The sequence below is a fragment of the Lacrimispora sp. 38-1 genome, assembly GCF_049890855.1.
GTDB lineage: Bacteria > Bacillota > Clostridia > Lachnospirales > Lachnospiraceae > Lacrimispora.
The window spans coordinates 115,343-172,392 of sequence record NZ_JBANEW010000058.1 but is presented as its reverse complement, the minus strand read 5'-3'; the positions used below and the strand labels follow the sequence as shown (position 1 = coordinate 172,392).

At 40.9% G+C, this 57,050-nt stretch carries 62 protein-coding genes (1 of these 62 cut by a window edge); 16 read left to right on the top strand and 46 right to left on the bottom strand.

The window, feature by feature from the left end:
* Positions 1 to 702 carry the 3' portion of a helix-turn-helix domain-containing protein gene (locus tag V7D18_RS16445; RefSeq protein ID WP_426155692.1) on the top strand. 150 nt of this gene lie to the left of the window's left edge, so only the last 702 of its 852 coding nucleotides appear in the window; the start codon falls outside the window, past its left edge; it ends in the stop codon at positions 700 to 702.
* Complete coding sequence (locus V7D18_RS16440; protein WP_426155690.1) at positions 695 to 2,740, top strand: HelD family protein; 2,046 nt, start codon at positions 695 to 697, stop codon at positions 2,738 to 2,740. The genes V7D18_RS16445 and V7D18_RS16440 overlap by 8 nt, the downstream gene beginning before the upstream one ends.
* Before the next feature lie 49 nt (positions 2,741 to 2,789).
* On the opposite strand, the gene V7D18_RS16435 is transcribed toward V7D18_RS16440, so the two are convergent.
* From V7D18_RS16435 to V7D18_RS16410, 6 genes are all read right to left on the bottom strand, one after another.
* Complete coding sequence (locus V7D18_RS16435) at positions 2,790 to 3,380, bottom strand: accessory gene regulator ArgB-like protein (protein WP_426155689.1); 591 nt, start codon at positions 3,378 to 3,380, stop codon at positions 2,790 to 2,792.
* Positions 3,380 to 3,541 carry a cyclic lactone autoinducer peptide gene (locus tag V7D18_RS16430; protein WP_346065284.1) on the bottom strand — a complete coding sequence of 54 codons (162 nt, stop codon included), beginning with the start codon at positions 3,539 to 3,541 and terminating at the stop codon, positions 3,380 to 3,382. Before V7D18_RS16430 ends, V7D18_RS16435 begins: the two co-directional genes overlap by 1 nt.
* A 69-nt stretch (positions 3,542 to 3,610) precedes the next feature.
* Positions 3,611 to 4,426 (bottom strand): sensor histidine kinase, encoded by an 816-nt coding sequence (locus V7D18_RS16425; protein WP_426155686.1) that lies wholly within the window; start codon positions 4,424 to 4,426, stop codon positions 3,611 to 3,613.
* Between the two features lie 535 nt (positions 4,427 to 4,961).
* Positions 4,962 to 5,738: a LytR/AlgR family response regulator transcription factor gene (locus V7D18_RS16420; protein WP_426155684.1), complete on the bottom strand. Its 777-nt coding sequence runs from the start codon at positions 5,736 to 5,738 to the stop codon at positions 4,962 to 4,964.
* A gap of 150 nt (positions 5,739 to 5,888) precedes the next feature.
* Positions 5,889 to 7,634 carry an ABC transporter ATP-binding protein gene (locus V7D18_RS16415; protein WP_426155683.1) on the bottom strand — a complete coding sequence of 582 codons (1,746 nt, stop codon included), beginning with the start codon at positions 7,632 to 7,634 and terminating at the stop codon, positions 5,889 to 5,891.
* Position 7,635: 1 nt separating this feature from the next.
* Entirely contained in the window at positions 7,636 to 9,366 is a 1,731-nt protein-coding gene (locus V7D18_RS16410) for an ABC transporter ATP-binding protein (protein WP_426155681.1), read from the bottom strand.
* Positions 9,367 to 9,481: 115 nt separating this feature from the next.
* On the opposite strand from V7D18_RS16410, the gene V7D18_RS16405 reads away from it, so the two are divergent.
* Positions 9,482 to 10,369 (top strand): LysR family transcriptional regulator, encoded by an 888-nt coding sequence (locus tag V7D18_RS16405; protein ID WP_426155679.1) that lies wholly within the window; start codon positions 9,482 to 9,484, stop codon positions 10,367 to 10,369.
* On the opposite strand, the gene V7D18_RS16400 is transcribed toward V7D18_RS16405, so the two are convergent.
* A complete protein-coding gene (locus V7D18_RS16400) occupies positions 10,366 to 11,256 on the bottom strand; it encodes an SPL family radical SAM protein (protein WP_426155677.1) in 891 nt (296 codons plus the stop codon). The genes V7D18_RS16405 and V7D18_RS16400 overlap by 4 nt on opposite strands.
* Positions 11,257 to 11,359: 103 nt before the next feature.
* On the opposite strand from V7D18_RS16400, the gene V7D18_RS16395 reads away from it, so the two are divergent.
* Positions 11,360 to 12,184 carry a YihY/virulence factor BrkB family protein gene (locus V7D18_RS16395; protein ID WP_426155675.1) on the top strand — a complete coding sequence of 275 codons (825 nt, stop codon included), beginning with the start codon at positions 11,360 to 11,362 and terminating at the stop codon, positions 12,182 to 12,184.
* Positions 12,185 to 12,250: 66 nt separating this feature from the next.
* Here V7D18_RS16395 and cysK read toward each other — a convergent pair whose 3' ends face one another.
* From cysK to V7D18_RS16370, 5 genes are all read right to left on the bottom strand, one after another.
* Complete coding sequence (gene cysK, locus V7D18_RS16390; protein ID WP_426155674.1) at positions 12,251 to 13,180, bottom strand: cysteine synthase A; 930 nt, start codon at positions 13,178 to 13,180, stop codon at positions 12,251 to 12,253.
* A gap of 75 nt (positions 13,181 to 13,255) precedes the next feature.
* Positions 13,256 to 14,752 carry a carboxypeptidase M32 gene (locus V7D18_RS16385; protein ID WP_426155672.1) on the bottom strand — a complete coding sequence of 499 codons (1,497 nt, stop codon included), beginning with the start codon at positions 14,750 to 14,752 and terminating at the stop codon, positions 13,256 to 13,258.
* A 77-nt stretch (positions 14,753 to 14,829) separates the two neighbouring features.
* Complete coding sequence (locus V7D18_RS16380) at positions 14,830 to 15,906, bottom strand: 5'-3' exonuclease (RefSeq protein ID WP_426155670.1); 1,077 nt, start codon at positions 15,904 to 15,906, stop codon at positions 14,830 to 14,832.
* A gap of 33 nt (positions 15,907 to 15,939) precedes the next feature.
* Positions 15,940 to 16,173 carry a hypothetical protein gene (locus V7D18_RS16375; protein ID WP_426155669.1) on the bottom strand — a complete coding sequence of 78 codons (234 nt, stop codon included), beginning with the start codon at positions 16,171 to 16,173 and terminating at the stop codon, positions 15,940 to 15,942.
* Positions 16,174 to 16,226: 53 nt separating this feature from the next.
* Positions 16,227 to 16,721, bottom strand: coding sequence for an appr-1-p processing (locus tag V7D18_RS16370; protein WP_426155667.1), 495 nt, complete (start codon positions 16,719 to 16,721; stop codon positions 16,227 to 16,229).
* Positions 16,722 to 16,902: 181 nt separating this feature from the next.
* Here V7D18_RS16370 and V7D18_RS16365 point away from each other — a divergent pair, with 181 nt between their 5' ends.
* Positions 16,903 to 17,724 (top strand): CZB domain-containing protein, encoded by an 822-nt coding sequence (locus tag V7D18_RS16365; protein ID WP_426155665.1) that lies wholly within the window; start codon positions 16,903 to 16,905, stop codon positions 17,722 to 17,724.
* A gap of 102 nt (positions 17,725 to 17,826) precedes the next feature.
* On the opposite strand, the gene V7D18_RS16360 is transcribed toward V7D18_RS16365, so the two are convergent.
* From V7D18_RS16360 to ruvA, 7 genes are all read right to left on the bottom strand, one after another.
* Positions 17,827 to 18,279, bottom strand: a complete 453-nt coding sequence (locus V7D18_RS16360; RefSeq protein ID WP_426155663.1) for an NUDIX hydrolase — start codon at positions 18,277 to 18,279, stop codon at positions 17,827 to 17,829.
* Positions 18,280 to 18,416: 137 nt separating this feature from the next.
* Positions 18,417 to 19,862, bottom strand: coding sequence for a peptidoglycan D,D-transpeptidase FtsI family protein (locus V7D18_RS16355; RefSeq protein ID WP_426155662.1), 1,446 nt, complete (start codon positions 19,860 to 19,862; stop codon positions 18,417 to 18,419).
* Complete coding sequence (locus tag V7D18_RS16350; RefSeq protein WP_426155661.1) at positions 19,831 to 21,156, bottom strand: FtsW/RodA/SpoVE family cell cycle protein; 1,326 nt, start codon at positions 21,154 to 21,156, stop codon at positions 19,831 to 19,833. The genes V7D18_RS16355 and V7D18_RS16350 overlap by 32 nt, the downstream gene beginning before the upstream one ends.
* 7 nt (positions 21,157 to 21,163) lie before the next feature.
* The gene (locus tag V7D18_RS16345) at positions 21,164 to 23,296 is read right to left on the bottom strand and encodes a DUF3656 domain-containing U32 family peptidase (protein WP_426155832.1); all 2,133 of its coding nucleotides are present in this window, start codon (positions 23,294 to 23,296) and stop codon (positions 21,164 to 21,166) included.
* A 134-nt stretch (positions 23,297 to 23,430) separates the two neighbouring features.
* Entirely contained in the window at positions 23,431 to 23,799 is a 369-nt protein-coding gene (locus V7D18_RS16340) for a cell division protein ZapA (RefSeq protein WP_426155660.1), read from the bottom strand.
* 82 nt (positions 23,800 to 23,881) lie between these two features.
* Entirely contained in the window at positions 23,882 to 24,880 is a 999-nt protein-coding gene (gene ruvB, locus V7D18_RS16335; RefSeq protein ID WP_426155658.1) for a Holliday junction branch migration DNA helicase RuvB, read from the bottom strand.
* 22 nt (positions 24,881 to 24,902) lie between these two features.
* Positions 24,903 to 25,511 (bottom strand): Holliday junction branch migration protein RuvA, encoded by a 609-nt coding sequence (gene ruvA / locus V7D18_RS16330; protein WP_426155657.1) that lies wholly within the window; start codon positions 25,509 to 25,511, stop codon positions 24,903 to 24,905.
* Between the two features lie 179 nt (positions 25,512 to 25,690).
* On the opposite strand from ruvA, the gene V7D18_RS16325 reads away from it, so the two are divergent.
* Entirely contained in the window at positions 25,691 to 26,788 is a 1,098-nt protein-coding gene (locus V7D18_RS16325; protein ID WP_426155655.1) for a ribonuclease H-like domain-containing protein, read from the top strand.
* A 6-nt stretch (positions 26,789 to 26,794) separates the two neighbouring features.
* Here the strand turns inward: V7D18_RS16325 and V7D18_RS16320 are convergent, their stop codons facing one another.
* A complete protein-coding gene (locus V7D18_RS16320) occupies positions 26,795 to 27,604 on the bottom strand; it encodes an AraC family transcriptional regulator (protein ID WP_426155654.1) in 810 nt (269 codons plus the stop codon).
* A gap of 7 nt (positions 27,605 to 27,611) precedes the next feature.
* Entirely contained in the window at positions 27,612 to 28,157 is a 546-nt protein-coding gene (locus V7D18_RS16315) for a DUF5662 family protein (protein WP_426155652.1), read from the bottom strand.
* Positions 28,158 to 28,369: 212 nt separating this feature from the next.
* On the opposite strand from V7D18_RS16315, the gene V7D18_RS16310 reads away from it, so the two are divergent.
* Positions 28,370 to 28,567 (top strand): cold shock domain-containing protein, encoded by a 198-nt coding sequence (locus V7D18_RS16310; protein ID WP_024295188.1) that lies wholly within the window; start codon positions 28,370 to 28,372, stop codon positions 28,565 to 28,567.
* Between the two features lie 114 nt (positions 28,568 to 28,681).
* Here the strand turns inward: V7D18_RS16310 and hslO are convergent, their stop codons facing one another.
* From hslO to V7D18_RS16260, 10 genes are all read right to left on the bottom strand, one after another.
* On the bottom strand, positions 28,682 to 29,560 hold the full coding sequence (hslO, locus tag V7D18_RS16305; protein ID WP_426155650.1) for an Hsp33 family molecular chaperone HslO: 879 nt from the start codon (positions 29,558 to 29,560) through the stop codon (positions 28,682 to 28,684).
* Entirely contained in the window at positions 29,553 to 30,320 is a 768-nt protein-coding gene (locus V7D18_RS16300) for a class I SAM-dependent DNA methyltransferase (protein WP_426155649.1), read from the bottom strand. Before V7D18_RS16300 ends, hslO begins: the two co-directional genes overlap by 8 nt.
* Before the next feature lie 100 nt (positions 30,321 to 30,420).
* Complete coding sequence (locus V7D18_RS16295; protein ID WP_426155647.1) at positions 30,421 to 30,930, bottom strand: SEC-C metal-binding domain-containing protein; 510 nt, start codon at positions 30,928 to 30,930, stop codon at positions 30,421 to 30,423.
* Between the two features lie 156 nt (positions 30,931 to 31,086).
* A complete protein-coding gene (locus V7D18_RS16290) occupies positions 31,087 to 32,394 on the bottom strand; it encodes a TRAP transporter large permease (RefSeq protein WP_426155646.1) in 1,308 nt (435 codons plus the stop codon).
* The gene (locus tag V7D18_RS16285; protein WP_426155645.1) at positions 32,395 to 32,895 is read right to left on the bottom strand and encodes a TRAP transporter small permease; all 501 of its coding nucleotides are present in this window, start codon (positions 32,893 to 32,895) and stop codon (positions 32,395 to 32,397) included.
* Position 32,896: 1 nt separating this feature from the next.
* Complete coding sequence (locus tag V7D18_RS16280) at positions 32,897 to 33,919, bottom strand: TRAP transporter substrate-binding protein (RefSeq protein ID WP_426155644.1); 1,023 nt, start codon at positions 33,917 to 33,919, stop codon at positions 32,897 to 32,899.
* Between the two features lie 219 nt (positions 33,920 to 34,138).
* Positions 34,139 to 34,939, bottom strand: coding sequence for a response regulator transcription factor (locus V7D18_RS16275; RefSeq protein WP_426155642.1), 801 nt, complete (start codon positions 34,937 to 34,939; stop codon positions 34,139 to 34,141).
* Positions 34,940 to 34,951: 12 nt separating this feature from the next.
* Positions 34,952 to 36,415, bottom strand: coding sequence for a histidine kinase (locus V7D18_RS16270; RefSeq protein WP_426155640.1), 1,464 nt, complete (start codon positions 36,413 to 36,415; stop codon positions 34,952 to 34,954).
* Positions 36,416 to 36,651: 236 nt separating this feature from the next.
* Positions 36,652 to 37,161, bottom strand: a complete 510-nt coding sequence (locus V7D18_RS16265; protein ID WP_426155639.1) for a hypothetical protein — start codon at positions 37,159 to 37,161, stop codon at positions 36,652 to 36,654.
* A gap of 153 nt (positions 37,162 to 37,314) precedes the next feature.
* Positions 37,315 to 38,994 carry a S8 family peptidase gene (locus tag V7D18_RS16260; RefSeq protein ID WP_426155637.1) on the bottom strand — a complete coding sequence of 560 codons (1,680 nt, stop codon included), beginning with the start codon at positions 38,992 to 38,994 and terminating at the stop codon, positions 37,315 to 37,317.
* 159 nt (positions 38,995 to 39,153) lie between these two features.
* Here V7D18_RS16260 and V7D18_RS16255 point away from each other — a divergent pair, with 159 nt between their 5' ends.
* Positions 39,154 to 40,833, top strand: coding sequence for a S8 family peptidase (locus V7D18_RS16255; protein ID WP_426155635.1), 1,680 nt, complete (start codon positions 39,154 to 39,156; stop codon positions 40,831 to 40,833).
* Positions 40,834 to 40,899: 66 nt separating this feature from the next.
* Here V7D18_RS16255 and mscL read toward each other — a convergent pair whose 3' ends face one another.
* A complete protein-coding gene (gene mscL, locus V7D18_RS16250) occupies positions 40,900 to 41,298 on the bottom strand; it encodes a large conductance mechanosensitive channel protein MscL (protein WP_426155633.1) in 399 nt (132 codons plus the stop codon).
* Between the two features lie 77 nt (positions 41,299 to 41,375).
* Positions 41,376 to 42,269 (bottom strand): LysR family transcriptional regulator, encoded by an 894-nt coding sequence (locus V7D18_RS16245; RefSeq protein WP_426155631.1) that lies wholly within the window; start codon positions 42,267 to 42,269, stop codon positions 41,376 to 41,378.
* 136 nt (positions 42,270 to 42,405) lie between these two features.
* On the opposite strand from V7D18_RS16245, the gene V7D18_RS16240 reads away from it, so the two are divergent.
* A complete protein-coding gene (locus V7D18_RS16240; RefSeq protein WP_426155629.1) occupies positions 42,406 to 43,335 on the top strand; it encodes a ketopantoate reductase family protein in 930 nt (309 codons plus the stop codon).
* Positions 43,336 to 43,431: 96 nt separating this feature from the next.
* Complete coding sequence (locus V7D18_RS16235; RefSeq protein WP_426155628.1) at positions 43,432 to 43,971, top strand: CDP-alcohol phosphatidyltransferase family protein; 540 nt, start codon at positions 43,432 to 43,434, stop codon at positions 43,969 to 43,971.
* An 18-nt stretch (positions 43,972 to 43,989) separates the two neighbouring features.
* Here V7D18_RS16235 and V7D18_RS16230 read toward each other — a convergent pair whose 3' ends face one another.
* A complete protein-coding gene (locus V7D18_RS16230) occupies positions 43,990 to 44,559 on the bottom strand; it encodes a thymidine kinase (RefSeq protein WP_426155626.1) in 570 nt (189 codons plus the stop codon).
* A gap of 99 nt (positions 44,560 to 44,658) precedes the next feature.
* On the bottom strand, positions 44,659 to 46,053 hold the full coding sequence (locus V7D18_RS16225; protein ID WP_426155624.1) for a L,D-transpeptidase family protein: 1,395 nt from the start codon (positions 46,051 to 46,053) through the stop codon (positions 44,659 to 44,661).
* 175 nt (positions 46,054 to 46,228) lie between these two features.
* On the opposite strand from V7D18_RS16225, the gene V7D18_RS16220 reads away from it, so the two are divergent.
* From V7D18_RS16220 to V7D18_RS16205, 4 genes are all read left to right on the top strand, one after another.
* Complete coding sequence (locus V7D18_RS16220) at positions 46,229 to 46,816, top strand: hypothetical protein (RefSeq protein WP_426155623.1); 588 nt, start codon at positions 46,229 to 46,231, stop codon at positions 46,814 to 46,816.
* A gap of 104 nt (positions 46,817 to 46,920) precedes the next feature.
* Entirely contained in the window at positions 46,921 to 47,064 is a 144-nt protein-coding gene (locus tag V7D18_RS16215) for a CPC_1213 family protein (RefSeq protein WP_170313619.1), read from the top strand.
* A 43-nt stretch (positions 47,065 to 47,107) separates the two neighbouring features.
* On the top strand, positions 47,108 to 47,320 hold the full coding sequence (locus tag V7D18_RS16210) for a cold-shock protein (RefSeq protein ID WP_426155621.1): 213 nt from the start codon (positions 47,108 to 47,110) through the stop codon (positions 47,318 to 47,320).
* Between the two features lie 19 nt (positions 47,321 to 47,339).
* Complete coding sequence (locus V7D18_RS16205; RefSeq protein WP_426155619.1) at positions 47,340 to 47,564, top strand: heavy metal transporter; 225 nt, start codon at positions 47,340 to 47,342, stop codon at positions 47,562 to 47,564.
* Between the two features lie 79 nt (positions 47,565 to 47,643).
* On the opposite strand, the gene V7D18_RS16200 is transcribed toward V7D18_RS16205, so the two are convergent.
* The 9 genes from V7D18_RS16200 to V7D18_RS16160 all read right to left on the bottom strand — a co-directional run bounded on the left by V7D18_RS16200 (position 47,644) and on the right by V7D18_RS16160 (position 53,385).
* Positions 47,644 to 48,435: an RDD family protein gene (locus V7D18_RS16200; protein WP_426155618.1), complete on the bottom strand. Its 792-nt coding sequence runs from the start codon at positions 48,433 to 48,435 to the stop codon at positions 47,644 to 47,646.
* Between the two features lie 76 nt (positions 48,436 to 48,511).
* The gene (locus V7D18_RS16195; RefSeq protein WP_426155616.1) at positions 48,512 to 48,922 is read right to left on the bottom strand and encodes an ester cyclase; all 411 of its coding nucleotides are present in this window, start codon (positions 48,920 to 48,922) and stop codon (positions 48,512 to 48,514) included.
* A gap of 53 nt (positions 48,923 to 48,975) precedes the next feature.
* Positions 48,976 to 49,566, bottom strand: coding sequence for a nitroreductase family protein (locus V7D18_RS16190; protein ID WP_426155615.1), 591 nt, complete (start codon positions 49,564 to 49,566; stop codon positions 48,976 to 48,978).
* Positions 49,567 to 50,031 carry a GNAT family N-acetyltransferase gene (locus tag V7D18_RS16185; protein ID WP_426155613.1) on the bottom strand — a complete coding sequence of 155 codons (465 nt, stop codon included), beginning with the start codon at positions 50,029 to 50,031 and terminating at the stop codon, positions 49,567 to 49,569.
* Between the two features lie 110 nt (positions 50,032 to 50,141).
* On the bottom strand, positions 50,142 to 51,188 hold the full coding sequence (locus V7D18_RS16180) for a hypothetical protein (protein WP_426155611.1): 1,047 nt from the start codon (positions 51,186 to 51,188) through the stop codon (positions 50,142 to 50,144).
* Positions 51,189 to 51,220: 32 nt separating this feature from the next.
* A complete protein-coding gene (locus V7D18_RS16175; RefSeq protein WP_426155609.1) occupies positions 51,221 to 51,673 on the bottom strand; it encodes a GNAT family N-acetyltransferase in 453 nt (150 codons plus the stop codon).
* A gap of 23 nt (positions 51,674 to 51,696) precedes the next feature.
* Positions 51,697 to 52,398 (bottom strand): MBL fold metallo-hydrolase, encoded by a 702-nt coding sequence (locus tag V7D18_RS16170; protein WP_426155608.1) that lies wholly within the window; start codon positions 52,396 to 52,398, stop codon positions 51,697 to 51,699.
* A gap of 21 nt (positions 52,399 to 52,419) precedes the next feature.
* Positions 52,420 to 52,845, bottom strand: coding sequence for a FosX/FosE/FosI family fosfomycin resistance hydrolase (fosX, locus tag V7D18_RS16165; RefSeq protein WP_426155606.1), 426 nt, complete (start codon positions 52,843 to 52,845; stop codon positions 52,420 to 52,422).
* Positions 52,846 to 52,887: 42 nt separating this feature from the next.
* Positions 52,888 to 53,385, bottom strand: coding sequence for an NUDIX hydrolase (locus V7D18_RS16160; RefSeq protein WP_426155605.1), 498 nt, complete (start codon positions 53,383 to 53,385; stop codon positions 52,888 to 52,890).
* Positions 53,386 to 53,530: 145 nt separating this feature from the next.
* On the opposite strand from V7D18_RS16160, the gene V7D18_RS16155 reads away from it, so the two are divergent.
* Positions 53,531 to 53,698, top strand: coding sequence for a hypothetical protein (locus tag V7D18_RS16155; protein ID WP_426155604.1), 168 nt, complete (start codon positions 53,531 to 53,533; stop codon positions 53,696 to 53,698).
* Positions 53,699 to 53,737: 39 nt separating this feature from the next.
* On the opposite strand, the gene V7D18_RS16150 is transcribed toward V7D18_RS16155, so the two are convergent.
* Entirely contained in the window at positions 53,738 to 54,376 is a 639-nt protein-coding gene (locus tag V7D18_RS16150) for a hypothetical protein (protein ID WP_426155603.1), read from the bottom strand.
* A 321-nt stretch (positions 54,377 to 54,697) separates the two neighbouring features.
* On the bottom strand, positions 54,698 to 55,186 hold the full coding sequence (locus tag V7D18_RS16145; RefSeq protein ID WP_426155601.1) for a GNAT family N-acetyltransferase: 489 nt from the start codon (positions 55,184 to 55,186) through the stop codon (positions 54,698 to 54,700).
* 611 nt (positions 55,187 to 55,797) lie between these two features.
* Here V7D18_RS16145 and V7D18_RS16140 point away from each other — a divergent pair.
* A complete protein-coding gene (locus V7D18_RS16140; protein ID WP_426155599.1) occupies positions 55,798 to 57,015 on the top strand; it encodes a 6-phosphofructokinase in 1,218 nt (405 codons plus the stop codon).
* Positions 57,016 to 57,050 lie beyond the last annotated feature (35 nt).

The window sequence follows — 57,050 nt, the reverse complement described above, 5'->3', positions numbered from 1 at the left end:
ACCATTCATGAGTATGTGCAGCGGCGAAAATTAACAGAGGCGGCAAAACTGCTGGTTTTTTCAAATAAGCCGGTTTTAGATATTGCTCTGATTGCCGGTTATGAAAGCCAGCAGGCATTTACAAATATTTTTACTGCCATGTATAAACAGCCTCCCGGTAAATTCAGGGACAACGAAAAATTCTATCCATTACAGTCAAAGTTCGAATTTAAGGGAGGGTATGATATGCTTAATCAAAATGAAAGCATTGAATGGAATATTGATTATGCAGCAGAAACAGATATTGCCTGCTGGATGGATCTGGTCCGGCTCGTAATTGATGGTTTTCCCTGTCTTAATGAAAAGGAATACATTGAGGAACTAAAACAACGAATCAGAACCAGACAGGCGTTAATATTAAAGGATAATGGAACGGCAATCGGAGCAATGCTTTTTTCCGGAAAAACCGGAAGCATTGATTTTATGGGCACCCATCCGCTTTACCAGAAAAAAGGAATTCCCAAAGCTTTTCTTAACAGAGTCATGGAAGAATTTTTCGAGGATAAGGACATCAGCATAACGACCTACAGAGAAGGCGACAAGGCAGATACCGGCCATCGTAAGATCATTAAAGAGTTAGGCTTTGCGGAAGCTGAACTGCTGACTGAGTTCGGTTATCCCACACAGCGTTTTATTTTACAAAGGGAGAAAGCAAATGAATAATCAATCTGATATACTCTATCTTGAAGAGATCAATCGTAAAGTAAATGATGCTTTGGAAAAAGCAGATGCTGATGTCAGACGCCTGGATGAGAATTACATGGAATTTAAACGGTATATGGTACAAAACCGCGGAGAAATCGACCCCCACGAGATGTTTCAAAATGAAATGGAACTTAATAGAATGGACAATTCCACTGCATTTTCAGCGAGCATACGGGATAAGCTTCTGAAATTAAAAGATTCTCCCTATTTTGCCCGAATAGATTTTGAGGAAAATAACAGTTTCATACCGGCAAAGTACTACATTGGCCGCTTTTCACTCCGTTACGGTAATGAACTGCTGATATTCGACTGGCGGGCTCCAGTTTCCAGTATGTTCTACGATTATGAAATCGGTCCTGCAGGATTTGATGCCCCTTCCGGGAGGATAGAGGGGCAGTTGACAGAAAAACGGCAGTTCAAAATAAAGAATGGAAAGCTGGAATATGCGCTCCAAAGTTCTCTTACCATTCAGGATGATATTCTTCAGCAGGAATTGAGCCATACTTCAGACGAAAAAATGAAATCCATTATAACTACCATTCAAAAGGAACAAAACCAGATTATCAGAAACGAAAACTCCCGCACTCTCATTATACAAGGCGTTGCCGGATCTGGAAAAACATCGATCGCTCTCCACCGGATTGCATTTTTACTATATCGTTTTAAAGACAGACTATCTGCAGATCATGTAGCCATACTGTCACCTAACAGGGTTTTCGGAAATTATATCTCCGAGGTGCTTCCGGAGCTTGGGGAAGAACCGGTCTGCGAACTGGGATTTACCGATATTGCCAGAGAACAACTTGGGGATTTAATTGGTTTTGAAGCAGATAGAGATCCTTCAGAATCAAATGACAGCGCATGGATGGAGCGGGTAAGGTTTAAGTCTGCACTGTCTTTTGTCAAACAAATGGAGGATTTTATCACGATTGCACCAGGAATTATTTTTGAACCAGCTGATTATACTTACGGCCCGTTCAATGCAGATGCCGATACCATAAAAAAACGTTTTGATGCTTTTGGTAAATTTCCTGTCAGGCAGCGTTTAAAAATGATAGCTTCTGATATTTATGACCGTTTCCAAAGCGATAACTATATGGGAGATGATATTCCCAGAAGCAGTACCATTCTTAAAGCTTTAAATAAAATGTTAAAGGTCAGGAATACCCTTTCACTTTATAAGGAATTTTATAAATACATTAATAAAACAGAGTTATTCATTATACCCTCAAAAAATACATTGGAATGGGCGGATGTTTTCCCTTTTCTATATTTATATAACTTCTATGAAGGATTACAGGAAAACAGGCTCATCAGACATCTGGTGATTGATGAAATGCAGGATTATACACCAATTCAATATGCAGTTATTAACCTCCTGTTTCATTGCCCCAAAACTATTTTAGGTGATTTTGGACAATTTATAAATCCCTGCCATGCACACACATTAGACGATCTGTTAAGCCTGTATGATGGTTCTGATTTCATCGAACTGACAAAAAGTTACCGGTCTACCTATGAGATTATATCTTTTGCAAAGCAGATTAAAAATGCCGGAACAATAAAAGCCATAGAGCGGCATGGCACTCCCCCTGCCCTGATCAGATGCCGGAATAAAAATGAGGAACTTTTAAATATCAGAAACAGAATTGAAGCTTTTCTACAATCGTCATATTCGTCTCTTGCTATTATCACAAAGACTTCCCCTGATGCAAAACTGCTTTACGACCAGCTATCCGGCGATTATGAGATACACTTCATTTCGACAGACAGCACACAGTTTACAAGTGGCATAACGGTCACCTCCATACAGATGTCAAAAGGACTGGAGTTTGATGAAGTCATAATTCCTTATGCAGACAGCGTTAGTTATTCTGCGGAACACGACAGGAACTTACTTTATATCGCCTGTACAAGGGCAATGCACCGGCTGACACTCTTTTACACAGGTGAATTATCTCCCTTGTTATGTCCAGACAGATCAGACAAACTATAATGAGAAAACGAGACTGCCATAAATACGCAGTCTCGTTTTCAGGTACTTTTTATTGCTCTTTCATACCCATCTTATTATTTTTCAGCACTCCATACAAAAGCATAATGGATAGCAGCAGATGGCTTATGGCCAGTACAACACAAACCCTGATGTTGACAAACCAGAATATTCCGCCTGCAATTACTTCTGCTAACCATAGCTGCCTGCTTTTCAACCGGTAACGTCTTGTCTCCTCTTCATCCAGAAGTTTATTCCGGTCAGGGACCGGTGCATAGATATAGATCAGAATTCCTGAAATAAGAAACCCTGCAACTGGTAAAAAAAGAGCCGCCGTCCCAACTATGTACTTCTCAAGCAGACAGACAATCAGAATAAGGATTGCTGACACTACGGTACAGACTCCGTTGGTTTTCGCATGATACCCGCCGCAATAGGACCTTAAAGGTATGTAGCTGGCGAGGAACACAAACACAGGCATAGGGGCTCGCATGATCACTGCTATGATGACAGCCACGACTATGTTAATAATCTGGTTAATTAAGACTTCATAAGCATAAAGATACAACGCGCGCTGATCATCTTTTAAAAGATTTTTTCTAATCTGCCAGCTGACTATGTTTTCCGAAATCCGTTGTAACATTAAAACTTCCTGAGACTCTTCGCCTCTTCAGGAACCTCCGGCTGATGATGAGCCCAGAAACAGGTTACATTAATCGTATAAGCTGCAACCAGCAATGCACATGTGTTCATCACGTTCACCATTGACACTTTTCCCTTTAAAGCATTTAACATTTTTCTCATCTTAAACCACTCCTTTTTTTTCTTTCATCTTATAACAGTATTTTAGATAATTCAAGTCAAGTGCCAAAATTATACACGTTGAGTGCCAAAATTTGCATATTGCTCTTCTTTAAACGCAGAAATTGTTAAAGTTGTAACAAATAGTTCATCTTTCTGATCGAGATGTAATGAACCTCCATACTTCTCAGCCAAAGACGTAACAATCCCTACCCCCAGACCATGATGCTTTGAATCTTCTTTTGTTGACAGCAGTCTGTCCCCTTCTTTTTTCGCTTTCACTCTAAAACTGTTCTCAATACGGAAAATAAGAAAATAGTTCGTTCCCATAAATAGTTTTATATGTACTTTCCGCTTTTGCGCCTCACACTTCGCCGCTGCTTCCAGTGCATTGTCAAGCAGATTACCAAACATAGAAATCATATCCGAATCTGATATAAAATCCAGATTCAGGTTCTTTTCAATAAATATAGATAACTGAACTTCAAGTTCTTTTGCCTTTGTAACACGTTCTGATAAAATGGCATTAAATACAGGGTTACTGCTATAGATAACTATATTGATCTCATCTTGTATTTTACCCTTTAGCTCATCTATAATTTCAACAATTCTTTGATTTTCCCCATTTAAAGCCAGCAACCGAAAACTATTAAAATATGAATGAACATCATGCATAAAGCAGCGGTAATGATCATTTATTTTTAGTATATTTTGAAAGTGATCGTTTTCCATCTCTCTTTTAACAGAATAGAGTTCTGCATATTTTATTTTATTCATCATATCAGTGTATTTCTCAAGAATGATAAATATTGCGGCATTGGAGAGATATAACAATACTGCTCCCCCGCACATAAAAATTTGTAAAACAATCGTTTTCGGAAAATCCATATATAAAAAACTACTTGAAATCGCCAGGGAGAGAATGGGTACAATCAGTAAGTACCACGAAAATACATTATTGTTTCTAATATTAATTTTTTTAATATACTTTTCAATATAAAGTAAAAATAAAAAACCTACAATATATTCTAATATCAGGAAATAAATTCCTCCTGCTGTAAACCATGGCGGTATATAAATGGGAAGATTGTTAGAAAGGAACCGGTATACAAGTTCAAAAAGAACTTCCTTGCCTCCCACAAAAGCAAAATAAATAATCGTATATGCGATGCCGTTTGTAAAGGAAACCTTAAACAAAAGCAGTGCATATATATAACAAAAAAGAGGTACTGTTATAAAATTCAGACTCATACTGCCAATAGCATTCTCAAAAAAAATCAGTAATGTTATAACTATGCTTATAATATAACGTTTCCTGCCAAAAGTTTTAAAAGGATATATCGCAGCAAAAAACCTGCACATCATATAAACATCTGCACCGCAGAATAAAAGCCTGCTTATCGAAAACAAATCATTTCCCATATCAATTGCCATCCTTGTATTTTGATAACATAAATTCTTCCTTCAGCATATGAAACTCCTGTGCCTTGCTTCTGGTTATCTGAAACATGGTATCAACATCTTTTAGCCTCAGTATCTTACTGGTACAGTAGACTAAATATTTAAAATTAATAATATAGCTGTCATGAGGATAGCCGAAACCATACTTTTTTAAATGTTCGTAGATAGTCTCCAGCTTTTCCGGCACCCGGATTTCGGGGACTTCACTGCTGTCGATATCTTTTATTCCATAAATTCTGATAGAACTTTCGGAAATATGGACTCTGGTATTTTTCTTATACTTTTCAATGTATACAATATCATCTGCTCTGAGAAACAGCCGTTCCCGGTTTACATTTGCTGAAAGGAGTGGTGCCTGTCCCAATTCAATCATTTTATCAAGAGAATCCCTTATGTACCGGTCCATAACCTCATCGGTCATGTTCTTCATGATATACCGATACGGCTGAACCTCAAAACTGCGGGGTGATGGTTCCGCAAATCCCGTATAAAAAACCAGAATAACATTATTATCCAGCTGGCGGATCCTGACTGCTGTTTCTTCTCCGTTCATTTCATTCATCTGAACATCCAGGAATATGATAGAAAACCTGATATTTTTTATCGCTGACAAAAGGCTGATTCCGGAATCGTATTCATGTATACGGAATTTATCACTTTCCGGCATATTCTTTTCGATCCGTTCTGTTAAACGCGCTCTGTCGCCCATACTGTCATCACAAATAGCAATTTCAAACATTCTCTTTCCCCTCTTACAAAATTTCTTTTTATTAAATATCGTACTTTCTCCCCTATTTTATAAGAAATATGTCAAGAATACAAGAAAAGGTACCAGAAAAATACAAAATTCATATTTTCCCGGTGCCTGATTCATAATTATCATGCCTGCTTATACCGCAAACTGACTGTTATAAAGCTGAGCATAAAATCCATTTTTAGTAAGGAGAGCCTCATGAGTTCCCTGTTCAATAATATGTCCATCCCTCATGACAAGTATGACATCTGCCTCCTTAATTGTAGAAAGACGATGGGCAACAATAAAACTGGTACGCCCTTCCATCATTTTTGCAAACGCTTTCTGTATCTTTAACTCAGTTCTTGTATCAATGGAGGAAGTCGCCTCATCAAGGATGAGAATCGGCGGCAGACACAGCATTACCCTGGCAATGCACAAAAGCTGTTTCTGACCCTGAGACAGATTTCCTCCGTCTTCTGATATGACGGTATCATATCCCTGAGGCATTCGGGAAATAAAACTGTGGGCATGCGCTTCCTTTGCAGCTTTCATAATCTCTTCCTCTGAAGCTTCCGGTTTTCCGTATGCAATATTCTCCCTTATGGTTCCTGTCTTTAACCAGGTCTCCTGCAGCACCATACCATACTCGGATCTTAAGCTTTTTCTGGTTATGAGGCGTACATCATTTCCATCAACCTTTATGGATCCGGCATTTACATCATAAAATCGCATAAGGAGGTTAATCACGGTACTTTTTCCGCAGCCTGTAGGTCCTACGATAGCAATTCTCTGTCCCTGCCCTGCAAATAGATTCATATCTTCAATCAGAGGCACACTAGGATTATAGGAAAAGTCAACGTGTTCCAGTACAACCTCTCCCCTGGCATGGTCCAGTACAATCGCATCACTGTCGTCTGGTATCTCTGTTTCTTCGTCAATCAGTTCAAATACCCTGGCAGCGGAAGCCAGTGCGTTCTGAAGCTCTGTCACCACTCCTGAGATCTCATTAAACGGCTTTGTATACTGATTGGCATAGCTTAAAAAGCTTGACAGCTGCCCGACAGTTAAAAATCCGTTTACTGCTGCAAATGCACCTGCAATTCCTACACATGCATAAACAAGACTGTTCACAAAACGCGTTGCCGGATTGGTGATGGAGGAGAAAAAGGTTGCTTTTAACCCCCATATACGAAGGTCTTCATTGATGACTTCAAATTTTTTCTGTGCCTCATCTTCATAGGCAAACGCTTTCACCACTTTCTGGTTCCCCAGCATCTCTTCCACAAGGGAAGTAAGTTCCCCTCTTGTCTGAGACTGCATCCGGAACATGCTGTAAGTTCTCCTGGCTATGAAACTGGCCACAAACAGGGACAGCGGAGTAACAAGTACAACTAAGGCAGCAATAATGGGATTAATGAAAAACATAAAAAACAATGTTCCAAGTATTGTTAAAACCCCGGTAAAAAGCTGGGTAAACCCCATCAGCAGACCATCGGAAAACTGATCAATATCTGCAATAATTCTACTGATTATATCGCCGTGGGCATGAGAATCAATGTACTTTAAAGGAAGGCTTTCCAGTTTGTTAAATGCCTGGGTTCTGATGTCCTTCACCACCCGGTAAGTGATCTGATTATTAATATGGCTCATAATCCACTGTGCTGCTGCAGTAATCAGAACAACGGCTGCAATCTGTGTCAGGATTATTCCCATGCCTTTAAAATTCACCTCGCCTGCACCCACAATGCAGTCAATTGCCCGTCCAATTAATATAGGAACGTATAAAGTGAAAACAACGGTCAAAAATGCGCAGAAGAGGGAAGCCATAACACTCCATTTATACTTTGCAATCTTATTTAAAATTCGTTTGATCGTGGACTTATGCTTTTTTATATTCATATTACTGCACCTCCTTTTCAGAAAGCTGAGAAAGGCAGATCTCCCGGTAAACTTCGCAGGATTCCATCAGATCTCCATGCTTTCCGCACCCTGCCATCTTTCCGTCGTCCAGGACGATGATGCGGTCTGCATTTCTTATGGTGGAAGCTCTCTGGGATACCAGAAATACTGTCATATCTTTCGTTTCTTCCTTAATAGCCTTGCGAAGCCGCGCGTCCGTGGCAAAATCCAAAGCAGAGGCGCTGTCATCTAAAATAAGAATCTGGGGATCTTTTACGATTGCTCTGGCAATGGTAAGACGCTGCCGCTGGCCTCCGGATAAATTCTTTCCTCCTGCCTGTATCAGAAAGTCAAGCCCTTCGCCTTTCTCATCCACAAATTCCTTTGCCTGGGCAATGGTAAGTGCGCGGTAGATCTCTTCATCGGAGGCATCCCGTTTTCCCCACTGCATATTTTCTCTGATGGTGCCTTTAAAAAGAACCGCTCTCTGTGGAACAATGCCAACCATCTTTCTTAACTGGCTGAGAGGATAATTTCTGACATTGATCCCTCCCACTTTCACACTTCCTCCGGAAACATCATAAAATCTTGGAATCAAGTTTACCAGTGTGGTTTTGCCTGAACCGGTTCCTCCGATAATTCCTATGGTTTCGCCTTTCATGACTTGAAATCCAATTCCGGCCAGCGATTCTGCCTTGGCACCCTGATAAAAAAGACTTACTTTATCAAATTCCACTTCAGGCGCATCCGTTTCTTCTTTCACATTATTATGGCTTGTCTCTTTTATTCCTGATTCCATGGAAAATACGGAACTGATCCGGTTGGCACAGGCCAGAGATTTGGATATGGTGATAATTAAATTGGCAAGTTTCACCAGTTCCACAAGGATCTGAGACATGTAATTTACAAGAGCCACCACCTGCCCCTGGGTAATAATGCCCTCTTCAACCCGGTTTGCACCTGTGTTAATAAGAACAATGATTGCAAGGTTGATGATGACATAAGTAAGGGGATTCATCAGGGCGGATATTTTACCCACAAAAACCTGGAGCTTCACCAGCATACCGTTCTCTTCATCAAATCTGCGGACTTCATCATTCTGGCGGTTAAAGGCACGGATGACACGAACTCCGCCTAAGTTCTCTCTTGCAGTCAGAAGAACCCGGTCAAGCTGCTTTTGTACTTTCTTATATAAAGGCATACTAAAGATCATAATACCGAATACTACAACAGAAAGCACAGGTATGGAAACTACAAATATAAGAGCAGCCTTTACATCTATGGTAAATGCCATGATCATTGCACCGAAAACTACAAATGGCGAACGGAGAAACAACCGTAAAAACAAGTTTACCCCTGATTGAACCTGATTCACGTCACTGGTCATTCTTGTAATCAGGGTAGCTGTTCCAATGGTGTCAATCTCCTGATAAGACAGACTGTTAATATGGGCAAACAGATCATTTCTAAGTGAGGTTCCAAATCCTGCTGCAGCCTTTGCTGCAAAGTACTGGGCTGTAATGGAGCATGCAAGACCTATTATGCCTAAAAGCACCAGAATTCCACCCATAGACAGAATATAAGTCAGATCATGGTTTTTGATACCAATGTCTATGACTCTGGCCATAACCAGAGGCACAAGAAGCTCAAAACTGGCCTCCAGAAGCTTAAACAAAGGCCCCAGGATGCTTTCCCGCTTATACTCACTCAAATATTTAAGGAGCTTTTTCATATTCCTTTTCCTCCGTAATCAATACTTTTTCAGAATAATGCCTTGTATTATTATAGCAGTTTGATATAATAATACAAGTACAAAATGAAAATCTTATGAATAGAGGATGTGCCAGATGAATCCGATTAATTCTAAACAGCTTTATTATTTTACTGTCATTTCAGAAACCGGAAGTTTTACAGCAGCTGCAAAAAAGCTGGGAATATCCCAGCCTCCATTAAGCAAGCAGATTATGCTTCTGGAGGAAGAAATGGGCGTTAAGCTCTTAGAACGGGGAGCAAAAAAAGCAGAGCTTACTGAAGCAGGTACTTATTTATATTTTAAGGCAAAAGACATCTTATCCATGATGGATTCTGTGTCCGGGGATTTAAAGCACTTTCCCTCATCTGCCAGAGGAGTGCTGAAACTGGGAACCATCTCTTCATCCGGAACAGTTCTTGTGGACTTTTTAAAAGTCTTCACATCAGCCCACCCAGGCGTCCGCTTTGAGGTGACGGAAGGCAATACTTATGAACTGCTGGAAAAGATGAAGAACGGGCTTGTAGAGTGTTCCATTATACGAACACCGTTTAACCCGGAAGGACTGGAATGCGTTTATGGTAAGAAAGAACCGATTATGGCGGTGGGAATCCCTTCATTTTTTCCGGATCTTTCAAACCAAAAGGTAAGCATTACCGAACTTGCGGGAAAACCACTGATCTATTACCGCAGATTTGATTCAATTATATCCCTGGCCTTTCAAAACAGTGGCATCGAACCGGATATATTCTGCAGGAATGACGATGCAAGGACCTGCCTTCAATGGGCAAAAGCCGGACTGGGGATTGCGCTGGTGCCGGAGTCCATCTGCTGCAGTATGGGACAGGAAAACCTCCTGTTCAAGGAAATTGATTCTCCTGATACAGTCACCCGGATAGCCGCAGTCTATAAAAAAAATGGCTATGTTTCAAACATAGCCAAGGAATTTGTAAACAGTTTTGGTGAACACACCAGTCTGATTTAATCAAAAAGACTCAACTGGGTTATCTGGTAATTTTTCTTATAGGCGTGGATAATATCCGGCATTTTATAAAGAATCCTGTTTCGCTCGCATTCAGCAGTAAATACCTGCCATAATTTCCGCGCCTTTGGACTTGTGCAATGATAATTATTGCCATACCGTTTCATATAATCCTCTGCAAGGTGCTCTCCTGGAAAAAGCTCTCTTAACCGGTCATAATACCATTCTCTCTGATTATTCCGCAGCGTGACACCAAAGGCCGGATAGATAAAGTCAGCACCGGCCTCTTTTGCGCCATTTATAATTGACCGTATGTTATCCTCATGATCCTCCAGAAACGGGAGCACAGGCATCAGAAGAATTCCTGCAAACAGTCCCTGATCCTTTAACGCCGCAATGAGAGACAGCCGGTCAGAAGGTTTAGAAACTCTGGGTTCTATTTTAGCCGCCAGGTCATCATCAGTTGTTGTGACAGTGACCTTTAATAGTACAGGAGAATGATCTGCTATGCTCTTCAGTATATCCATGTCCCGGTGAAGCAGGCTGCTTTTTGTGGCAATGGCTGCACCAAAACCAAAGGCATCAATTAACTCCAGGGCATGTCTGGTAAGCTTTAAGTCTTTTTCTAAAGGATTGTAGGGATCACTCATTGCCCCGGTGCCTACCACCCCGGTTTTAACCTTTCGCCTTAAATCATCCCGAATAATCCGCAGCGCATCCTCTTTGACGCGTACCGTATCAAAATGGTCTATTCCGTAACAGTCGGAACGGCTGTCACAGTAGATACACCCATGGCTGCAGCCCCTGTAAATATTCATGTTATAATCAATTCCAAACCAGTCGGAAGTCTTTGTTTTTGTTACAATTGTTTTTGCCGGGATGAACTCCATAGATCCACCCTCTCTTTCTTTTTTTACTCAAAAGGTAATCCCTTGATATTTTCTTTCCGCCATGTTAATATGCTTATACGAGATAAGAAGGGAAGCGTTCATTATGATTCGTTTGTTATTGCGCTGCAAGCAGATTTATGACAAGTTTACAAAAGATGAAATGACTGTCTATGCAGCACAGGCATCATTTTTTACCATAATTGCTGCTTTTCCGTTTATGATGCTGTTACTGGCAATGATTCAGTTTATCCCGTCTATTACAAAAGCTAACTTACTGCAGCTTTTGGTCACAGTAATCCCCAGCACCTTAGAGATTGACAGCGTTATCGTTACCGTCATTGAAGATCTTTATACCAAGACCCCTGCAGCAATTTTATCCGTAACTGCCATCGCCGCGATCTGGTCTGCTTCCAGAGGGATGCTGAGCATAGAACGGGGATTAAACCGGGTTTTCGGACAGGAGAAACCCAGGGGTTATTTAATGACCCGTTTCATCTGTGCCTGCTATACGGTTGTATTCATCATCATCTGTCTCCTGACTCTTGTGCTGCTCGTGCTTGGTAGTTCCATACAGTCATTTATGGACCACCATTTTCCCATTCTGGCCGAGATCACACAGTACGTCATCAGTTTCCGCACCATGCTTTTATTTATTCTGACCTTGTGTTTTGCCATGCTCTATACTTATGTACCTGTGAAAAAGCAGCAGTTTGGCAGGCAGCTGCCAGGTGCCATCTTTTCCACCCTGGGATGGATCGGTTTTTCCTTCGCCTTTTCCATGTATTTCAGCAATTTCAGTAATTATTCTGTCATGTACGGAAGCCTGACTGCCATTGTTCTTTTAATGTTATGGCTGTATTCCTGTATCTCCATCCTGTTTTTCGGAGCCGAAATCAATTACTATTTTTCAGAAACCCAGAGAGACTGATCACGATCCCAGAAAGCCAGAGATTCCCTTAAGAATCCCTGGCTTTCTTAAATCAGAGTAATGCTCTTAAGAAAACAGAGGCGTTGACAAATACCTGTCTCCCGTATCCGGAAGAAGTACTACAATTCTTTTTCCTTCAAATTCCGGCCGTTTTGCAGTCTCTTTCGCAGCCCAGACAGCCGCAGCTGAGGATATTCCAACAAGAATTCCTTCCGTCTTTGCAATCTCTTTTCCAGTTTCATAAGCATCATTATTCTCTACAGGTATGATTTCATCGTATATCTCCTGGTTGAGTATTACAGGAACAAACCCGGCTCCGATGCCCTGGATTCCATGTGGTCCTGGCTTTCCGCCTGAAAGAATGGGAGATCCTGCCGGTTCAACTCCATAAATTTTGATGTCAGGATTTTTACTTTTTAAAAATTCTCCCACTCCGGTGATGGTCCCCCCTGTTCCAATCCCTGCAATAAACACATCAACCTTACCGTCTGTATCAGCCCATATTTCAGGACCTGTTGTTTCCCGGTGAATCCCTGGATTGGCTGGATTATCAAACTGCCCCATGATGACGGAACCTTCGATCTCTTTTTGCAGTTCCTGTGCTTTGTCAATTGCACCTTTCATGCCCTTCGTTCCTTCAGTTAGAACTATTTCAGCTCCATAGGCTTTTAAAAGATTCCTTCTTTCCACGCTCATGGTTTCCGGCATGGTAAGAATTGCACGATAACCTTTCATGGCTGCAATGCTGGCAATTCCGATTCCGGTATTACCGGAAGTAGGCTCAATAATGGTAGCACCCGGCTTTATTCTGCCGCTTTTTTCTCCATCTTCAATCATGGCTAACGCTGCCCTGTCTTTTACACTGCCTGCCGGGTTAAAATATTCCAGCTTTGCAATAATGGCTGCCTTAAGTCCGTGCTTTCTTTCATAATTGGAAAGTTCCAGCAATGGAGTATTGCCAATGAGTTCCTGGGCACTTTTCCTGATATTTTCCATAATCAACCTCTTTTCCCATGCGCTTCTGATGCTACGCATGTATCCTGATTACATTTTATCTGCAGGCATGTATTATTATGATAAACCATAGATCTTACGGTACTTCTCTTTTAGATAGTCAATAAAATATTCCGGGGTGAAATCCTCTCCTGTAGCAGCCTTTAAAATCTCACGGCTTGTCTTCATCTTTCCGTACTGATGGATATGGACCCGCAGATATTCTCTGATCACATGAAGCTTTCCATCTCTTAAAAGCTGATCAAAGTCCATTTCTTTTTTCATATGGAAATACAGCTGGGCACCGAATGCATTTCCAAGTGCATAGGATGGGAAATATCCGAACAACCCCTGGGACCAGTGAATATCCTGTAAAATGCCTTCCGAAACATGTTCCGGACGTATCCCTAAATATTCCTCGTATTTATCAGCCCAGATTTCCGGCAGTTTCTTTAAGTCCACGTCTTCTTCCATAATCATCTTCTCCAGCTCATAGCGGATCAGAATATGAAGGCTGTAAGTCAGCTCATCTGCTTCCGTACGGATAAAGCCTGGATCAACTTTGTTAACAGCCTCAACATACTGCTCCAGGGGCACAGATTTTAACCGGTCAGGATAAAGCTCCTTTAATTTATCATAAAGAGGAATCCAGAAATTGGGATTACGGCCAATGATGTTTTCATAAAATCGGGACTGGGACTCGTGCATTCCCATAGAGGTTCCCTGTCCCACCGGCGTCTGGGTAATCTCATCCGGAATGCCCAATTCGTAAATTCCATGACCGCCCTCGTGTATAACAGAAAACATGGAACTGTCCATCTTATCGTGGTAGCTGGTGGTGATGCGGACATCATGATTGTGGAGATTCGTGGTAAAGGGATGGGCGCTCTCTGACAGTACTCCCTTTTTAAAATCAAATCCTATATACTCTGCAAGGAACCGTGCCATCTCTTCCTGTTTTTCTCTGGGATAACCGCCGGTAAGAAACGAATCATCGATCTCTTTTCCATGTTCTTTAATTTCCTTTAGAAGAGGAACGATCTCTTCCTTCAGCCTGTCAAAAAACTCATCCAGAAGTTCTGTCTCAAACCCCTTCTCATATTCAGCAAGAAGGACGTCGTAAAGCTTCTGGCCTTCCTTCTTCCGGTAGGAGGCAAATTTCTTTTTAAAATTAATTACCTTTTCTAATGTTGGCAGAAAAAAATCGTAATCCTCATTCTTCTTTGCCTTAACCCATATTCTCGCCGCTTCCGCTATCAGCTGGGCATTCTCCCTGTATTCCGATTTCGGTATGCAGATCAGTTCTTCTCTGGCTTCCTTCGCTCCCTTAAGTACAGCCTGCTCGGTTTCAGATAAATCAGATGCTTTTTCACATGCAGCTATGGCATCTCCCATTTCATCGCCTGTCATAAAACCGTAATACTCCTCTGAAAGAGTACCAATCACCCTGGCGGTGTAAGATCCTGATTCTTCGGGGGCCAGTGTCTCATTATCCCACTCAAAAAGTACGAGAGCAGTTTGCAGAGCCATTGTCTTTTCCAATATGGAAGACAATGTTTCATAAGTTTTATTCATGATAATTTCTCCTTTACAAAAAATCGGGACATTCTGTATGATTGTCTCCAAACCCAATTAAATAATACCGCAAAGTTTTACTTTCCGGTACCAAAAATGGAAGCCTCTTTTATATCAAGGCTGACCAGCCATTCCCTGATCTTATCTTCTCTGTAAGATGATACGGAAAAATCCTCTAATTGAAAATCAATGGCTATATCCGTTTTCATGGTGGCAAGAATTTTAGACAATACAGCGGCCTTTTCACCGCAAAGTTCTTCCTCACTGGTCTTCGTCATGGCCTTATACGGCGACCTTGATATTCCTAAATCGTTCTTCCAGAAATCCTGAAGATCCTTTAACCTCTTTTTATCTGTTTCTGCTTCATGTATGGCTTCATAAATGCGTTCTACGGTTCCATACTCTCTAAGAAGTACAGGCGCTGCACTGCTGACGCCCTTCACTCCCGGAATATTGTCAGAAGCATCGCCCTGAATTCCTTTTAAATCCGGTATCTGCTCCGGTCTCACACCTTCCTCATGCAAAACTGTATCTGAGGTATATTCAAATACTTTTTCAGGGAGATTAATCTCTTCTTTTCCCATCCCGTAAAAAGAATAATATTTTTTATAAAGCTCGTCCGCCTTCTCCTGGCGGGACTGAACCATCCATGCACGCACATTGTGTTCATCACTGACCAGCTGAAGATAGTCATGATCCTTTGTCAGAACAACCATGGGAATCTGCTCTCTGAATTTCATTACCAGACTTCCTGCATAGTCATCCGCCTCATACTGATCACTGTAAAGCACCTGAAATCCCGCTTCCTCCAGAATGCGTTCCATCAATACAAACTGATCCTTTAACGGTTCAGGTGTTGATCCTCTTGTCCCCTTATACTGGGAATACAGTTCTCTGCGGAAGGTGTCCCGTGTTTTATCAAAAACAAAAGCCATGTGGTCCGGCTGCTGTTTCTTCATAAGTGAAACTACCATCTTCAGCATACCAAATATGGCATTGGTATACGTTCCGTCTTTGGCATGAAGAATCTTATCATAATGTTTCAGCTTTTCCTCTTCTGTCTTAGCAAACATGATTTCCCTGGGTAATACCGCATAATAGCAGGTTGACAGCATGGATGAGCCATCTACAACTACAAATTTATTCTCTGACATCTATAACTCCATTCTTTCCCGCACCTGACGGAATTAAGTAAAATAACTCTGCAAATCTGTTTCATTCTTTGCGCCAAGCCGCTTCATGATTTCTTTCCGCTCCTGAGCAGACAACCCCTTCCAAAGCTTTTGAACGCGGGGATCTGAAAATCCAATATAGGGCAGACCATTTCTATCACATTCATAAGATGATAAGTAGTGATTAAGTGCACTCCATTCCACATAAAAAGCAGTGATACTGCGGCTTAAAGAGCTGACTTTTGCCATATTCGTTCCTCCCGGATAAATTTTGCTGACTTCATGATGCAATGCCGCTCCGATTATTCAGAATCAATCTTCCAAATCTGTACTTCGCCCTGATAATCCAAAAAGCAGCTGTTTAAAATTTCTTCTACCTTACCCCAGTCTCCTCCTGCATTCCCGCATCCGATTCCGTACGGAAATGCAACCTTCTCCAGTTTGCCTCTGACATCCACAAAATCACGGATCTCATTGACAGCCTGTGAAAGCGCTTTATAATCGGTATAAACACCATTCTTCCCATAATTATCCTGACCATAAAGATTGGCAATCAGAAACCACCGGCCATTTAATTCAACCGGCTGTGCCGACACCCTCCCCAATAAACCGGAGGTGATCCCGCCGGACTGTTCCTGCCACTGCTTCGTGATAATCCGGTATGTCTTTTCTACTTCAGGGAACATCTTTTTAATCTGACCTGCGATCCCCCGTCCAAATACTCCCTGACAATTCACCTGATGACAGATAATGTCTGCATCAGAAGTAAAGATATCTCCGCTGTAATACTTTAGCATAATTCTCTCCTCCAAGCTTATCTAATCAGATATCCTTACTCATTATACCCTGATTTTCCAGTTATTCATAGTACATTCCTTAAGTTTTAACATATAATTTCCAAAAACCCGTTGAAGTATAGGGAAATAAGATTTATAATAAACATTAACAGCAAATAAAAAAGGTTAGGTACGGAAGAGAATGGAAAAAGAGATTAAATGCCCCTACATTATATTTAAAATTGCAGGTTCCTTATACTGCATAAACAGCAAATACATATCCACAATTTTACAGCTGCCGGAATACAGCACCATTCCTGCCGCACCTGCTAATGTCACCGGAATGTTTAAACACCGGGACAAAGTCATCAATATGATGGATTTACGCATCACATTCGGTTTAAAGCCTGTTTCCGAAGAATGCAAAGACTTTGAACAGATGATTGATGCCAGGAAGCAGGACCATATCAACTGGGTCAATGAGCTGGAGAGGTATATTAAGGAAGGCGGATCCTTCACTCTTGCCAGAGATTCCCACCAGTGTGCTTTCGGAAGATGGTATGATAATTTCACCACTGACAACATGACAGTTACCAATCATTTGAAAAAAATTGAAGAACCTCACGAGAAGCTTCACAAGGCAGCTGCAGAAGCGGAAGCCTGTAAAAGAGACTGCGAAAACTGCCAGGAGTCAGAATGCTTACAGACCGTTCTAAAACGTGTGAAGGGTGAATCCATGCCAGTCATATTAAAGCTTCTGGATCAGACAAAGGATTTATTCCGCTCCACAATTTATAAGGAGATGGTTCTGATCTTAGATGGCATCCAATGGGGAATTGTAGTCGATGAAATCGTCGCGGTGGAAGATCTGGATGTTATTTCAGAGCGCCACGAAGATCCTATGGTAAACCATTGCTCCTATTTGGGACGTGTCATGGAAAGTGAAAAGCGGGAAGGACTGATCTTTGAGCTTAACCCCGAAACACTCACTGCCAAGTTCAAGGATCTGGAATCCACTTTTTAATGAACGGCAGGTATGCATGGAATGTATAGAAAAGAGCCGGAAAAGTTTTGGCAGAAGCTTTTCCGGCTCTTTTTACAGTCAGAAAACTGGCTCTGACTTTTTTCAGAAATACTTTTTATTGCCCCAAAGGTTACTCTTCTTTAAATCCAGATATTCATTATAGGCTTTTTCCAGAATCTGCTTTTCATTGGAAAACTTCAGAAGATGATACGCTTCATGGAACTTATAGTATCCTGAATCAATAAAATATTCTTCCCGTTGTGGTTTACTGTAATAGCTGTCGGCCATCATGAGATACCAGTATACATCCTTTTCCACCATATCCTGAGGCGTATTAAAAGAATACTGACTCTTACCAATGTACTTGATAATGGACGCACTTACCCCGGTCTCTTCCCTGACTTCCCGAAGTGCCGTCTCTTTATACTCTTCACCCGCTTCTACTGTTCCCTTTGGCAAAACCCAACCTTCATACTTGTTTTTGTAATTCTTATATAAAACCAGAATTTTACCTCGAAAAATAACCACACCGCCACAACTCGTTGCTTCTATCATTGCAATTCCTCCAGAGTGAAACCGTAAATCCATCCGGATCCCGGTTTTGGTGTGTCTCACAGACTGGCTCTAGTATACCTCTTTTTATAATGATATGCAAGTGTGTAATCGCCGAAAGAACAGGCGGTAAACTTCCCTTATCTGGAAAAATACAAATCAAAAAGCGACCTTGCGATAGGCGCGGCGGCCTTGCCTCCGGCTCCTCCCTCTTCCACAATCACGCTGACTGCGATCTTAGGATGATCTGCAGGAGCAAATCCCACAAACCACGCATGCGTCTCTTTGTTCTTATCAAATTCTGCTGATCCCGTCTTTCCTGCCACAGTATAGGCATCTGTCCGGACGGCAGATCCTGTCCCATCCGTGACCACGGCTCTCATCAGTTCCGTCATTCTGGCCGATTCTTCTGCAGTCATGATCGTTCCATAGGCCTGGGGAACAAATTTTTTAATGATGTCTCCGCCTGCATTCTCCACATGATCAATGAGATAAGGCTTCATCAATGTTCCTCCGTTTGCAATGGCCGCAGTAATCATGGCGTTATGAAGAGGAGTGATCTGGGTCTGTCCCTGCCCAATGGCAGTCTGAAGAATCTGCCATGTATCCGCACCTGGCGCCATGGTATAGGAGCTTCTGTTGGAAGGAAAGGGCAGGGAAAAATCTGTATTGAACAGCAGCTGTTCAGATGTGTTCCTTAACCCGTTTAAATCCATCAGAAGACCAAGACTTGAAAAGGCTCCGTTGCAGGAGTTGGCAAATGCCTGGGTGAAATTCTGATGTCCATGGGCAGTTTCATGATAGCATTTTATGGAATAATCTCCATTTTCATAAATTCCGTCACAGTCAAAGACATAATCCTTGTAACTATCCGGATTCTCCCTGATATATTCCAGTGCTGTAACAATCTTAAATGTGGAACCCGGCGGATAAAGTCCCTGGGTTGCACGGTTTAAAAGCTGTCCTGATGTATTCTCCTCTGCAACCAGACTGTTCCAGTCACTTAAAATGGTATTGGGATTATAATCTGGCTTTGACACCATGGCAAGGATCTTACCTGTATCAGGTTCCATTACAATAACTGCCCCATTTCTTTTTCCAAGTGCTTCGTATGCCTTTTTCTGAAGATCCACATCCAGGGTTGTCACAACGTTATCTCCCTGGTTTTTCTTTGAATACAATTCATTAATTACCTGTTCAATGATATTGACATGGCTGGTAAGCAGATAGAAATTAGACTGGGCCTCCAGACCGGTCTTTCCGTTCACCGAGTATCCAACTGCATGGGCAAACATGGAATCATATGGATATACCCTTGTCTCATGCCCTTCCCCATCCACATCAGTCCGTGCAAGTATCTGACCGTTACTGCTCCTGATCTCACCTCTTACTACCCGGTCGGCAAAGCTGTCCAGCCTGGCATTATAGGAATTATTGATCACACTATCACTCTTCACCTGTAGAAAGTATCCATAATAAACCGCCAGACCTATAAAAAGCAGAACAACTCCATAGGTCAGGATTAAGATCTGGTGATTTGCTTTTGGATTTGCATTAGCTTTCATACTCGTCCTCTTCCTCTTCATTGCGTTTGAGAATATAAAGTCCCTGGATGATTCCAAAAATAATAAAAGTGCTTAACACCGAGCTTCCCCCATAACTGACGAGAGGAAGGGTAACGCCGGTAGATGGAATGAATTTTGTAACTCCTCCTACCGTCAAAAAAACCTGGATCGCATAGATCATACCAAGTCCAAAGGCGATAAGTTTGTAAAACACTGCCTGCATGCTGCCAGCCACCATCATAAACTGAAGAAAGCATCCGAGACATATCAGCAGGACACAAAGAGCAAAAATACCTCCCAGTTCTTCTGAAATTGCCGAGAAGATAAAGTCTTTTTCCACGACTGGAATCTTCCTCGGCATACCACGGTAAAGTCCCATACCAAACCAGCCTCCTGTTCCAATTGCAAACAGGGACTGACTGATCTGATATCCTTTCCCGGCAATATCAGACCATGGATTTAACCAGGCTGCGACACGTGTCTTCACATGACTGAACAGCTGGAATGCAAGCACAGACGAAAGAATTCCTCCCGCCGTTCCCCCAATTAAGTACCGCCATCTGCCGGTTGCTATAAAAAGCATAAACACATAGGTAATAAAGAAAATAAGTGCACTTCCTAAATCCTTTGAAAGCACAAGTATCAGAACATGAAGCGCTGAAATACCGCTGACAGCGAGAATTGTCTTAAAACTGACAGAGCGGTAAAACATGGTCGCAATAAAAAATACGTAGCTGATCTTCACGAACTCAGACGGCTGAAAGGAAAATCCGGATATTCCTATGGACAGCTGAGCTCCATAACTTGTGGTTCCGGCAACACATACAATACCAAGAAGCAGAACGCCTCCAAGTCCGTAAACCCACGGAATTTTACTCAGCTGCCATACTCTGTCAATCACAAAGGGGATGATACAGGTAACTGCCGCCGCCACAGCAACAATCACAAACTGCTTTAGCGCCTTGTCAAAAGACAGCCTGGTGAGCATAATAAAGCCCACCGACAGAAGCATGCACATGTTATTAACAAGCAGCCTGGATAAGTTCCTGTAAAACAGCCGGTAGAAAAACAGGTAACCCAAAAAGAACACAACCTGTGCCCCATAGAAAACAAGCATCCGCTCATCCTCCGTCTCCAGCCAGATAATCCCGTACGCCAGAAGATGGATCAGAAACATAAAAATGTTCTGACGCCAGCATATGCTGTTTTTTCTCTTTTCGTCCTGAAAAGAAAAATAGCGAAAATTAAAATATGTGTATAAAGCGACTAACAGTATCATTAAATATCTGGATACATCAATTATCAGATTAATCATAAATCACCTACTCTATACCGCGTTTAAAATGTCCCCTTGTAAATTCTGTCAGAAATGCCCCTGCTTTTTTCCCGTTCAGAAACTCATCTGCAAAAACCTGTAAAATCGATTCTGTCTCTTTGGGACTTTCAGTTGTAAACTGAAGCCTGAAAGAGGCGGGTGATAAGGAAGCTACAGAATCACTCATCCCCAAAAGAGAAAGGGGAGCCGAGTTATAAATGGTATTGTAACAGAATGTACAATGGTTTTTTACAGGAAATTCTTTTCCCATGCGGTCTTTCAAATTTAATACCACCGGCGTCTTATCACACCGCTCCAGCCCCTGATGGATGCACTGTGCAGTCACCATCATAGGAAGGCGCCCGTAGATTAAAAGTTCTCCCGGAATCTCTAGTTTTTCCAATTCCCGGCTGTTTAATTCCACCGGCCAGGTAATCTCATGTGCACCAAGCTCCATAAGCATCTCCTGAGCTCTGTTGTTCATTCCGTACATGCCGAAATCAAAAATCAGGTATCCTTCCATGCCTGCGCTTTTTAAATAGCCCGGCTCTTCCATGGACCGGATTAAGTATCCGTCAAATCCGGCTTCCTTCAGAGATATCTGATGGCGTGCAAAGAACTGCTGCGCTTCCGTGCGGAAAATATGCGGCATGGTAAGGAAACATTGTTTTCCCCTGTCATGGCACGTCTTTACATATTGCTTCCACCGTCCCGGCTCAAAATGGCCCGCATCAATATAAATTCTTTTTACATCGGCATTATGAACCACAGCATCAAAGCAATCCGGTTTTTCCAGGGAAGCAGTCAGTTTCGTGGTTGCTGATACCGGGGTACTTAAAATATCCCGCCGTTTACCTCCAGTATCCGTATTTTTGTATTCCCGTCTGTATTTATGGAGTATCTCTGCTTCCAGTGCTTCCAAACCTCTCCGTCTTAAATCATTAAGCGCCTGTACAGGAAGAAAAATATTCCCATTTATCTCCGCTTCCAGCTTTTCAAATTGAAAGGGGGTATTACCCGTTTTATTTAACTGTTTTAATACCTTTTCTTCTGACATCGGCTGATTCTGAGCTGTCATTACCAGATCTCCTTCAGTCACAATACGATGCTCCTTTAGCTGAAGGATGAGCAAAGCCTTCTCTCCTTCCGTCAGCAGAACTTTTCCTGTAACAGTCTCTTTTAACTGCTTTTCAATATAATCTCGATCCAGCATTTCAAATAACTGACTGTTGCCTTCCCGAAATGAAGGTTTTTCCTTCCAGACAATCATATCCCTGCCGTTATGTTGTCTGTAATATCCCTCTGTCTGTCCGCCTCTGTCAAACAGATCCAGCAGCATTTTTCGATCCCCGTCCTCTACTTTATATCCGCCTCTGCCTTTTTTAAGATAGAGATCTGCATATTTGCGGTAAATACTTACCACTCCTGCGGAATATCTGGGGCTCTTCATTCTGCCCTCGATCTTCATGGAATATACTCCGGCTTCTATGATGTCCGGTATTATATCCAGTGTACTTAAATCCTTTAAGCTTAAACAGTACCGTTCCTCTTTTTTTCCAAGAGTCTTTCCCCCGTCCTTTACGTCAAAGGGAAGGCGGCAGGTCTGGGCACATCTTCCACGGTTTCCGCTCCGGCCCCCGATCAGGCTGCTGAAAAGGCACTGTCCGGAATAGCAATAGCAAAGGGCTCCATGTACAAAACTTTCAATTTCCACATCGACCTGGTCTTTGATCTGCCGGATCTCTTTTAAAGACAATTCCCTTGCAGTCACAATCCGCTCTGCACCAAGCTCTTTTAAAAGTCCGGCTCCACGAACTCCGGTAATGGTCATCTGTGTGCTGGCATGAACAGGGAGGTCCGGAAATTGTTCCCTGACAAAAGAAAGCACTCCCAGATCCTGTACAATTACAGCATCTAATCCCTGTTTATAGTAAGGCAGAAGATATTCAAAAAGCTCCTTCATCTCCTGTTCCTTCATAAGAGTATTGACAGTTAAATAGAGTTTTCTGCCATGAAGATGAACATAATCAATGGCCTCCAGCAGCTTGTCCTCCCCGGGATTTTCCGCAAAGGCTCTGGCTCCAAACCGGCTTCCTCCAATATAAACTGCATCTGCTCCTGCGGCAACTGCTGCCTTCATGCTTTCAAACGAGCCTGCCGGAGCAAGGATCTCAACTGTTTTTTTCACATCTGCCTCCAAATCTTTCCCTGCGAATATTCTGATTGATAAAAAGGAGGAGGTCACGGACAATCCATGAGACACCCCCTCCTGCCTTATTCATTCCTGTCTGAACCGGAAGAATTCTTCAACCCTGCCAGTTCTGTCTTCACCGCCTCCAGTTTCATCTGAGTTGCAACCAGCTCATGTTTTAAACTGTAGGTTTCCTTTTCCATCTCTGCCTTCTGCTGTTCCAGTGTGGCGATCTGTTCTCTCGCTTTAAAATAATCATCTGCCATGTTTAATTCTATCATAACGTTCTGGTATTCAGCGCTCTGCTTTGTGAATCCTTCCCGACGTTTTAAAGTTATGATCATCTCATTGATGTAGCTGGCAAGGCGCTGTATATAACCTTCTTCTTCACTGCCGCCAAGTGCATAAATCTTGCCATCTATCAAAACTTCTGTATAGTGCTTGGAATTCATGTTGTTCTCTCCCTGTTATCATTTGCTCTTTCTTTACTATATCATACTTTACACAGTTAGGAAAGTTCTAAAATTCAGGCAGTTAAGGCTCCATGGGGATTCCAAGATGCCCATAGGCCCGTTCTGTTGCCACTCGTCCTCTGGACGTGCGGTTCAAAAATCCGTTCATCAGAAGATAGGGTTCATACACATCCTCCAGCGTACCCGCATCCTCACCCAGGGCAGCCGCAAGCGTATCAAGCCCTACGGGGCCTCCGGCAAATTTCTCAATTACCGTGGTAAGAATGGCACGGTCGTTGTAATCCAGTCCGAATTTATCCACATCCAGTATATCCAGAGCGAAATCAGCCACTTCCTTCGTAATAACGCCATGATACTTGACCTGGGCAAAATCCCGGACTCTTTTTAAGAGACGGTTCGCCAGTCTGGGGGTCCCTCTGGAGCGCTTGGCAATCTCCGCCGCTCCATCTTCTTCGATTTCCACTCCCAGTACCTCTGCAGAACGGGATACAATGATCTTCAATTCTTCCGGGGTATAAAATTCCAGCTTCTGAACCACACCGAAACGATCCCTGAGAGGTGCAGTCAAAAGTCCGGCTCTGGTAGTAGCTCCCACCAGGGTAAACTTCGGCAGATCCAGCCGTATGGATCTGGCAGCGGACTCCTTACCCAGCATAATGTCAATGGCAAAATCCTCCATGGCAGGATAAAGAACCTCTTCCACCTGCCTGTTTAAACGGTGAATCTCATCAACAAACAGGACATCGCCTTCCTGAAGATTATTTAAAATAGCGGCCATCTCACCTGGCTTTTCTATGGCCGGACCAGAAGTAACTTTCATGTTCACGCCCATCTCATTGGCAATAATTCCGGAAAGAGTGGTCTTTCCAAGTCCCGGAGGGCCATAGAATAATACATGGTCCAGGGATTCTCCCCTGGCTTTGGCCGCTTCAATATATACCTTTAAATTGGTCCGGATCTTCTCCTGTCCGATATATTCATTCAGGCTTCTGGGTCTTAAATTCGGTTCAATCTTTTTATCTTCTTCTGTTAACTCTGTGGTTATTATTCTACGCTCCATCTTTGCCATACCCTGTTAATTTCTATATAAATGCCAAGTGTTTCAAGGACGCCTTTAAAACATCCTCCACAGACATGGTATCAGTTACCTCTACCTGTCGTACCGCGCGTCCGGCTTCCGCAGGAGAATATCCAAGTGCAGTGAGTGCATCGATGGCTTCGCCTGTCACCCCATCCTCTTTTGGCATCAGATTCCCTGCCTCCTTAAAGGATGCAGGAATAACATCTGCCATATCAATCTTATCCTTTAAATCCAGAATGATTCTCTGTGCAGTTTTGGCACCCACACCGGGGGCTTTGGAAATAGTCTTCGCATCCCCTGAAATAACCGCTCTTTTTAAATCATCCGGATCCATGGAAGAAAGGATCCCAAGCGCTCCTTTGGGTCCGATTCCATTCACGCTGATCAGCTGCTTAAACATCTTTAAATCCTGCCGGCTTAAAAAGCCATAGAGACACATGGCATCCTCTCTCACCTGAAAATATGTATATAGCTTAACTTCCCTGCCGACACCCGGAAGCTTCTCAAAAACAGACAGGGGAATAAAAATTTCGTACCCCACGTTCCCGCATTCAATTACAACTGAATCTTCTGTCATCTCGGCGACTGGTCCTTTTACGAAAGAAATCACTCTGCAGTTCTCCTTTTTATGCCTTGCAAATACTTTAGTATAACCATTGCTTTGACCTTAATCATAGCATACTGCCAGTTGATATGCAAGCAATTGATCGAACAAATATTCTGTACTCCGTTGACGAACCAGAAAGCTTTGGATATAATAAAAAGCGAAAAGAAAGGACGAAACCACAGATGATAACGCTTAAGAAACACATTGCATTTGAAGAAACCTATCCCCTTGACCGTCTTGGGAACCGGGAAGATCTTCTTTTTTTCGATATTGAAACAACCGGATTTTCAGGGGAATACTCCACACTCTATTTAATTGGCTGTGTTTATTACAGGGATGGAATGTGGAATCTGGTTCAATGGTTTGCCGACACCCTGGATTCGGAAAAGGAGCTTCTTATTACTTTCTATGAATTTCTTAAAAGTTTCAAAAAGGTAATTCATTTTAACGGGGATGGGTTTGATATTCCCTACCTTTTAAAACGCTGCCATGCCTACAGGCTGGCCTATCATTTCTCTGATACCGAAAGCCTTGACATATACAGAAAAATCCGCCCATACCGGAATCTTTTAAGTCTTTCCAGCATGAAGCAGAAAGCCATCGAAGCATTCTTAGGTGTGGAACGGAAGGATCTTTATTCCGGCGGACAGCTGATTGAAGTTTATAAAGATTACTTACTTTCCAAAGACCAGTATCTCTTTGATCTGCTGATACTGCATAATGAAGATGATTTAAAAGGCATGCCTTTAATTCTTCCCATACTGAACTACCCTGATTTCCTGGAGCACAGCTTTACCCTGACAGACCAGGCGCTTATAAGCAGTCCCGACCTATTCGGGCGGGAGCAGCATCTGCTTAAACTGACACTTATGAACGGCTTTTCTGTTCCTGTGGGATTTACAAAGGCCAATTCCATGGTTACGGCAACGGCTGAGGGACAGGAGCTCACTCTTACCATCGACTTATATGAAGGAGAACTGAAATACTTTTATCCTGATTATAAAAATTATTATTATCTTGTTTATGAAGACAGAGCCATACATAAAAGTGTAGCCGAATATGTGGACAAAGAAGCAAGAGTGAAAGCCACCGCAAAAAACTGCTATATCCGGCAGACCGGTTGTTATCTGCCTCAGTTCTCCCCTTTATGGACGCCCGCTCTTCAAAATCAATGGAAAGATAAAATCACCTATTTTACCTACGATCCGGATTTCTTTCACGATCAGGAAAAGCTGCAGGGTTATATCCGGCATCTTTTTGACCATCTTTCTTCGTCCTGAATCCGCTCATAAAATACCCTGCATTTTCCGGAAATCTCTTGGAGATACGCCTTTTATCTTTTTAAAGGCATCTCCAAAGTAATTCCCGTCTCCGAACCCGCATTCCACTGCAATATCCGTCACGGATTTTCCCGTATTCAGTAACAGTGATGCGGCTTCCCGGATTCGGATATTGGTAAGATACTCCTTAAATCCGAACCCTGTAACAGCTTTGAATTTCCTTGAGAAATATGCCGGGCTCATATGTATCCTTTCTGCGACCTCACCCAGAGTAACCGGCGTTCCATAATTATGGTAGATATATTCCGCCGCTTCTTCTATCGCCTTTTCCGCCACCTCAAACTTCCCTGCATCTGACTTTGCTTCCCTGCATCTGGAGAGAAAAATCAGAAGTTCATACAGATAGTTTCTCTTCATCACAGGCGAATATCCATCCTGGCCGGCGCCTTCATAGACCATTTTCTGAATCAGTTCTTCTGCATAGGGCCTGCTGCCTGAAGGTATGGAAATCCTGGAATTCTGAAATAAAGCGTCCGTCAGACGGCTGCCGCAGCTTTGTATCATATCATTTAAATATTCCGTATCAAAGCTTAAAGTAATCCTTTCATTGACCGGGCTGGAATGATAGGTCGTCCGGTGGATTTCACCAGGAGAGATGAATATCATATCACCAGGTTCTATATAATATAAGGTATGATTGATAAATATTTTACAATGTCCGGACACCAGATAGAACAGTTCATAGTAAGGGTGCCAATGGCTTCTCACCATATTGAATTCATAAGAACGCCTTGTTCTGCTGATTAAAAATTCCATAATCCTTTTAATAATCCCCTTTTTTTAACAGCTCTCTGATATAGGAAAAGGTTTTTTCCTCTCCCTCATCCTTTAACATCAGAAGGAGCTCTTCTAAAAGCTTTTCCGTCTCAGGTGCAACAATCATATAGGCTTTCCCCTGTACGTAATATTCCCATGGAGATGCATCTGTATATTCTTTCCCCTTATAGGTTTTGGAAGCTGCGATCCGGTCCATAACCATCTCTGCCAGATAGTTGAGCGGCATTTTATAACCAATCAGTCCCTTTGAGGAGTCCATGGAAAAATCAATCCAGTATTCACAGTGATGTTTGTTCCGCCCTTTGTGATGAAGCCATGCCCTGGAAAATCCCTTCTCTTCAATTTCCGCCGCATTGGGACTTCTGTTGCCCTGATAATATAAAACACCGGGTATGAATTCCTCCGGACTGTATTTGGAAAGATCATGGAGCAGCCCCTGCTTTATTAAGCCTACCCGGAAGCAGTTTTTCATGACCCGGATTTTGTGTATGTTAATGGTACATAAATGTCCCCAAAAATTCTTAAATTTCATATTCTGCCCTTCCTGTCCCAACGTAAAATCTTCACCCATTTTATCATATTTACCGATGATTTTACCACATATTTTTCGGTTTCATTTTTTTAAGAGAATTCTTGTTTTTTATAGCGGAAAATGTTTGACACCTTACCCATTTTATGCTATTCTTAGGGAAGTTACAGATATCCTGTAGCAGTACAATTTTTAGTCGTTTTGGAGGTATCATAATGAAAGGTACAGTTAAGTGGTTTAACAACCAAAAGGGTTACGGATTTATTTCCGACGAACAGGGTAACGATGTTTTCGTTCACTACTCAGGTCTCAACATGGATGGTTTCAAATCTTTAGATGAAGGCGCTGCTGTAGAGTTCGATGTTGTAGACGGAGCTAAGGGTCCACAGGCTACAAACGTTATCAAAATATAATCATTGACTCATCAGTGTACCTTTTTTCAATATAGGAAGAAGTTATATTGTTTCACATGATTACGATTGGAGCCATCCTCAGGATGGCTCTTTTTGACGCTTTTTCCCTATCGGTTACTGCGCTTTCTCGTATAAATCTTTTAAGTCTTCCACTGTAAATTCATAATTTTTATTACAGAAATGGCAGTTTACTTCAATGCTCTTTCCTTCTTCGATCATCTCTTCCAGTTCTTTCCTGCCAATGCTGACAAGGGCCTTTTCAACTCTGGCTTTATCGCAGTTACAGTGAAACTTAACCGGAGTCTGTTCTAATATATCAAGTCCAAGTCCGCCCAGAATATAAGTCAGTATCATCTCCGGAGTTTTTCCCTCTTCCAGAAGAGAAGTGACGGAATGGATCTCACCCAGCCTTTTTTCCAACAGTGTAATCATCTCTTCGGATGCTCCCGGGAGAAGCTGAATGATAAAACCCCCTGCCTGTTTCACCGTATTGTCTTTGTTCATCAGAACTCCCAGCGCTACAGAAGACGGAGTCTGTTCCGAATTGGCATAATAATAGGTAAGATCTTCTGCAATCTCTCCTCCAACCAGAATTGTCTGTCCTACATACGGCTCTCTCAAACCAATGTCCTGTATCACACTTAAAACGCCTTCTCCGACAGCTCCGCCCACATCAAGCTTTCCAAACTCATTGGGAGGCAGCATAACGCCTGGATTATACGCATATCCTTTTACATTTCCCTTTGAGTCCGCAGTTACCGTCAGTCCTTCTATGGGGCCGCTGCCCTGGATCTTTATGGTCAGTAAATCCTCTTCACCCTTCATCATGATTCCCATCATACCGCCTGCTGTTAACAGCCTGCCTAACGCGGCAGTTGCCACGGGACTTGTATTATGAGCCTGTCTTGCATACTCCACCAAATCTCTGGTAGTCGCTGCGAAAGCCCGGATCTGATGATCTCCTGCTGTCGCTCTTACAATATAATCAGCCATTTTTCTGCTCCTTTCCATGCTCTCTCGCAATCAGATAGATTCGTTCACTGGTTTCTTTCACCGGATTTGTGGTAAAAGCATCGTATGCGTCTAAAAATTCCAGTCCGGCTTCCTTTAAAGCTTCCCTGATTTCATCGATGGTAAAAGCTCTCTGGTAATGGGTTTCCTTATATTTCCGGTAAAGATCCTCTTTCTCCCGGATAAACAGTGAAAGATCGTATTCATTGATCTTCGTATCCCCATCATAATAATTATCCCAGATGAAGCTGCATTCCTCCCTGTCCTCTGCAATGGTAGAATCACCCATCACCTTCTCATACTTATAAACAGTATTTAAGTCAAAGATAAATACACCGCCTGGATCAAGATAATTATTCACCAGACGGAAAACATCCACCAGATCCCTGTATTCCAGAATATAATTGACACAGTCACAGATACTTAAAACTGCCCTCACAGTACCATAGAGTTCAAACTCCCTCATATCCTGCATAAGATAAAGAATATCCTTACCAGATTCTGCTCTCTTATCCATGGCAATCTGCAGCATGTCTTCGGAGTTGTCCACTCCAATCATATCATATCCGGCATCTGCCAGAAGCTCTGTAAGACTTCCCGTTCCGCAGCCTAAATCCAGAACCAGACCGTCCTCAACCCCATGTTCCTTTAAAAGACCGGTCACATAGCTGCACCAGTCTTCGTATGGAATATTGTCCATAAACAGATCGTAGACTTCCGCAAAATTTGTGTACGCTTCCACTTATGATTTCCTTTCTTTTAAATGCCTTTTTTCCCGAAGTGAAAAACAAAGCAGGTAACCTCAAAGAGGTACCTGCTTTCCTGTCTCATTGTCGTTACGATTACAGGTTCTGTCCGCAGCACTTTTTATATTTCTTGCCGCTGCCGCATGGACATGGATCGTTTCTTCCGATTTTTGCACCCTTAACAATCGTTCCGGAAGCCTTCTGAGTCTTATAGAGTTCCTTCTTCTTTTCCTCTGTCAGGATCTGATCCCACTGCGGAAGGCTGTAAAGCCATTCAGCCTTTGCTTCTACCATATTATAATAAAGCTTTTCCGGGTCGATTTCGATTTTAACTACCGTATTCTCATCCATCGTTTCGACAGGGTTTTCGTAGCCCTTTAAGCTTTCATTGATTCCATCTAAAAATCCGGTCATTGTCTGAACGTCTGTGCCATATCTCTTAGCCAGCTCTTCAACGGTTCCTTCCACCACTTCTTCCGGCTTTGACAGAATATGTTCATAAATACCTTTTTCAACTTTAAAATAGCCGGTCCATAATTCTTCTTTTCCTTTATCATCCAGACCGTCACCGTATGCTAAATTTCTCCAATTTTCTAAAATAGTCATGATTAAAACCATCCTTTTGTCTGTTCTTTCTTGTAATACTCCATCAAACAGTATATAACATATTGATAAATTTTGCAATGCAGCTTTAAAGAAAAATGAAAACTGCCTCCTTCCTGCGAACAATAGGAAAGAGAGGCAGTTTACATTTACAAATTCTTATACATATCCAAGAAGTCCCGGAAGCCATAATGACAATGCGGGTATATACGATACCAGGAGTAGCACTACAAAAATTGCGGCAAAATAAAGCAGCAGTGTCTTTATGACATTTTCAATCTTTGTCTGTCCTACTTTCACTCCTACAAACAGGGTTGTTCCCACCGGAGGAGTTATGGTTCCGATACATAAGTTAAAGATCATCATGATTCCGAAATGTATGGTATTCATTCCCAGCGCCTGGCATACAGGCAGAAAAATGGGAGTAAAGATCAGGCAGGCCGGTGTCATATCCATAAATGTTCCTACCAGAAGGAGAAGAATATTTATGATGAATAAAATAACATAACGATTACTGCTGATTCCAAGCATCGCATCAGAAACTGCACCAGGTATTCCGGTAAATGCCATAACCCAGCTCATGATGCTGGAAACACCGATTAAAAAGATGATGATACCCGTCATCTGGGCGCTTTCCAAAAACAGTTTAGGCAGCTCTGAAAGCTTTAACGATTTATAGAAAAACAGGGAAAGAACCAGGCTGTAAACTACGGATACCACGCTTCCTTCCGTAGCCGTAAATATTCCCCCGATGATTCCTCCGATAACAATTACAATCATGAGAAGACAGGGAATTGCCTGAAGACAGACACGAATTTTTTCCTTTGCAGTGAAACGTTTTGTGCTTTGATATCCTTTTTTCTTAGCCAGAAAATAGATTACTATCATGCAGGCCAGACCCCATAGTATGCCAGGTATATATCCAGCCATAAAAAGAGCCGCAACAGAAGTTCCTCCGCTCACAAGGGAGAACGTGATCATAACGTTGCTGGGCGGTATCAAAAGCCCGGTTGGAGCAGTCGCAATGTTTGCAGCTGCGGAAAAATCTCTGTCGTAGCCTTCCTCTTCCTCAATGGGTCCGATAATTGCTCCCATAGCGGAGGCCGCTGCAGTTCCTGATCCTGAGATTGAACCAAAAAGCATATTTGCTACTGCGTTTGTATGGGCAAGTGAACCAGGTATTCTCCCGGTAAAAAGCTTTGCAAAATTAATAAGGCGGATTGCAATGCCTCCTTTATTCATAATATTACCTGCGAGAATAAAAAAGGGAATAGCCAGAAGGCTGAATATGGAAATACCGGAGAATATTCTCTGTGCTCCCGTTAATACCGCTGCTCCCGTGTTTAAAATAGGCAGAATGGCACATATGGATGAAACGGCAAGTGCAACTGACACCGGCACTCCCAGTAAAAGCAGAATTACCAGAACCACCAGTATGATTAGTCCGCAAAATATGGAAATACTCATTTATGCTTCCTCCTCCTTTACGCTGAAATCCGTATGCAGCATATCCACCGCATTAATCAGACAGAACAACATGATAAGCACGCCTGTAACCGGAACTGCCGCATACACATATCCCATGGGAATCTGTAAAGATGCCGTTGTCTGCATCATTGTAAGTTTTGTTATGGAACTGCCGCCGTACACCATAACCACGCCTGCAAATGCAAATGCCAGCATTTCAATGGCAAATTCCAGATATCTCTTTGCAGTACCCGTTATTTTATCAGCAAGAAACCCGATTCTCATATGATCTCTTTTTCCAAATACGTAGGCAGAAGCAAACAAAGACATCCAGGTGAAGGAATAAGTCAGCAGTTCTTCTGAAATAGTACATGGTCTGTTGAAAAAATATCTGGTAATGATCTGATAGGTTCCAATTACAGTCATAGCTGCAAAAAGAAATATAATGACTGCTCCAAGAACCTTCATGATCCGGTCTTTTACCTGATGCATCACTGACATACTATTGTCCTCCTTTTATTTTTTCATTTTCATCCTGAATATGCTGGTATAAATCTCTGATCTTGGGATTTTCGTCCAGCATTTTTTCATGAAGTGGAAGCACCTTTTCTTTAAAAGCTTCCACATCAACATCGATGAATTCTACTCCCATATCTGTTTTAGCCTTTTCTTTTGCTTCTTTGATGCTTTTATCCCATTCAGCAAGCTCCACTTCTGTGGAACGTTTGGCTGCCTCTTCAAAAACCTCATATTCTTCAGGACTTAAACTGTTTAAAAATTTTAAATTACCCACCAGCATATCCGGTACCATCTGATGTTTGTTATAAGAATAATACTTTGCCACTTCCCCGTGCTTGTTATTGGTAAGTGCCAGCTCATTATTTTCCGCTCCGTCAATTACTCCCTGCTGAATCGCAGTGTATACATCACCAAACCCCATGGGCGCTGCTGCTGCACCGAATGAGTTTACCATTGCCACACTGGCAGGACTTTGCTGAACACGGATTTTCTTACCCTTTAAATCATCCGGCGTACGGATCGGTGTCTTGGCATAGAAATTTCTGGTTCCTGCATTGTACCAGGTGACAACGCGGAACCCCGCTTCATCTGTGGAAGCATAAATATTCTGCATATAGTCCGTATCCTCCATGACAGAGCGGTACACCTCTTCTGAATCAAACAAATACGGCATGCTGAAAACTTCATAGACATCAGCAAATGTCTCTAAATTTGCAGTTCCTGCAACTACAAAATCAATGGCTCCTGTCTGCGTGAGCTCTATGGCTTTCTGGGCAGAGCCAAGAATCTCATTGGGAAATATCTGTACCTCATACTTATCTCCCAGACGCTCTTCCACATACTGTTTAAATGCAAGAAGACCTAAATGCTCCGGATGTGTCTCTGCCTGGGCATGTGAGATTCTGATAATCCTTTTGCCCGAAGTTGCCGTACCACAGCCGCTAAGCCCTGCTGCCAAAGCAGCTGCAAGAATGCCTGCTGCCAGTCTTTTTAAGAATTTCTTCATACAATTACCTTCCTTCCCACCTGTTTTAAGATGTAACAGGCAAAAAAATAAGCCCCAGGTTATATGATTGAGCGAATCAACAAGGGGGCGATGCCTGCCTTAATGCTTTCTCAATTATATAACCTGAAGCTTCTTTTTGTACCGTAGAGGATTGTCTTCCAGGGAGAATATTTTAACATCCTCCTTGGAGTTTTCGCCAGTTTGCATAAATACAATTGCTTATTTTTGTGCATTCTGACTATCCCTGAACTCAGAAGGAAGCACTCCGGTAATTCGTCTGAATACCTTTGCAAAATAATTGGAATCGTAATATCCCACCTGTATGCTCACATCCTTTACACTGGCATTTTTATTCATAAGCAGCTTTTTCGCTTCATTTATTCTGACCTTCGTTAAATAGGTAGTGAAATTCTGGTCAAAACACTGCTTAAAAAGTTTGCAGAAATAGGCATCGGAATAGTGAAGCAGCCGGGCTGCGTCCTGCATGGATATTTCTTTCATATAATTATTTTTTATAAATTCCAGAATACGGGCTGCCACATCGCTCTTGGCATCTCCATCTGCCGGCTCATGAAGGTACGAATCCAGTTCATGAAGCTCAGAACCGTCATCTGCCCCAACTCCATCTCCATTTCCCTTATCCTGAATATCAGCGAGACGCATAGCCTCCTCCATGACAGCAAGAAGTTCTTCTTCTTCGCATGGCTTGAGAAGGTAATCCAGAGCCCGTATAACAATTGCCCGTTTTGCATAGGAAAACTCATCATAAGCAGTGAGAAAGATGATTACACAATCCCTGCTAAGACTCCTGATCCGCTCAGCAGCCTCCACACCGTTTAATTCCGGCATGGCGATATCCAGTATGGCAATCTGACACTTTTCCCGTTCAAATACAGCCAGGGCATCTGCACCATCCACCGCTTCACTGATTTTTATGCTGTCACCGAAATGTCTGGTTAACCTTCTGGCCAGTGCCATTCGCTCGATCTGTTCATCATCTGCCAGTAAAATACGATACATCTGTCTTCCTCCTTATGAATTCTTCTGATACTCCGGTGTAAAGGAAAGCTGTACCGCTGTTCCTTTAAAAGGAGCGCTGTATATGGACAATTCCCCGTCTTTATACATACCGTGGACTCTCCGGTAAATATTTCCAACACCGATTCCCGTCTTTTTTTCCTCTCCGTCTCTTAAAGAGCACCGGATTTCCTCCAGCTTTTCACTGTCAATTCCTTCCCCTGTATCAGCCACTGAAATCACCAGTTTCCCCCCCTTTAGCCAGGAACGGATTAAAATCTTTCCTCCCCTGCTTCTTTTAGAAAGTCCGTGTAAGACTGCATTTTCAACCAGGGGCTGCAAAGAAAAAGAAGGTATCAATATATCAAGTGTCTGAGGGCTGCAGTCAGTAATGTACTGAAACCGCTGCCCAAAACGCATCTGCTGTAAATACATGTAATCCTGAACAACCTTTAATTCCCTCTCCAGCGGCATGACCGAATCTGTTGATTTTAAATTATATCGGAACAGACTGCTGAGCGCTGAGATCATTCTCTCAGTCACTGATGCATCCTCAATCTGGGCCATGCTGGAAATCATATTTAAAGTATTAAAAAGAAAATGGGGATTAATCTGATTTTTAAGCATCTGCAGGCGGACCTCATCTAACTGCTTTTCCATCTCATGCTTTTCCGTCAATGCGCTGATATAGCCCCGGGTCGAAGACTTCATGGCAGAAAAAGCCCGCACCAGTCTTGCGATTTCGTCATCCCCTTCTCTCTTCACATCTTCGCCGGAGAAATCATTTTTCCCAATCCGCGTCGAATCTTTCGCAAGTTCCACCACAGGACGTATAATACTGCGGTTAATAGACCGGTTTAAAAGTTTAACAAAGAGCAGGGAAACACCTCCCCATATCAGGCTTGCCGCCGGAACGATCACCAGTAAATAACGGTTTCTTTCATAGCTTTCATTGCCATGCTTTACAGTCATCTGCTCCAGCTGTCCGGCATGGGCAGTCAGATAGGCCTGTACTCTGTAAATCGTATAAAGCTTTTCCGTATAATCCGGATCCTGTTTCGTAAGCTTATGAAATTCATCCCGGTATACAGCATAATTTTCATACATATTCCGGATGGACCACACCTTTGCATATTGATACCGGCCTGTCTTCTTATAATCGTAAGGCAGCTGGTCCACCGCCTTCTTTGTGTTCCTGCACGCCTTTTCATACACTTCACGGCTGTCTTTCGTATCATCTTTTATATAAGAAGCAAATGCATTCTTTTCATTCTCCATAGCAGACCAGAACGACAGACTCTGTGAGTTGTTTCTTAAAACAGAACTGAATCCTCTCATTCCAAACCCCGCCACCATAAAATTGGCAATGATGGACAGTATGACCACAGCAGCTCCGCTGGCTGTAAGATAATTCACTTTCTTCTGGAGGGATAAAGACCCCCAAAACCAGCGCAGTCTGTTATATTTTTTTTCATTCATTTTATTTAACCTTTCAAACGTGAAATACACGGTAATTGGCATTTTAAATCAGAGTATATCAGTTCTCAGTCTTTTTTTCAAGCGGCTTTCCTTTCCCTTACACATAAAAAACACCCCACATGCGACGCCTTTGCCGCACATGGGGTATTAAAAAGGGGAGGATAAGTATTCACTTATCTTTGGTATAATTCTATTATCACCCATTCAATTATTTTTATTCACATATTTTTTAAATTTTAATGAAGTCCATCCAGCTTAGCCTTTAACCCCTCCAGATATATCACATCCAGTCTTCGTTTTGCCTTAACAGATTTTATATCCTCTTTTTTTAACTGCTCATCCATATCCGCAATCCGCATCTCACATTCTGATATCTGCTCCATCAGCATGGATCTGCTGGGTCTTTTCATGATAACCGGTAAATCAAGTGTCCTTGTGAGGAAACGGGAGATGGCTTCTTCCACCTTTGTCTCATCCTCATACACCCGATTGTAAAAGTCGCAGACTGCAAGGTATAAATTTTCATAAACCTTTAAGTCCCCGCCGTCTTTTCCGGTAACCAGGATAGTTCCATCCTTTATGAAAAAGCTGGCTTTTTCTTTGTCTTCTTTCTCAACGCTATATTTGCTTTCATCTATTTTATCCAGCTTTAATCCTTCCGTAATCAGATCAAACACATACCACTTCAGTTCACTTGTCACCAGACCGTTTAACGATTCCAGTCCGATCTCTTCCTCATGCTCCATACCGTTTCTCCATTCCTTTCCTTTTGCAGTTTTATTTCCTTTAAATAAGGTTTTCTCTGTCGTATCGATTATACAGGAACAAACCCCTGACCTCAACCCTTATTTCCATAAAATTGGACATCTCCATACTCCGGGCAATGGGATGTCCTGAAATTAAATATTGGTGAGTCGTTCAAAAAGAGTATTTATTTCAATTTGGCCGTATCCCCATACGTTATTGGGATATATATTGGCCGGACTGCGTCTTGCTCCTCTTATGAGAAGCCGGTTCACATCATTGCCTGTTATGGTTGTATAATTTCCTCTTGGTACCGCCCATTCAAAAACCATGGCTTCAATTCCAGCCGCCTGTGCCGCCGCACAGCCGCATCCGGTTATGGTGCCATATTGGTTTCCCGGAACTGCACAGGTAAGCTGATATCCTGGTGCTGCTATATCCGGTTTTATAAAACCGGTTCTTGTGTATCCCCTGCCCGATTCCGGTAATATGCTGTCATTTGCCCCATCGTATGCAGTCACTGCCAGCGGGTGGGTAGATGTACCAGGGGCGGTAATTGTTGTATCTGGATTGGAATTTAAGAAAAAGGTATTTTCACTAATTAAATCACCCGAAGGCAGCCAGGCATGAAAAGCAAATGCTTCCTTTTCCAGATTCTGCACTTTTATGATCCAGATACCTGGAATCGGATTCTGAAAACGCATGACAATCAGCGGGTCTCCTGTCTCCTCCTCGAAAATATAATTATTAATCCATATGACACTTTCATTTAAGACGAAGGAAAATCTCCTGCATTCACCAAGAGAAGGAAATACCTGTCCGGTTGTTTCTCTGTTTGGCACTGTAATTTCAACGGAAAGTCTTGCTGGAGCAAACGGCCAGAGTTCTAAGGAAAACAGCTTATCTTCCTCTCCAACCCTCAATTCAAACTCATTTACAAACGGTTCTGTAACCGTATTATTATAATAGTGTCTTCGCTTATTTGCTTCATTTCCCGCCGAAATAATGATTCCTGTCTGGGGCTGCTGGGCAAGAAAATTTGTAATATAGCTGGTTGCTCCCCGGCCATCGTGACTTGACTGATTGGTTCCCATGGCAATGCAGACAACAACAGGGCGGTTCAGTTTCTTGGCAAGTTCCGTTACGTAACCGATTCCAATAATCAAATCAGATTCCTGATAGCATTCTGCATTCTCAGGAACGAAAAATATCCTTTTCAGCGTATTCTTTGCAGGCTTCAGCTTTACAATTACCAGGTCAGCTTCCGGAACGACTCCGCTAAACGACTGCTCCAGGTTTGGTTTACCGGCTAAAACACTGGCGATCGCAGTGCCATGCCCATTGGTGTCTTCAGAAGGAACAACGGATAAGGGATTTTCCGACCGGAGAGCTACGTTAATATGCTCCCTGGTATATTCCGTCCCATATGTAAAGCCGGAAGGCGGACTTCCAGTCTGAATGGTCTGGTCCCATAAGGAAAGGATACGGGTCGTTCCATCGTTGTACCGAAAAGCCTCATGCTGATAATCAATTCCCGTATCAATGACCGCTACTAAAACACCTCTTCCAAACAGTGCAAGATACGGATTTCTCTGAACTGTTCCAATTCCTGATTTTTCAAGACTGACTGTAGAACTGAGTGTCAGTACAGAGGGAAATGCATTATAAGGATAGGTTCCTAAATCACAGGGATCCGGTGGGATACTGGGGATGGGAATATGAGCCAGCGAATGTCTTAAATTCATATAGGTAATATTATCTCCTGTATCATAAGTAGACTTCATCACGTTGCTGATAATTAAATCATAATAATTTTCATCCAGTATTTTTTGCATAAGCAGGCCTCCCTGTCTATCACTTGCGGTACATATGATATATCTTATGCAAAAAGGTCCTTATTATGAGTTATGTTAAGAAGAGACCAATCATAATGGAAATACTCGTGCATAAGATATAGCATATGCCAGAAGAAACGGAATAAAGGAGAGATAAATATGGGGAAAGTACTGGACAATAATTATTATGATATGATAATCAATAATTACATGGTACCTACTTTCGGCTCTGGTGACGATATCACACTCTTAAACGGTTATTTCTCCCTCCTTCATGTATTAAAAAAAAGTAAGGAGCTTTGTGATCTGGGAACGAATCCCTATCATTTCTTCCCATCCGTCTATACACTTACATCCATTATTGGCAAATATCACTCCTCTCCTTTTCAGTCTGTCCAGCAGACACCGGATTTTTTCCTTTCAGGTCAGGGGACTATTATCGGGATTATAGATACAGGAATTGACTATCAGCATCCTGCGTTTTTAAACAGAGATAAAACAACAAAAATTCTGTCAATCTGGGATCAGACCATTCAAAACGGACCCACACCCCAGGGTTTTACTTTTGGCACGGAATATACAAGGGCGGCCATCAACACTGCGCTGAGTTCTGAAACTCCTTCTTCGGTTGTACCCTCACAAGATGTAATCGGGCATGGTACTGCTGTGGCAAGCATCATTGCCGGAAGCCTGAATACCAATCCGCCGTTTCTGGGGATCGTTCCAAATGCAGAACTGGCAGTTGTAAAGCTGAAGGATGCCAAACAGAATTTAAAAATGCTCTTTTCCATTCCTGATGACAGGCTGTGTTATCAGGAAAGCGATATTGTACTGGGACTCCGTTATCTGGTAATTCTTGCCCAAAAGCTGAAACGCCCCCTTGTTATATGTCTTGCTCTGGGAAGCAGCCAGGGCGGTCATGATGGCAGAGGCGTTTTATCCAGATACATTGATGATCTGGTTCAAATACCGGAAATCGGGATCGTTACATCAGCCGGGAACGAGGGTAATAACGGCAGACACTATTTTAACTCTGTGGTTTCCCTTCCTTTTACAAACGATTTTCAACTGAATGTCGGTCAGGGTGAAACTAAATTTCCAATGGAAATATGGTCCGTCACACCAGCACAGCTTTCCATAGAAATCACTTCTCCAAACATGGAGAAAATCCCCCCTGTGGACCCATCCTATAATGAATGCACAAGGTATCAGTTTCAAACCAGTCAGAGCATACTCTGGATTAATAATATATCATTTGAACAGCAAAGCGGGGATCAGCTGATTTTACTGCGTTTTGAAAGTCCCCTTCCGGGAACCTGGAATTTTCATGTCAGTAATACAATAAACGAACGTTTTTCTTTCAATGCCTGGCTACCCTCCGGGGATTTAATTTCTGACAGCACATTTTTTCTCAGTCCGGACCCGGATACCACCATCACATCACCTGGCAACAGTAAAAATGTGTTTACAGTAACCGGTTATAATCAGCAGACAGGTAATATTATAAATGAATCCGGAAGAGGATATACTAGAAGCGGTATGGTAAAGCCTGACGTAGCTGCTGCCGGATACAGCATCCCCTGTGCCGTTTTAGGAGGACAATATGGAACATTAACAGGTACCAGTGCTTCTGCCGCACAGGCTGCCGCTGCAATGGCAATTCTGTTTGAATGGACTCAGGGAAAAGGAAATTTCACTTCATTAACAGGAGAACAGGCAAACTGGCTTCTCATACGAATTGCACAGCGAAACCCTTCCTACCAATATCCAAATAATATCTGGGGTTATGGAATCCTTGATGTTTCCCGCCTCTTAAACCGCCTCTATTCTGGTTTCTAAGGCTGATCTTTCTGTATACAAAAAGAACGATGATTTCAACAGGACGGAGAAATCATTGTTCTTTATTTAAGATGTCTGATTTTTAGAATCCAGGCTTTCTGTCTGTTTATTTCCTTTTAGTACATTAATTGCTTTTATTATAATAAATATGACAACAGCCATAATAAGGAAATTTATTACTGAAGTAATAAAGGCACCATAAGCAAACACCGGCCCCAGTGCCTGAGCGTCTGCAAGCGTCTGAATGGATGTGCCTTCCGGCGCCTTATAAAGCAGCAAAAACTGATTGGAAAAATCCACACCTCCTGTAATCACACCGATCAGGGGAGAGATAACATCTTTCACAAGTGAACTTACAATCCCCTGAAATGCAGCACCAATAATAACGCCGACTGCCAGATCCACTACATTTCCCCGGAGGACAAACTCCTTAAATTCAGACCCAATCCCCTTTTTCTGACTCATATTATCATTCCTCTTTTCTTTCAATTCCTTTTCTGATTCTTAGGATTGGTGAAACCCTGTCATTCTATACCCGGATATCATGTAAGAATTACATTTTCTGCATTCTCTTTTACCCACTCCCTGGCGAAAGCTGAAAATATTCTAACCGTTGGGCGGAGAGTTTTACCGGAAGGCACACAAAAATAGATAATACGGTATACCTCCGGGTCAAGCGCTCTTCTCACATATCCGCCGCAGCCGTAAGAATCCAGAACAAGCTTTGGCAGAATGCTGATTCCGCAGCCTCCGCATACCATGGCTATGGCAGCCTGGTCGCTTAAAAATCCGCTGTGTTCCATCAGTTTACCCTTTGCCTGGCGCAGCATTTTCCCTACGGAATAGCTGGTCCCTTCGCTTGGAATAACAAAGGTTTCTCCTTTTAAATGGGTAAGAGTAATCGTTTCACAGACACATAGCGGGTGGTCCTGCGGCAGAATGACATAATAGGGATCTTTTACCAGCGGGGTTTCATTCTCCTTCCTGCTTGATTCTGCCGTGATCGCACAATCAATTACATCTTTGGAAAACCAGTCTTTCATGATTTCGTAATTAATTGCATCATTCATGTATAAATCCACAAGCGGATACTTCTTTCTGAATTCAATAATCATCTGGGGCATCCACTTGACGGCAACACTTGTGATTACGCCAATGCGGATCTTTCCATGCTGTATATTCTCCTCTCCTGCCAGCTGTCTTATCATATCTTCTTTCTCTGTCAGTTCTTTTGCGGCCGGAAAGATTCTCTCTCCTTCTTCTGTTAAGGATACCCCGTTTCTTCCCCTGTAAAGCAGCTTAATTCCCAGTTCCTCCTCCATGGAGGAAATCATATGGCTGGCTGCAGTCTGTGAATAACTAAGCTGTGCTGCCGCCTTTGATAAATTTCCCGTTTCTGCTGCTCTTACAAACAGAATGTATTTATTTATATCCATTTGATAGATCCTTTCTATTTTCAGCTGCTTTCATTATACATGAATTTCTTTCATGATACTATTGAAATTTCAGCATTATATTAAGAAAATAATTCATGGTAAAATCAAGAAAAACATACCTATAACGGAGGATATAATGAACATAGCAATTCTTGGTGCAGGGGCCATGGGCAGTCTGTATGCCAGTTATCTGGCGCCCTCTCATACAGTTACACTGCTTGACAGCTGCACGTCCCTGGTAGAACATATCAACGCAAAGGGACTGATTAAGGTCAGCCATGACCATACAGAGATACCATTTAAAGTAAAAGCAGCATTAAGCGGAACCAGTCTTGGTTATCAGGATCTGGTTATTGTTTTTGTAAAAGGGATTCATACTTATGAAGCCATGAAAAACAACCAGTCACTTTTAGGACCTGATACCATCGTCATGACGCTTCAAAACGGTGCCGGCAATAACCGGGACATCGCACAGTTTGTCCCAAGAGAACGGATTATCGTTGGCACCAGCAGTCATAACAGTGTCTCCCTGGAAACCGGAAAATTCTATCACTCCGGCTGCGGACCCACCAACATCGGTCCCGATCATCCCTGTGAAAGCTCCCTGCGTGACGTAAAAAAAGCGGCCCGGGCTTTGGAAGAAAGCGGACTTACTGTAAATATCATGGATAATATCCAGTACGTACTCTGGCAGAAACTGGTTATAAACTGCGGCATCAATGCATTAAGCACACTGATGCAGTGCCGGATCGGAGAAATCTATACCAATCCCTATCTGTGGGATTTATGCAAAAGAATTGTTTATGAGTGTGTATTGATTGCAGAAGCAGACGGTACTTATCTTGACAGAAAGGAGGCGCTTCAGGCAGTTTCAAAAGTATGTGAAAATGATGCCAGCGGATTTGCCAGCATGTATCAGGACAGACAGAATAAGCGGCTGACGGAAATTGACAGAATAAACGGAGTTGTCGCCAATCTGGGAAGCGAGTACAAAATCTCCGCCCCCTGCAATGCCATGCTTGTCACCCAGATTCATGCAATTGAGCAGATGTATTCCAGACAATAAACTTTCCATGGGGTACATTGTACCCCATATTAATTGACAAAGAAAACGTTCTGTGCCATAGTTAAAGCATCATTATCCCTGCTATGGAGATCTCACATGAAAAACATTCCCAACTATATTACCGTGGTCCGTCTTATCCTGGCTGTGCTTTTATTTTTTATCACAGATAACTGGACTCTTTTTCTTATGATATATTTTCTCTGCGGAGCAAGTGATGTTCTTGACGGCTTCCTTGCCAGGCAGTTTCACTTACAGACCAGAACAGGTGCCAGACTGGACAGTCTTGCTGACTTCATATTCTTTTTTACTGCCTTTTTCAGAATGCTGCTTTCTTACGGGCTCGTAATACCGGTTCCGGTTATCTGGGGGGCAGTCCTGATTGCACTGATCCGGTTTTTAAACCTGTTTATAACAAGGAAAAAATTCAGACTGCCTGGTATACTCCACACCATCGGAAACAAGCTCTCCGGAATCATCTTCTTTTTTGCGTGTCCAGCAGCTGTTTTCATGGGCATTCTTCCGGTCTGGGTTATTTTCATTCCCCTGCTCTCTGCGCTGGAAGAAACATTTATTATACTGAAAACAGATTCTTATGATCCTGATATCAGGAGTTTCCATGATCTGTTAAAAAAATAGTATTAAAAAAGCCCAAACTCAGTCAGGCTTAATTTTTCCCTCATTATAATGTTTCCGGCAGAGAGATACATATTTATCGTTTGCTCCCATCAGGATCTGCTCTCCGTTTCTCACAACATTTCCGTTTCCATCAATTCTTGCAGTCAGCCCTGCACGGCTGCCGCACCAGCAGACTGTTTTTAATTCCGAGATATCATCGGCCAGTTCCATGAGCCGTTTAGAGCCCGGAAAAAGATGAGAAGTAAAATCCGTTCGTAAACCATAGCAAAAAACCGGAATCTCATACTGATCCACAATATATGCCAGCTTATCAATATCTGCTTCTTCAAGAAACTGTGCTTCATCTATTATTATAACATCATATTTTTTTAGTTGTTCCCAATCATATTTCTCCAATTCAGACCATACAATGCATTCAGCCTCCAGACCAATCCTTGATCTGATTTTATTAATCCCATCCCTGGTTTCAATATCCGGCTTAACCAGTAAAACCTGTTTTCCCTTTTCTATAAAGTTATACCTGGTCATCAGTGCATTTGCTGTCTTTGAACTGCCCATCGCCCCATATCTGAAATATAATTTAGCCATTCCTGTCTCCTTTATCTTAAATGAAGAAGCGTTAAATCCGCCAGTTGCATTTTATCATAGACAGGAGCTAAAGTCCATAAAGAATGAATATGCCGGTTTTTATTCCTGATAACAAATAACAGGAACACCTGCTTCTATATATTCGTATATTGTTTTCGCAAGATAATATGGAGCATTGACACAGCCATGAGTACCGTTTTTCTTATAAATTTCACCTCCGAATGCCCGCCTCCATTTAGCATCATGAATGCCCATATTTCCATAAAATGGCATCCAGAACTGAACACCTGCTGCGTAGCCCGGACCTGTTAAAACCGTGCCTTCCTGCTTATAGTTAATCATGTATGTTCCGGTCACTGTTGCATTTCCTCTGTTTGGATTACCCGTAACCACCGGCCCCTGCACAATCAGCATGCCATCTTTATAAAACCACAAATGCTGTCTGGTTATGTTTATCTCCACATACGTGTTTCCAATTTCGTTACCTGCTCTCGATGCTGCTTTTTGAATATAAGCAGGTTCTCTCATAAGCATCCGGCCGGAACTGATATTTTCAAACAATGCTTCTGTCTCAGCCTCCTGATCGATCTTCCAGCCATATATCCCGCCCTCAACATTTACCAGGTTTCCTAGAGATGTCCTGAAACTCCTTGTTACTCCCACAGTATCATATTTTTTCCCCAATGCCTTTACATAGGCACCCACTTGATATTTATCCAATACAATATCCAGATTTTCATCTATTGTAATCCAATTATGTATCACATTCCCATCCACCACTTCTCTTTTACTTCCGAATAGATAAATGATATGTGTGGAAACATACTTATTTAAATGTCTGAGTGTTTTAAATGTTTTGGGAGAATTCATGGTATATACAGGATCCATATAACAGGAGTCTGCTTCCAGATTAAGTATTGTTTCCCCTCTGGTAAGACTGTCTGTGACAGCTTTCTTTAGTTGTTCCTTTTTTATATGATTGCCGTATATTTCCTTCACCAGCTGATAATGGCCGTCTGAATATTGATAGGAAACATTTTCAGGTTCAATCCTGGCCTGACTAAAGCATTTTAATTTATTTAAAGCTATATTTAGCTTGTTTTCATTGTATAAAAACAGATCCTCTTCATATAATTTCTGTTTTTTAAATAAAGATTCCGGCCAGTGAAATGCCTCCTGATCGTACAGCGCGTCCTTAACATACGTTCTTTTCTTATATTCCAGCCCTGCCTCCTGACCGGTGATCTGATCAGACATACCATCTCGTTCAACCAGAAGGAGTTTATAATCTTCAGCATATTTTTTTAAGCTCTGATCCGCCTGTTTTTCATTTTTTAAGGATACATTCGCTCCATTTATCGTAGTAGAGAAAAAGAAATGGCTGGTAAAATAAAAAGAGATGAGTAAATAAACTAACAGCACAGCAATGACAGCGATTCCCAGGAGTTCTAAAGCCTCCCTCTTCTCGCAGGCACTCATTTTTTCATACCTCATTCCAACTCACCCTCACTTTTAAAATATGTACTGGGATCATATCATTTTATGTTCGGGTCTCCGTTTTTAAAACCGGGCACATTGAATAGCAGTCTTCTAGCGCTGTGAGGTTGCATCTGCATCACAATTACATATTTCTTCTGCAATCGTGCATACTTCATTTTGAGGTGACCACATGAATATTTTATATCTGTTTCAGTTTGTTTTTCGTTGTTTAACCGTTGCTTACGCATTTTTTTATTTATTAAAACAAAAATACAAAATAATGGGTTCATTGATCTTAGTATTGGCATTATCCTTTTTACCTGAATTGTCAGACTGGTTTATGGGAATCGTCATAGATCCGTTCAGTATCATTATTTATCTGATCGTCCTGTATATGGCATTATTTCTTGGCAGCAGTCTGGGTTATTACGACCGCTATTCATGGTGGGACCGGACAATTCATTTACTCTCCGGTGTTGGATTTTTTGGATTTGGCGCAGCAATTATTAAAACAAATGCTGATTCTAAAAAAGCCGTAATCCTGCTGTTTAATTTTTCTTTTTCCGTAACTCTCCACGTAATCTGGGAAGTACTTGAATATATAAGTGATTGCCTTTCACATGGAAATGCCCAGCGGTGGCAGAAAATTCATCCTTCCGTTAATCACGTATCTGAAAGGACGCTTCAGCCGGCTGGTCTTGTTGATACCATGAACGACACCATCTGCTGTATAGTCGGAGCCGCAGCGTCTGCAGCTGTGTGGTGGTTTTTCATATAATTTTAACTTTGTATCCATCTGGTTTAAACTGGATATGAACTATAGCATGATATTTTTAAATGATAGGTATACTAAAATTAGTTCACAATAAAAGGAGGCTTACAATGAGCAGAGATAATTCTAAAAAAAGTACGAGCAACCATAAAAAGGAAGACGGAACTTTTCATTCAAAGCATATTAATCACAATCCCCAGGCAGAAAGCGCCAGAGCTGTATTTGGATTAAAGGAAGATAATTCAAAGAGATAAGAAGCGCAGAATTTTACAGACGGTTTGCAAGGAGGGGTTTTGCATGGCTAATTACACGGGTGTTGTTAAATGGTTTGATAACGAAAGAGGCTACGGCTTCATCTCAACCAACGATGGTCAGGATGTTTTCGTACATCATTCGCAAGTAAAAGAAAAAACTCATAATAAAGATTTACACGAAGGTGAGTCTGTTAATTTTGACATCAGGCAGGATGATAAAGGCTTAAGCGCTTTAAATGTCCAAAAAAACGATTAAAACTGCAAGGAGTTGTCCTATGAAAAGAATTCATTATGAAACATCAGGCATACAGAATACAGAAATTAAAACCCAGCTAAAAAATGCGTTAGATAAAATAGATGGAGTATCCATGGTCAATATCGATGTGGCGAGAGGCTCCATTGAAGTGGGTTATAATCAATCAGCAGACGAAAATTCAATTAAGTCCTGTATTGAAACGGTTGGCTGTGAGATAACGGGGCAGTCAGGCGAAACTTCTTAGACAGAACTTTCCCAGGTACTCCAAAGATTGTGTAAACCTCCAAATTGATATAAGATAGAATTATCAATTTGGAGGTGTTTTATTTACTGTAATCAAAGTAAACTATTTCCCAATCTTTATTAAGTTTCTTTTCCAGTTCTATTTGAACATGAGCAGTGTTTTTGCTGCCTATGACTTTAATCGAGTAAAACGCCTGCCCGTAGCCTCCGGAATAATTAAGACTTCCATTAGGCATATAGCCATAACCTTCAATGTTTCCAACTATATCAGTGACTTCCGGGCTTGCTTCTATGTAGCTTACTGCCATTTTATAAGAGTCGTCATTTTTAAATATTGATGATATTATAAAGAAAAGCGAAGTCGCAAGAATTGCCATCGCCAATATTGCTGAGACAATAATATTAGCTATTGGGAATTTTTTAGACACCCTGTAAACATTTGTACCCGCTATTTGGTCGCCTAGTTTTGTTTTCTTCGCACCGCATACAAGAACGAGAAATTCAATCGGCCATACAAACGTAAGTATATTTCTCAAAAAAAGCCTTGGAACAGATGGTACTTTCGATGTATCCAAATTGCTTCTTACTGTCAATCCCAATACACGCTTTCCCAGGCTTGCCCCATTAATAATATCTTTTAGAAAGTAAACTAAAAATGACATCAACATTAATACGGGAAAAATAGACCATGCTTTGGCAGGGTCGCTTTGAATATGGTTAAACATAAATATTATTGATGGACACACGAAAAACGCAACTATAATAATATGGTCAATTATAAATGCGCCAATCCTAATTCCAGTACCTGCTAATTCAAGCTCTACCTGACTAGCTCCATCATTATTTCTCACTATATCGTCGAAATTATCCACAAATATTTACCTCCAATGATATTAATACCGTTCATTCACCTTAATACTGATAGCAGGTCGTTTTTAATAATTAATTTTACGAGGGTTTTATAATCTTTTCTTCAAACAAAGTATCAAACGTATTTACTGCCCCGCCATGTTCAACGATTTTTCCATCTACAATTTTATCAATGTCAACGCCAGTAAAAGTCAGTTTTTTATTAGTAGGCTTCATTCCCAACCACTCCCCCTTATGCGTACCTTCCATAATAAACTCTGAAATAACATAATCTCCATCACAATATTGGCGAATAATTTTCATAGTGTAGTCAGGATATGTTTTTTTAACATCAATTAGATGTTGTTTCATACCATTTACTCCTATGTGAATACTTTGCTCTCCCACTTTTACTTCACAATCATTGGATACAAATTTAAAAACTTCGTTAATTAGATTCTGTGAAACTACTTTCTCATAAAAATATTTTACTATTTCTTTATTACACACTCTATTTCCTCCCCTAAAGAACCGATACATTACTATCATAAATTGATCTAAACTTAATTACGCCATTCAACAATATCATCTATACTTTTTCTCGGTCTTGCAATAGGATTTTCATCTGCATACCCTACTGCCATTGCAGCAAATAGCTCTCCTTCAACATTTAATGAATCGCACAATTCCTTATATGCAAAATATGTGTCGCAAATCCATAGGCTACCCAACCCAAGTTCGGCAGCTGTCAGCGTCATGTTCTCAATAGCGGCACCGATCGATTGAGCATTACAGATTTCGTAGATACGTTCTTCAGGTTTTAAAGAAGAATAAATATCTAATCCAAGCGAATTGACAATAAAAATGATAACCGGTGCCTGATCCATAATTTTCAAGGTGTATTCTGCACCACTGAGATACTGCGCACTTTCCGGAAGAAGGGGGTGCTCTTTCTCTCTCATTAATCCTTTTTCCATAGCTGCGAGTATATCCTTCTTTGCATTGCCAGTTACTACAATAAATTTCCATGGCTGACGGTTTTTAGATGATGGTGCAAGTATCCCTGACTGTAAAATTTTCTCTATCATGTGTCTGGGGATATCTAATTCTTTATATTTCCGTATACTACGTCTGTTTGTTATGGCTGATAACATTTATCGCTCCCATTTCAGATAAACCATATCAACCAGTTGTTTACCATCTTCAAACATTAGGTGATCGTAGTTATCTACAAAAAAGTTTATTATTCGATGTGATTCTGTAAAGCCACATTTTTTATAAAAAGTTAGTGAAGAGGGTACATCTCCTGTCCCGACAAACATGGTGTTGCAATCAGTGAAAGAAGAAAACAGGAACTCTATCAGGCTTTTTCCATAGCCTTTTCGTTGACATTCAGGCAAAACAGCAATGTTTTTAAGTTCATAAACACCATTACCTTCTTGTGTAATCACACATTCGGCCTTTATCCCATTATCTTCCAAAACGAACATTTCACCACGCTCGAGATACTTATCTATCATATCTTCCTGCTCGTCAGCCAACAATAGTAAGTCTAAATATTCCTTTTTGTTGTCTGTAATTTTTCTTATATTTACTGATTCTGCATAATCACATGCCATTTTATTTTCCTCCATAAATTCTGTTAATATAATTCTATCGCATATTGCATATCACTTACCTATATACTTTTTCCTTTCTCTTTATTCATAATTTATAATGTATCGATAACTTATTTCTTTTGTAAACATGACACTTCATTATCAAACCATGTTACAATGTCATTTCGCATTGACAGAACAGAATTATCCAGCGATATGGGTAGTCCGCGGCAACCGCCATCACAATAACCGATTTCTCTTTTTCTGCCGCAGCCATACCCCTTTGCAATCAGTTCCTGCAAAACTGGGGAAAACGTTTTTATGGTGTCCGTGTATTCTTTCGTCTTTGTTGATTTCACATTAATATGATAGCCATTGTTGAGAGAAGCGTTAATCCCCCATAAATCTTTCCGTTTATAACAATATTTTATATAGATATGAAACCCTTTTATTTCCACAATGCAGGTAAGTCCTTTATCCAGATAACGCTGATGCAGTTGCAAAATGAAATCCCTGACATCTGCGGATAAAGGCTTTATCGTATCCTGCACGATGGTAAGTACACTGGTTTCATCTTTTTTCAATATTCTGTAATCACAGCGTAAAAATATATCCTGGTTGACAAGGGTGCCGTGGTCGTTTTCGGCAATTGCCATGACCTTCAGGCCTGTCAGCATGGTGGGGTTATCCGGATATGTTATTTTTATGGTTTTAATATCTGAAAAGCTTTGTTTTTTATCATTCATGTCAATACCGTCAATGCAAATACCGCAATCTGCAAGAAACCGCAGACATTCAAGGTTTTTAGTAACAGACAGCTTGTCACACAATACAGTATTACCACAAACGAGAGATTGAGAGTTTTCAACAGACATTCCATAGTAACCTATGTTCATTAGTATGACTCTTACATAGTGCAGGAAGGGATAATATACAGAAAGCGTGGTGCGGTTTTCATATTCGTGGGCAACTTTTTTGCTATTATCATAGTCGTTGCCTTTGGCGCATAAGTAATCGTAAAGCCGAACCAAAAAGGTCCTGAACGCCTGCATGCCTGCATGAAAATTTTCATCCATTAAAACATTTTTAAATGCAGGATTAATCGCATATACTTCGTTAGTTTCGGGAACCATAATTTCCTTCAAATAACTTGCCACATCCGGAAGTGTTTTTCTCACGTGTTTTACCTCTCGTTATTGCTTTTCTAATTTTATTTCAAATCTAAGATCATACATTCACTTGAATTTTCAAAACCAAGTTTTTTATATAATTCTCTTCCTAATTCAGTAGCATCTAAACTAATTTCCGTGACTCCTTTTTCTCTCGCCTCCTCTATTAACAAACTTAACATTTGAAATGCAATTCCTTGTCTGCGGTATTGTCTGTTGGTATATACATTCATTAAATGTGCTCTCTTTCCCGTAGGATGTGAAAAAGTAGGCATTATCTCAATGTAACATATCGTTGCACATCCTACCACCTTTTCATCAATTGCTAATATAGTTGTTTGATTAGCATTTTTAAAATACTCTCTGCTAAACTTAATTAACTCCTCATGAAATATGTAATCTTCTGCTAAGTTATTTACAACTTTTAACATCTCCAATCTACTCTGCATAAGTAATTCTATATCATCGTTTGTAGCTTTTATATATGAAATCATATACTCCTCCTCATATGTAACTTTTAAACAACTCTGACTACACTAAAACCTTGTTTATCTGCTTCTTCGTCAAAGTTTTCTCCGTCTATATGAATACAATAAACTTGACTCCTATTTTCTTTAGGCACCAATTCACATAATTTTGTTAAAGAAGTATGCACACTGCCCTTTGAATCATCTATACATGCATCGTGATATACTAAATTCCCATTCTTTAAAAATTTAATGATATCGATATTCGTCTCACAGGTATCTCCACTATAAAAAATGCTATTTCCTATATCAAAATTTAAAATATACGAATAAGTGTTTAGTGTTTTAACATGTTTAGTTATTTTGGAATCTATATTTAAACTCAATGATTCTATTCTCTTCTGATTGGAGTTTAGTATTTTAAAACTTTCATTTTCTTTGAGGCCTAATAATTCTAAAAATAATCTTATTTTTTCTTTTTCATTAAAGTAAACTTTTGTTGTTATTTTATATTTCCAATAACAATATCCAATGAATCCACCTAATGACCCTATATGATCTGAGTGCATATGAGTTATAAGTACATGAACCTCTTTAACTCCATCCATTAAATTTTTCTCTAAAATTTTCTTAAATACCGTTTCTCCACAGTCAATTAATAATAATGTTTCATTTTCTTTAATATATGCTGATGTATTGGATTCTATAGAATGATATCCAGAACCTCTGCCCAAAAAAAACAGCTTATTCATAAATTAATCCTCATTTGTTTTCTAAAATAGGGATACCTTATCTTTAATAGAATTATAAGACTTTAACCGCTCAGCAAGTGTTCCTGTATGAAGTTCAAATAAATGATTGTCAAAATCATAGAAATACAAAGAGCGTCCTTCCCCTTCTATTCTGCTTCTTGGTTCCCGCATTTTTACGCCTAAGTCTTCAATACGCTTTTTATAATCATCATAATCACATTCATTTATTTGAAATGCAATATGATTATATGTATTCTCTGGCAATGGTTCTCCCTGCATAACCACAATCCATAAATTTCCAATAAGAAAAAATCTTTCCTTTGACAAAGAAAATGTCTGATCTCCGCTGTCATAGACTATCTCTGCAGAAAATATCTTTTTAAAAAATAAAGTGGCTTTTTCTATATCCTGCACAATAAATGTAAGGTGGCTGATACCATTAATCATTGCTATTTCCTCCGCCAGATTCTTATTTAACAAGGTTCATTCTCACGGGTTTTCGTGAAAATATTTTTTAAGTGCATTTATATGCATTGGGTAAAAGCTCTCCGGGTCTTTGTAAAGAACTTCTTTAACTGTTTCAACCTGTTCCCAGTGAACGTCTGATGTTTCATTTGTATTAGTGAGTAAATTTCCTTCTGCCTGACAAATGAATGTGTGAAGGATTATGGAATATCCCCCACTCAAATTCTGTGTCACGCAAAACGGCGACATACTTATAGTGCTATAACCATTAATTTCTGAAGAAACAGTATTTTCCTCACCGTAAATCTTTATAATATTTAATCCGGTTTCTTCCCATACCTCTCTGCGTAAAGCAGTGAACATATTTTCATATTCGCGTACTTTCCCTGCAGGAATTTCAATCATTCCATTTTCACTACCGCCGTTTTCTTTATTTCGAGTTTGAATTAAAATATAGGGCTGTCCCTGTTCAACCTTGTAAATAATTGCACCAACTGCCGGTTTTGCAAAAATTTCTATCATAATATATTCTACCTTTCATTTATATAGATAATTATCTTATGATTTTACAGCTATCACATTTAAATTGTCAATATCTTTGATTATTGTATTAACTTAGAATATTCTATGATATAATAAATCATTATTGAATAGAAAGGAGCTGGCTATGAAACATTTTTTCAATCAGGAATGGAGTATTCTTGAAAAAAAGCTCATCATATCAACAGCTTTATTATTAGGGATAATTATTGGTTTTGTATTTGCACCAATAAAAAAAGGAGTTTATTGCGGCAACCATAATGGAAATACCCAGCTTTCTAAAATGCCTGATTAACAGCCTGAAAAATTGACCGCTTCTGATATTATGAAGCGGTTAATTTATATCCTCTGACCGTTTTATTTCATACCAGATATCTTCGCCTATATCTTTCAGATCCTTAACATTTGTACTTAAATATCCATTATAAACATATTTCGAAGATTTATTATCTGTACGTTCCTTCCCTGTAACTCTATCGGTCACGGCCTGAGGAACTAAGAAGCTAACATTAAACGCTGATTCTGAGAAATCACACCTATAATCTCCAGTCACTGATAATAACTGCGAAAATACATAATACCGATATCCTCCATTATCAATCTTGCAGATCTTAGATAACGCCTTATTATTTAATTGATTTTTACTATTGGATATATTGCCGTAAACATAGAGATCTTCATCAAACCAATGCAGTGTTTCATCATCGATTCCATCTATTTTAACTTTTGCAACTATATAAGGTATATAACAATGTTTATCATCAGATTCTTCCTGATAGAGCTCGCAGGATGAGTATTGGAACATACGCCCATTATATTCCATATCATAAGGCAAACATTTCAAATTATAAGTGATAATTTTATCTCCAACTTCAACCACAACATCTTCCTTAGTATCAACGGTAGTCTTCATACAACCGGTTGCACAAATAATTTCAAGGATCAAAACCATTGTCAGAATATACTTTTTCATTGCCTCCCCCTTTATTGACCTATATAATACATACCGTACTCTTTATTTATATTCAAGAAAAAACGCAATAAATCCCGGCATTTACAATCATCTCTTTTTCATTTACTGTAATTACCATAATATTTTTACAGATTATACTCATAATAATATTGTGTTCATCAAAAAACACATCATTATAGACGGAGGTGTCAAGTCATGGATGGCAATGCGGAAATAACAATAGGTTGTTAATGAAGTATTGTTGACTGCTTAAGCCTTAGTTAGAAAAATGTCTCCATATTAATCTTGGGGGCATTTTTCATTATAACCCGTGATAAACATCTATAAAACATAGTAATAAGGGCAAATATCCTCAAATTGACCATCTTTCATGCAAAATCCCCCCGGAATTGTTCCAAGTTGTTTAAAACCAAGCCGTTCATATAAATGCCTTGCATGCTTATTAGTTGAAACCACAGCATTAAATTGCATAATTCTGAATCCACATTGCTTGGCTTTGATAAGACAGTCTGTTACTAACTTTTCCCCAATATGTAGTCCTCTACTTTCAGAGCTTACCGCATAACTAGCATTACAAATATGACAACATCTTCCTACATTGTTCGGGTGAAGAATATATAGACCATATATCTTACCAATTTCGCTATCTTCTGCCACAGAACAACATGTCTGTGATGCAAAAAAGGCACAGCCAGTTTCAAAGGTCAATATATCCTTCTGCGGAAAAGCATTCCCCTCCTCAACAACCTCATTCCATATGGGAATCATAGAATTAACATCATCAACAGTGTATTCTCTTATTTTAATCATTAACCGCAGACGTCCTTTCTGTTTAAAATTGCGTACAATTTTTTATGCTCTTTAGTAGAATATCATCATACTTACTAACTATCAATATTAGGTTTTTAATGTTTATTAATATTGGGCACGTTTTTATACGCACATAGATATAGTATGGTTTTGAGAAGAGATCGAAAAGAATTTATAGTGTTGTATAGTTTGTTGTATAGTACGTTACTAGCAATGCTAATTTAGGCTGTATTTGATTAATATTTATTCATCTATAAACAGCTAATATACATATATCAGCTATAATCGCTTATAAAATTCCACCATTATTCATTCACAGTTTTTTCACAAGACGTACAAAAATTATTTACATCTTCTACAAACTTACTTCACATCTCTTCTATATACTTAATTATAGAAACAAGAATTACTCCAAACTTGTTTTATAAAACTTTTTTTCATAACTCGCCGGTGGAACCCACATTTCACCGGCTCCTCCCTTTTTATCACCTTTTTCTCTGCCATTCCTTTCCAATTCCCTTATATCCTTTAAATTCAGTTGCAAAGATGCTCTTTCTATTATAGAATAGGAAAAGTGCACCTGGCATATGCAGATTTGGAGGAAATTATACATGAAGAAAAATGCAATCGTAGGACAATCCGGCGGACCAACCGCTGTGATTAATGCAAGCCTTTACGGCGTCATAAAAGAAGGGATGGCTCACGACGAGATCGGCCGGGTTTATGGCATGATCAATGGCATAGAAGGCTTCATGTCCGGAAATTATATGGATCTGACCAATGATTTAACATCGGAGGAACTGGAGTTATTAAAGCTGACACCTGCAGCTTATCTCGGCTCCTGCCGTTATAAACTGCCTGATGATTTATCATCTCCATTCTACCCCGCACTGTTTGAGAAATTCCGCGCCATGGATATCGGTTATTTCTTTTATATCGGTGGGAATGATTCTATGGATACAGTAAGCAAGCTTTCCCGTTACGCTTCCCATCACAAAAGCAGCATCCGTTTTATCGGGATTCCAAAGACAATTGACAACGATCTGATTCATACAGACCATACACCGGGTTTTGGAAGTGCAGCCAAATATGTCGCGGACACCGTTCGTGAAATTGTTTTGGATTCCTGTGTCTACCAGCAAAAGTCAGTAACGATTGTGGAACTGATGGGGCGTCATGCAGGCTGGCTTACTGCAGCCAGCGTACTTGCAAGAAAGTTTGAAGGTGATAATCCTGTTCTGATCTATCTGCCTGAAGCCGCATTTGATTTTGAACAGTTTGCTGCTGACGTGGACAAGGCCCTATCCAAAAAGAGCTCTGTCATTGTCTGTATTTCTGAAGGCATTTCTGATGCAAAAGGGAAATTTATCTGTGAGTACACAGACGAAGTCCGTACTGATACATTCGGTCATAAGATGCTGACCGGAAGCGGTAAAATGCTGGAGAATTTCGTCCGTAACCGTTTTGGTGTGAAGGTTCGCTCTATTGAGCTTAATGTGAACCAGCGCTGCAGCGGTATGCTTGCATCGGCAACAGATATTGAAGAGGCCGTCACTGCCGGCAGGCAGGGAATCATAGCTTCCTTAAACGGAGCCACAGGCATGATGATCGCTTTCAGACGTATTTCCGATTCCCCGTATAAAATGGAATGCGTTACTGTTGATGTAAATGAAGTGTGCAATAAGGAGAAACTCTTTCCTTCCCAGTGGATTTGTGATCATGGCACCAATGTGACAGAGGACTTTCTCGCCTATGCTTTACCCTTAATTCAGGGTGAACCAGACAGGATTATAAAGGATGGAAGACCTCTCTATCTGTACAGATTTTAAAAAAGGTTTATTCACAGGAAAAACGGCTGGTCAGC

What these genes read in the sequence shown, in the direction of transcription:
- V7D18_RS16440 (WP_426155690.1), top strand. Translation starts at nt 695, where the DNA reads ATGAATAATCAATCTGATATACTCTATCTTGAAGAGATCAATCGTAAA.
- V7D18_RS16435 (WP_426155689.1), bottom strand. Translation starts at nt 3,380, where the DNA reads ATGTTACAACGGATTTCGGAAAACATAGTCAGCTGGCAGATTAGAAAA.
- V7D18_RS16430 (WP_346065284.1), bottom strand. Translation starts at nt 3,541, where the DNA reads ATGAGAAAAATGTTAAATGCTTTAAAGGGAAAAGTGTCAATGGTGAAC.
- V7D18_RS16425 (WP_426155686.1), bottom strand. Translation starts at nt 4,426, where the DNA reads ATGGATTTTCCGAAAACGATTGTTTTACAAATTTTTATGTGCGGGGGA.
- V7D18_RS16420 (WP_426155684.1), bottom strand. Translation starts at nt 5,738, where the DNA reads ATGTTTGAAATTGCTATTTGTGATGACAGTATGGGCGACAGAGCGCGT.
- V7D18_RS16415 (WP_426155683.1), bottom strand. Translation starts at nt 7,634, where the DNA reads ATGAATATAAAAAAGCATAAGTCCACGATCAAACGAATTTTAAATAAG.
- V7D18_RS16410 (WP_426155681.1), bottom strand. Translation starts at nt 9,366, where the DNA reads ATGAAAAAGCTCCTTAAATATTTGAGTGAGTATAAGCGGGAAAGCATC.
- V7D18_RS16405 (WP_426155679.1), top strand. Translation starts at nt 9,482, where the DNA reads ATGAATCCGATTAATTCTAAACAGCTTTATTATTTTACTGTCATTTCA.
- V7D18_RS16400 (WP_426155677.1), bottom strand. Translation starts at nt 11,256, where the DNA reads ATGGAGTTCATCCCGGCAAAAACAATTGTAACAAAAACAAAGACTTCC.
- V7D18_RS16395 (WP_426155675.1), top strand. Translation starts at nt 11,360, where the DNA reads ATGATTCGTTTGTTATTGCGCTGCAAGCAGATTTATGACAAGTTTACA.
- cysK (WP_426155674.1), bottom strand. Translation starts at nt 13,180, where the DNA reads ATGGAAAATATCAGGAAAAGTGCCCAGGAACTCATTGGCAATACTCCA.
- V7D18_RS16385 (WP_426155672.1), bottom strand. Translation starts at nt 14,752, where the DNA reads ATGAATAAAACTTATGAAACATTGTCTTCCATATTGGAAAAGACAATG.
- V7D18_RS16380 (WP_426155670.1), bottom strand. Translation starts at nt 15,906, where the DNA reads ATGTCAGAGAATAAATTTGTAGTTGTAGATGGCTCATCCATGCTGTCA.
- V7D18_RS16375 (WP_426155669.1), bottom strand. Translation starts at nt 16,173, where the DNA reads ATGGCAAAAGTCAGCTCTTTAAGCCGCAGTATCACTGCTTTTTATGTG.
- V7D18_RS16370 (WP_426155667.1), bottom strand. Translation starts at nt 16,721, where the DNA reads ATGCTAAAGTATTACAGCGGAGATATCTTTACTTCTGATGCAGACATT.
- V7D18_RS16365 (WP_426155665.1), top strand. Translation starts at nt 16,903, where the DNA reads ATGGAAAAAGAGATTAAATGCCCCTACATTATATTTAAAATTGCAGGT.
- V7D18_RS16360 (WP_426155663.1), bottom strand. Translation starts at nt 18,279, where the DNA reads ATGATAGAAGCAACGAGTTGTGGCGGTGTGGTTATTTTTCGAGGTAAA.
- V7D18_RS16355 (WP_426155662.1), bottom strand. Translation starts at nt 19,862, where the DNA reads ATGAAGAGGAAGAGGACGAGTATGAAAGCTAATGCAAATCCAAAAGCA.
- V7D18_RS16350 (WP_426155661.1), bottom strand. Translation starts at nt 21,156, where the DNA reads ATGATTAATCTGATAATTGATGTATCCAGATATTTAATGATACTGTTA.
- V7D18_RS16345 (WP_426155832.1), bottom strand. Translation starts at nt 23,296, where the DNA reads ATGAAGGCAGCAGTTGCCGCAGGAGCAGATGCAGTTTATATTGGAGGA.
- V7D18_RS16340 (WP_426155660.1), bottom strand. Translation starts at nt 23,799, where the DNA reads ATGAATTCCAAGCACTATACAGAAGTTTTGATAGATGGCAAGATTTAT.
- ruvB (WP_426155658.1), bottom strand. Translation starts at nt 24,880, where the DNA reads ATGGAGCGTAGAATAATAACCACAGAGTTAACAGAAGAAGATAAAAAG.
- V7D18_RS16325 (WP_426155655.1), top strand. Translation starts at nt 25,691, where the DNA reads ATGATAACGCTTAAGAAACACATTGCATTTGAAGAAACCTATCCCCTT.
- V7D18_RS16320 (WP_426155654.1), bottom strand. Translation starts at nt 27,604, where the DNA reads ATGGAATTTTTAATCAGCAGAACAAGGCGTTCTTATGAATTCAATATG.
- V7D18_RS16315 (WP_426155652.1), bottom strand. Translation starts at nt 28,157, where the DNA reads ATGAAATTTAAGAATTTTTGGGGACATTTATGTACCATTAACATACAC.
- V7D18_RS16310 (WP_024295188.1), top strand. Translation starts at nt 28,370, where the DNA reads ATGAAAGGTACAGTTAAGTGGTTTAACAACCAAAAGGGTTACGGATTT.
- hslO (WP_426155650.1), bottom strand. Translation starts at nt 29,560, where the DNA reads ATGGCTGATTATATTGTAAGAGCGACAGCAGGAGATCATCAGATCCGG.
- V7D18_RS16295 (WP_426155647.1), bottom strand. Translation starts at nt 30,930, where the DNA reads ATGACTATTTTAGAAAATTGGAGAAATTTAGCATACGGTGACGGTCTG.
- V7D18_RS16290 (WP_426155646.1), bottom strand. Translation starts at nt 32,394, where the DNA reads ATGAGTATTTCCATATTTTGCGGACTAATCATACTGGTGGTTCTGGTA.
- V7D18_RS16285 (WP_426155645.1), bottom strand. Translation starts at nt 32,895, where the DNA reads ATGTCAGTGATGCATCAGGTAAAAGACCGGATCATGAAGGTTCTTGGA.
- V7D18_RS16280 (WP_426155644.1), bottom strand. Translation starts at nt 33,919, where the DNA reads ATGAAGAAATTCTTAAAAAGACTGGCAGCAGGCATTCTTGCAGCTGCT.
- V7D18_RS16275 (WP_426155642.1), bottom strand. Translation starts at nt 34,939, where the DNA reads ATGTATCGTATTTTACTGGCAGATGATGAACAGATCGAGCGAATGGCA.
- V7D18_RS16270 (WP_426155640.1), bottom strand. Translation starts at nt 36,415, where the DNA reads ATGAATGAAAAAAAATATAACAGACTGCGCTGGTTTTGGGGGTCTTTA.
- V7D18_RS16265 (WP_426155639.1), bottom strand. Translation starts at nt 37,161, where the DNA reads ATGGAGCATGAGGAAGAGATCGGACTGGAATCGTTAAACGGTCTGGTG.
- V7D18_RS16260 (WP_426155637.1), bottom strand. Translation starts at nt 38,994, where the DNA reads ATGCAAAAAATACTGGATGAAAATTATTATGATTTAATTATCAGCAAC.
- V7D18_RS16255 (WP_426155635.1), top strand. Translation starts at nt 39,154, where the DNA reads ATGGGGAAAGTACTGGACAATAATTATTATGATATGATAATCAATAAT.
- mscL (WP_426155633.1), bottom strand. Translation starts at nt 41,298, where the DNA reads ATGAGTCAGAAAAAGGGGATTGGGTCTGAATTTAAGGAGTTTGTCCTC.
- V7D18_RS16245 (WP_426155631.1), bottom strand. Translation starts at nt 42,269, where the DNA reads ATGGATATAAATAAATACATTCTGTTTGTAAGAGCAGCAGAAACGGGA.
- V7D18_RS16240 (WP_426155629.1), top strand. Translation starts at nt 42,406, where the DNA reads ATGAACATAGCAATTCTTGGTGCAGGGGCCATGGGCAGTCTGTATGCC.
- V7D18_RS16235 (WP_426155628.1), top strand. Translation starts at nt 43,432, where the DNA reads ATGAAAAACATTCCCAACTATATTACCGTGGTCCGTCTTATCCTGGCT.
- V7D18_RS16230 (WP_426155626.1), bottom strand. Translation starts at nt 44,559, where the DNA reads ATGGCTAAATTATATTTCAGATATGGGGCGATGGGCAGTTCAAAGACA.
- V7D18_RS16225 (WP_426155624.1), bottom strand. Translation starts at nt 46,053, where the DNA reads ATGAGGTATGAAAAAATGAGTGCCTGCGAGAAGAGGGAGGCTTTAGAA.
- V7D18_RS16220 (WP_426155623.1), top strand. Translation starts at nt 46,229, where the DNA reads ATGAATATTTTATATCTGTTTCAGTTTGTTTTTCGTTGTTTAACCGTT.
- V7D18_RS16215 (WP_170313619.1), top strand. Translation starts at nt 46,921, where the DNA reads ATGAGCAGAGATAATTCTAAAAAAAGTACGAGCAACCATAAAAAGGAA.
- V7D18_RS16210 (WP_426155621.1), top strand. Translation starts at nt 47,108, where the DNA reads ATGGCTAATTACACGGGTGTTGTTAAATGGTTTGATAACGAAAGAGGC.
- V7D18_RS16205 (WP_426155619.1), top strand. Translation starts at nt 47,340, where the DNA reads ATGAAAAGAATTCATTATGAAACATCAGGCATACAGAATACAGAAATT.
- V7D18_RS16190 (WP_426155615.1), bottom strand. Translation starts at nt 49,566, where the DNA reads ATGTTATCAGCCATAACAAACAGACGTAGTATACGGAAATATAAAGAA.
- V7D18_RS16185 (WP_426155613.1), bottom strand. Translation starts at nt 50,031, where the DNA reads ATGGCATGTGATTATGCAGAATCAGTAAATATAAGAAAAATTACAGAC.
- V7D18_RS16175 (WP_426155609.1), bottom strand. Translation starts at nt 51,673, where the DNA reads ATGATTTCATATATAAAAGCTACAAACGATGATATAGAATTACTTATG.
- V7D18_RS16170 (WP_426155608.1), bottom strand. Translation starts at nt 52,398, where the DNA reads ATGAATAAGCTGTTTTTTTTGGGCAGAGGTTCTGGATATCATTCTATA.
- fosX (WP_426155606.1), bottom strand. Translation starts at nt 52,845, where the DNA reads ATGATTAATGGTATCAGCCACCTTACATTTATTGTGCAGGATATAGAA.
- V7D18_RS16160 (WP_426155605.1), bottom strand. Translation starts at nt 53,385, where the DNA reads ATGATAGAAATTTTTGCAAAACCGGCAGTTGGTGCAATTATTTACAAG.
- V7D18_RS16155 (WP_426155604.1), top strand. Translation starts at nt 53,531, where the DNA reads ATGAAACATTTTTTCAATCAGGAATGGAGTATTCTTGAAAAAAAGCTC.
- V7D18_RS16150 (WP_426155603.1), bottom strand. Translation starts at nt 54,376, where the DNA reads ATGAAAAAGTATATTCTGACAATGGTTTTGATCCTTGAAATTATTTGT.
- V7D18_RS16145 (WP_426155601.1), bottom strand. Translation starts at nt 55,186, where the DNA reads ATGATTAAAATAAGAGAATACACTGTTGATGATGTTAATTCTATGATT.
- V7D18_RS16140 (WP_426155599.1), top strand. Translation starts at nt 55,798, where the DNA reads ATGAAGAAAAATGCAATCGTAGGACAATCCGGCGGACCAACCGCTGTG.